The sequence below is a fragment of the Sphingomonas sp. GW821-FHT04B01 genome, from assembly GCF_059420425.1.
Window position 1 is genome coordinate 330995 of record NZ_JBWKTR010000004.1, and the last position, 56256, is coordinate 387250.

Genomic DNA, 56256 nt, shown 5'->3' on the forward strand with positions numbered 1-56256 from the left:
GCGCCGACGTGCGGGCCGCCGATGCCCTCGCCGGCCTTGCCGCGGAAGAACCAGGGGTTGGCGTCGCTCCAGCAGGCTGCCTGGGTGCGCTGCCACAGCGGGTCGGCGGCGTCGACACAGCCGAGATAGGCGAGGCCGGAGAGGCTGGGGACGTTGGCGTCGTCCATGAAGACGGCGTTGCCGTAGCCGTCGACCTCATAGGCCCAAACTTCACTATCGTCACGCAGACGCATCGTGCCGTGCGCCTTGAGCGCCGCCGCGACCTCGGCCGCCAAAGCCATGGCGGATTGCACTAAGTCATTGTCATTGCATGCTTCTTTGGCGACGGTGGCGAGTTCGCGCAGCGCCGTCACGGCGAACAGGTTGCTGGGGATGAGGAAGGGGTAGAGGCAGGCGTCGTCGGAGGGGCGGAAGCCCGAATGGATCAGGCCGACCGGACGCGTCGGGTTGCCGTGGCCCCAGAGCAACGTCTCGGTCGGCTGCGGCGCGGAGCGGCGGAAGCTGTAGGGGCCGGGGCCGTCCTTGCGCTGCTGTTCGCGGAAGGTGCGGATGCTGGCGCGGGCCGCCGCCGCCCAGGTCGCGTCGAACGGCGCCGCGTCGCCAGTGGCGCGCCAATAGCCGTGCGCGAGGCGCATCGGGTAGCAGAGCGAGTCGATCTCCCATTTCCGCTCGGCGACGCCGGGCTTCATCTCGGTCTCGTCCTTCTGCGACCATTCGAGGTTCGATTTGGCGGTCGGGTCCTCCATGAAGGCATTGGCATAAGGATCGAGCAGGATGCAGCGCGATTGGCGCGCGATCAGGCCGCGGATCAGCCGGCGCAGTTCGGGCGCCTGTCTGGCGAGGTGGAGATAGGGTTTCACCTGCGCCGAGGAATCGCGCAGCCACAGGCAGGGTATGTCGCCGGTGATGACGAAGGCGTCGGGCGCCGCCGCGGTGCCGCCCATGCGGACGGTGGTGTCGAGCGTGTTCGGATAGCAATTGCCGAACATCCAGCGCAGCTTGGCGTCACCGATCTGCGCCGAGACGCGGGCAAGCTCGCGCTCGACCGCCGGGCTGGTGAAACGGCGGTCGGCCAGAGCGGGGCGCTTCGAGGGCAGCTGCGGCGCGGCGAAGGCGGGGGTGGCCAGCGTCGCCGCCGACGCGGCGGTCGCGGCGAGGAAGTGGCGGCGGTTGAGATTTCGCGACTCCTCAGCCAAGTCACCTCCGTCACCCCGGACTCGTTCCGGGGTCCACTCTGCGGCGGGGAGCGCGGCATGAGCTTCAGGCCCGACGCCTGCGGACGGGTGGACCCCGGAACAAGTCCGGGGTGACGGAGTGGGTGTGGAGAGGCGGCGCATCACTTGGGCAGCTCCGTGTCGGCACCGGTGACAGTGAAGGCGAACCACTGGCCGGCGCCGTCGCCCGGCTGGCCGCCGCCGACGTAGAGGCGGTAGGCGCCGGGGACGACGTGGCGGCGACCGTCGGGATCGACGATGCTCATCGCGCGCGGATCGAGCGTGAAGGCGACCTTGGCGCTCTTGCCGCGGGCGACGGTGATGCGCCGGAAACCGACGAGCTGGCGCTGGAGGACCGGCACGTTGCCGCCCGCCGCTTTGGCCGCCGGGGGGACGAGATAGGCCTGGACGACCTCCTCGCCGTCGCGTGCGCCGGTGTTGGTGACGCTCGCCTCGACGCGCAGGTCGCCGCCCGCCGCCACCGAGGCGGGGCCGCGCGGCGCGGCGTAGCGGAAGCTGGTGTAGCTCATGCCATGGCCGAAGCCCCACAGCGGCTTGCCGGTGAAATAGCGATAGGTGCGCTCCTTCATGCCGTAATCGGTGAAGGCGGGCAGATCGGTGGTCGCGTGGTAGAGCGTCACCGGCAGGCGACCGGCGGGATTGACCGTGCCGGACAGCACGTCGGCGAGCGCGGTGCCGCCTGCCTCGCCCGCATACCAATTGGCGAGGATCGCATCGGCGGCGGCGGGATCGACCGACACCGCGCTGCCGCTGGTCAGGACGAGGACAATCGGCTTGCCGGTCGCCTTGAGCGCGGCGAGCAAACGGAGCTGCGGCGCGGGCAGCGCGATGTCGGTGCGGTCGCCGCCGACGAAGCCGGGGACGGAGACGGACAGCGCCTCGCCCTCCAGATCGGGCGACAGGCCGGCGACGACGACGGCGACATCCGCCTGATTCGCCGCGGCGACCGCCTGCGCCAGCAACGGTTCGGCGGGGGGCAGCCACAGCAGGCGGAAGCTGTCGTCTTCCGACCGGTGATCGAGGAGGATGTCGATCGGCTGCGGCGTGCCGTCGCTGTCGATGACGAGGTCGACGCGGCCCTTGGGCAGGCCGCCGTCGTGGAGCGTCTTGCCGCCGAGCGTCAGCCTGGCGCGATCGTGAACCGTGCAATCCTTCCAGCATTGCGTCTGATCGAGGATCAGATGGTAGCGGCCGGGCGCGGGGGGAACGAACTCGCCCGTCCAGCGCGCGGTATAGCCGGTCGCGGGCAGGCCGGGCGCGGGCGGCGCACGATTGACGTCGAGGTCGATGCGGCGGTCCTGCCGGATGGTCGGCGCGCCGCTGCCGCCCGTATAGGTGGCGCGCAGGCCGGGCTTGCCGTCGGCGCGCAGGGCGGTTTCAGGGACGACGATCGCCGCGGTCTCGGCGAGCAGCGAGCCCTGCGCATAAGTGACGTTGGCGGCGCCGAAGCGGGTGCGCAGGCCGTCGAGCGGGGTGACCGGGGCGACCGCGGTGCCGTGGTAATTGCCCTGCAACACGCCGAGGTCGTCGGCATTGGCGCCGATCACCGCGATCTTCGCGCCGGCCTTGAGCGGCAGGCGGTCGGCGTTGTTCTGGAGCAGTACGATCGACTTGCGCGCGGCGTCGAGCGCGGCGGCGCGGTGCGCGGGGGTGGCGACCTCGCTGGCGGGGATCGTGCTGTACGGGCTGGTGCCGCCGAAGGCGATGCCGAGCGCGCGGCGGGCGCGCAGCGCGCGGGTCAGTGCGGTATCGACCTCCGCCTGGCTGACCAGCCCTGCGGCGAGCGCCTGCGGCAGCGCGCCATAGGCGCTGCCGCAATTGACGTCGGTGCCGCCGCGGATCGCCGCCGCCGCCGCGCCGGCGCTGTCCTTGCGGTAATGGTGATAGACGCTGATGTTGCCGACCGCGTCGCAGTCGGAGACGGTGAAGCCGGTGAAGCCCCAATCGTGGCGCAGCCGGTCGTTCATCAGCCACGAGGCGGCGCAGGCCGGCACGCCGTGGATGCTGTTGTAAGCGCACATCAGCGAGGTCGCCTTGCCCTCGATGATCGCGCGGCGGAAGGCGGGGAGATAGGTCGCCTCGAGATCCTGCGGGCTGGGATCGACGTCGAAGCTGTCGCGGCCGGCTTCGGGACCGCTGTGGACGGCGAAATGCTTGGGCGTGGCGACGACGCGGGGGTGGCTGGGGTCGGGACCCTGCAGGCCGTGGATGAAGGCGACGCCGAGCGAGCCGGTGAGATACGGGTCCTCGCCATAGGTCTCCTGCCCGCGGCCCCAGCGCGGATCGCGGAAGATGTTGATGTTGGGGGACCAGATCGTCAGCCCTTCGTAGATGCGGCGATCGGCGGCGACAGGTCTGGCATTGAACTTGGCGCGCGCCTCGGTGCTGACAATCGTGCCGACGCGGTTCATCACGTCGACGTCCCAGGTCGCGGCGAGGCCGATCGCCTGCGGGAAGACGGTGGCATAGCCGTCGCGGGCGAGGCCGTGCAGCCCTTCGCTCCACCAGTCGTAGGCGGGCAGACCGGCGGCGGGGTCGGCAGGTGCGGTGCTCTGGAGCTGCGCCGCCTTGCGCTCGGGGGACATGGTGGCGACCGTCGCGGCGATCGGGTCGGCGGCCTGCGCGAGCAGGAGGAGGGCGGGGATCATACGGACGCTCCTGGGGAGGGGTTTGCGCGCGAAGGCGCGGAGGACGCAGAGGGGTGGTGCGGCGTGATTGTGCGTGCGGTCGTGTCGCGGCGGGGGCTGGACATAGACAAGTCGCGGCCAGTGCTCCCGCGAAGGCGGGAGCCCAGGGTCCCGGACGCCATCAGACGTTGCTCTGCCTGGCTCTGGGTTCCCGCCTTCGCGGGAACACTTGAGGGGGGTCGCGCGAAGACGCGAAGACGCGAAGAGAAGAGTAGCGAGAAGGGGTTCGCGCGGAGGCGCGGAGGCGCGGAGGGGGTGGGCTTGGTGGTGCCCGGCCGCGATTCTATGCCGGGGGCGCTTGTTGCCGGGGGGATTTTGCGGGTGGCTGCGCCGCGGGGGCTTCGTACTGCTGCGCGCGCATCTCTTCGCGGCTTCGCGGTTTCGCGTGACCGCGATCCAACGGACGCGATGAGACGGGCGCGCGCCGCCATCAGCGGGCAAGCGTCCTGAGCGTCGGGGTCTGCTTGCCGGTGAGCGTCACCGTGACGCTTTCGCCGGGGAGCAGGTCGAAGCCGTTGTCGGACGCCTGTCCGGGCATGTCGCCCATGTCGATCATCACCGCGCGCGCGAGGTTGGTGGCGGTGATCGTCGCGGTGTCGCCCGAGCGGCGCAGCGTCAGGCCGGGGTCGGGATAGGCCATGTCCCTGGGCACGAGACGCTCGACGATGGTGCGGCTGACGGTGCGGCCGTCGACCAGCAGTTCGGCGACCGCGTAGCTCTGCGCCGGCGCGGCGGTGCCGAACAGATCGGCGTCGGGCAGCGTCGCGACCGTCGCCGCGGACAGCGGGGCGAGCGTCGCCGCCGCCTCGCGGGTCGAGAGCGTCGCGCCGGTCATGTCGCGGACGGTGAGCCGCCAGCGGGCCGGCAGCGGCGTGGTCGCGTCGGAGAGCAGCACGACGCGGGTCGCGCCATCCTTGTGCTCGGCGACGATCGCCTGCGGGGCGAAGAAGCGCTTCGCCTCATATTGCAGCAGCTTCCACTGGCCGAGATGGTCGATGCTCGCCCAGCTGACCGACGGCCAGACGTCGTTGAGCTGCCAGAACAGCGAGCCCATCGTCACCGGCCGGCAGGCGCGATGGTGGAGGGCGGCGAGGCTGATCGCCTGTGCCTGATCGACCTGCGTCAGATAGACGAAGTCGGCGAAGTCCTTCGCCGGGCGCAGCCGCTGGTCGAGATAGAGCTGGAGGCGTGCATTGCCTTCGCCGGACAGGAACTTCTGGTGCGCCTTCATCACTGCGCTGTCGGCGGCGAGCGGCCCCGGCCCGGCGAAGTCGCGGATCGTCGCCATCGTCGGCATCGACTGGAAGCCATATTCGGACATGAAGCGCGGGCAATGGTCGAGATATTGCTCGACCGGCTTGGAACCCGACCAGACGTCCCAGAAATGGCGGTCGCCGTTGGCGTCGGTGTCGTTGGGGCCTTCGTAATCGCTCGACGGCGAACCGGGCATATAGGGCGTGCCGGGGCTGTTGCGGGTCACCGCGTCGCGCAGCACGCGGTCGAACAGCACCGCCATGCCGGTGCCGATCCGCTCCTGCTCGTCGGGGCCGATCGCGGTCTTGAACGCCTTGCGGTCGCCCCAATTCTCCCAGCCGGACAGGACTTCGTTGTTGCCGGTCCAGATGACGATCGAGGGATGGTCGCCGAGGCGCGCGACCTGTTCGTCGGCCTCGATGCGGACGTTCTCGCGGAACGCCGCGTCGGGGGGCGTGACCGAGCCGCCGAACATGAAATCCTGCCAGATCATCAGGCCCATGCGGTCCGCCATCTCGTAGAAGGCGTCGTCGAGATAATAGCCGCCGCCCCAGATGCGGATCATGTTCATGTGTGCGTCGCGCGCGCCGGTGAGCAGCGACTGCATCTCGGCGCGATCGACGCGGGCGGGGAAGCTGTCGAACGGGATGAGGTTGGCGCCCTTGGCGAAGATCGACGTGCCGTTGACGATGAAGCCGAACGCGCCGTTGCGGCGGTCGAGCGCGACGGTGCGCAGGCCGATGCGGCGCTGGCTGCGATCGGATTCGACGCCGTCGACGACGAGGCTGGTGGCGACGGTGTAGAGCGGCTGCGCGCCATAGCCGACCGGCTGCCAGCGCTGCGGCGTGGCGACGGTGAGCGGGATGGCGACGGCGTTGCTGCCGGGCGCGACCGCGACCGGGCGGTCGATCGTCTGCGTGGTGCCGTCGGGGGCGGTGAGGAGGGTGCGCAGCGTCACGGTCCTGGCGCGGTCGGCGACGATCGTCGCGCGGGCGGTGAGCCGCGCCTCGGCGTCGTTGAGCGCGTCCTGCTCGACGCGCAGCGTGTCGAGCCGCGCCTCGTCCCATGCCTCGAGCCGGGCGGGGCGCCACAGGCCGATGGTGACGATGCGCGGACCCCAGTCCCAGCCATATTGGTATTTGGGCTTGCGGATATAGGGCGAGGTCTGGCGGTCGCCGGGATCGTCCTTGAACGCCGAGACATATTCGCCGGGCAGCGGGTGCTTTTCGGCGAGGACGAGCGGCGCGAGCTGCTTGATCGGCGAGGCGATGGTGACGAGGATCTCGTTGGCGCCGGCCTTGAGCAGCGGCTTGGCGTCGGCGCGCCAGCGGCGGTGGGCGTTGTCGGCGGAGAGCAGCACCGTTCCGTTGACGCGGACGGTAGCGAAGGTGTCGAGGCCGTCGAAGACGAGGTCGAGATGGTCGCGCGCCAGCATCGCCGGGGTGACCGTCAGGCGGGTGCGGAACTGCCAGTCGGACAGGCCGACCCATTGGATCGCCGCCTCGTTGGTGCCCTTGAACGGATCGGGGACGCGTTTCGCGGCGATCAGGTCCTGCTGGACGCTGCCGGGGACGCGGGCGGGCAGCCAGCGCGTCTCCTTGGGGTGCGCCTTGGCGGCGGCGGCGTCGGCGGGGTCGAGGCGGACCTGCCAGTCGCGATCCAGCGGCACCGCCTCGCGCGGCGCGGCATAAGCGGGGGTCAGCGCGAGCAGCGCCAGCGTGAGCAGGGCGGGGCGGAGGGGCTTCACGAATTGGGCTCCGTCAGTTGCACGCGCTCGACCGCATAGAGCGGGTCGGAGAGCGGCGAGGTGAATTGCAGGCAGAGGTCGGGGTCGCCGCTGCGCCGGGCGACGGGCGCGGTGACGCGGAAGCGGTTGGGCGCGGTCGCCGGGTCGGGCAGCGGGAAGGTCGCGACGACCGGCGGGCGCGGGCCGTCCTTGACCGGGCAGCCGGCGGTGACGACCAGCTCGCCATGCGGCGTGACGTTATAATGCGCGCGCAGCTGGGTGAAATCGTGCGCGAGGCCGAACGGGCGCGGCAGGCGGGCGATGTCGAGCGTGATGCCGCTCGCCACGTCGAGCGGCGCGGCGGGATAGACCGAGCAGGTGTCGAACAGGTCGATGTCATACGCCGGCGCGTCGGCGGTGGCGTCGGCGGTCAGCGGCACGCGCAGCGCGAGCGACCCGGTCGGGCAGGCGGTCAGGTCGCTGTTGCCGCGGGCGAGCAGCGCGGCGCGGCCGGTCGCGAAGGCGCGCGGGGTGGCGAGCGCGGTGCCGCTGGCATCAAAGGCGGCGGCGCGGATCGTCGCGCCGGGGGCCAGCGTCAGCGGCGCGGCATAGGCGCGCGACCGCGGCGTCGGGTCCTTGCCGTCGAGCGTATAGCGGATCGTGCCGAGCGGCGCCTGCGTCGCCAGCGCCACCGTCACCCGGCCGGCACGCAGCGCATCGCCGCGGCGGCCCTGGATCGTGTAACCGACCGCGAAGGCGCTGTCGGCGACCTCCAGCCCGGAACGGCGCCAGCGCGCGAGCTGCGGCTGGACGTGCGACACGAAGCCGGGGAAGTCGCGCGCGGCCTTGGCGGACCAGGTGATCTCGGCAAGCGCGGCGGCGCGCGGGAAGATCGCGTGCTGCACCTGCGACGCGGTGATGAGATATTCGCTGAACGCATTGCCCTGCGCGCCGAGGACATGGCCCGCCTTGTCGGGGGCGATGCCCGCCGGCATCGGATCGTAGCGATAGAGATCGGCGAGCGTCTGGACGGCGAGCCGGCCGGGCGGTTCGTCGTCGCCGCGGCTTTGCGAATTGTCGAGGTAGAGCGTCGGGCCGGGCGACAGCACGACGTCGTGGCCGCGCGACGCCGCCTCGACCGCGCCCTTGTCGCCGCGCCACGACATCACCGAGGCCGACGGCGGCAATTCGCCCTCGAGGATCTCGTCCCAGCCGATCAGGCGGCGGTCGTGCCTGGCGAGATAGGCGCCGAGCTGATCGATCAGCCAGCTCTGCATCTGCATCTCGGTCTTGAGGCCGAGCGACGCCATCTGCGCCTGCACCTGCGGCGATCGTTCCCATTGATCCTTGACCGCCTCGTCGCCGCCGAGGTGGATGTACGGGCCGGGGAAGACGGCGAGCAATTCGTCGAGGATGTCCTCGACGAAGCGCACCGTCTCGGGCCGCGGGTTGAGCAGATAGGGGTTCACGCCCCAATCGTGGCCGACCGCGGGACGATCGCCGAGCACGCCGTGTTCGGGATAGGCGGCGACCAGCGCCTGGGCGTGGCCGGGCAGGTCGATCTCGGGGACGATGACGATGCCGCGCTCGGCGGCGTAGGCGACGAGGCCGCGCAATTCGTCCTGCGTGTAGAAGCCGCCGACACGCGGGCCGGGCGCGCCGCCCGCCGACGGCGGGGTGCGCCATGCGCCGATTTCGGTGAGCCGGGGATAGCGCTTGACCTCGAACCGCCAGCCCTGGTCGTCGGTGAGGTGGAGATGGAGCGTGTTAAGCTTCACCGACGCCATCTGGTCGACGATGCCGCGGAGGAAGCCGATCGGCTGGAAGTGACGCGCGGGGTCGATCATCAGCCCGCGCCACGCGAAGCGCGGCGCGTCGGTGATGGCGAGCGCGGGCACCGCGACCGACCGGCCATAGGCGCGATCGGGGCTGAGCAATTGCGCCAGCGTCATCGCGCCGTGGACGAGGCCGCGGTCGCCGGACGCGGCGATGCGGATGCCGCGGGCGTCGACGTCGAGCCGATAGGCCTCGTCGCCCGCGATCGTCGCGTCGCGGACGAAGCGGATCGGTGCGTCGCCGGCGATCGGGGCGAGGGTGAGGCCGCGTTCGACGCGGACGTGCGCGGCAAGCAGCCGGGCGGCGGCCTCCGCCCCCGCGTCGCCGGCGGGGACGGCGAGCCGGGCGCCATCGGTGACGGTGAAGCTGCCGCTGCCACGGGTCACGGTCTGCGGCATCGGCACGAGCGGCAAGGGAGCGGGAGCAGGAGCGGTCCGGGCGGTCGCCGCGGCCGGCGACAGCAGCGCCAGAACGCCGCCGACGATGGTCGCGAAACCGACATGCTCCCTCATGACAACCCCTTGGTCCTGTTTTGGTATTTGATGGTATCTTGCAGGACCGATGCCGCGGCGTCCATGCCTGACGCGCAAAAAAAGACCCCGGCGATCGAAACGCGATGCCGGGGCCGAGGGCCGGAACACCCCCAGGGGAGGGGCGCTCTGCGGGGAAACGAGCCGGGGAGCCGGACCAGGTCCGGACCGGTGGTATCAGCCGAAGGTTACATTCTGAAGGACAGCGCCGCGGCGAAGGTGCGGCCGTTCTTGTAGAAAGCGGTCGGCCGGTCGGGCGTCGCGTTATACTGGCGATAGGTCTCGTCGAGCAGGTTCTGCGCGTTGACGCTCAGCACGATGCCCTTGGTGAGGTTGAGCGACGCCGAGGCGTCGAGCTGGCTGTACGGCGCGACCATCTCGCGCGAGCCGAGGCGGCCGATCGTGCGGAAATAGCTCGACCGGTAATTGTAGCTGACGCGCGCCTGGAACGGCCCCTTCTCGAAATAGGGGATCACGTTGACGGTGTGCTTCGACAGATAGGGCAGATTGAGCGTCGTGCCGGTGACGTCGGTGTTGGAGGTGGTGCTTTCCTGATAGGAATAGTTCGCCTGCAAGCCGAAGCCGCCCCATATCTCGCTTTGCGCGGAGACCAGCGCACCGTTGACCTTGGCCTTGCCGCCGTTGACCGGCTGATTGATGTTGTAGACCGCCGGCGCATTGGTCAGCGAGTTGAAGAAGGTCGCATTGTTGCGGATGTTGATGATGTAGTTGGCAATCTCGCGCCGGAACAATTCGACCGCGAGCAGCGTGCCGGCGCGCGGATAGAATTCCGCAGTCAGCTCGTAATTGGTCGATTCGTATGGCTTGAGGTTGGGATTGCCGCCGCCGCCGTCTTTCGTCACGTTGTTGAGCGTGAGCGACGCGGCGAGATCTTCGTAGCGGGGCCGCGAGATGACCTTGGCGACCGCACCGCGGACGAGCACCTTGGGGGTGATCGAATAGGCGATGTTGAGGCTCGGCAGAAACTTGAGGTAATCGGTCGCGGTGCGGGTCGGTACCGGCGGGCTATTGTCGCCGCCGCTGATCGAGGTGGCGAAATTGGAGACGTCGCGCGTGTAGACGAGCCTGCCGCCGATGTTGCCGCGCACCCCGCCCTGATCGAAATTGGCCTGCGCATAGGACGCGATCACGGTTTCCTCGACCTTGGTCGAGGCGGCGACCTTGGTCACCAGCGGCGTGTTGATCGCGTTGGCGAGGATGTCGATCACCGACTGCTGCGGCAGGTTGAGATATTGGGTGGCGTTGCCGAGGCCGCCGCTGCCGTCGAATGCGCCATCGGGGGTGGCGAGCGCGGTCACGCCGAGCTGCGGTACGGTCAGCGACTGGGTGAGATAGGTGTTGATGCCGCGCGCGTTGATCCGGTTGACGTGATCGGTGACGCGGCTGCCGAGCAGGATCTCGGTGAACGGCCCGAAGCCGATCGGGATAGTGGCGTCATAGCCGCCGAAGATGTCGCGGTCGGTGGTGACGCTGTAATCCTGGCCGCCGATCTGTGCCGCGGTCAGCGCCGTGCCGTTTATGATGACCGGCCGCCCCTCGATCGTCGCCGGATTGTTGTTCGGGTTGGTGAAGTAATTGGCCGGGTTGGTGGGATCGCCGACGTAATTCACCGTCGCGCTGTCGCTGGTGAAGGCATAGCTGTAGGGCAGCCTGGTCTGCACGTTGAACAGATATTCGGGATTGCGGCCGCCCTTGGCCTTCGACCAGCCGCCCGCGAAGCTCACCTTGGCGCCGCCGTCGCCTTCCCAGTCGGCGAACAGGTTAAGATTGTCGGTCTTCAGGCTGGTGCGGCGGACGAGCGTGTCGAGCTGCGACGCCTGTTGCCTGGCGGCGCCGAAGCTCGCGGCGGTGACGACGCCGTTGCTGATCGTCGCCGACTGCAGCACGTCGCCGGTCCAGGCGCCGGGGATCGTGTACATCGACTGGCTGTAATTGTTGTAATTGCCGTCGATATGGATGCCGTTGAGCGTGAAGGTCAGCTCGCTGGTCGGGCGGAACTGCATCGTGCCCGACACGCTCTTGCGCTGCCGCTGCTGCTGGAAATAGGCGTAGTTGATGCCGAAGGGCGAGGCCGCCTTGTAGAGATCGGCGATGGTGCCGCCGTTGATCGTCGCGCCGGGGCTCTTGAGGCTGAGCGTGCCGTCGCTGGCGCGGTTGACGAACGGGCTGTTGTAGGTGCCGTCGGCGTTGGGCGCCGTATTGTCATAGCCAAAGAATTCGACGCCGGCGCGGGTCAGGTTCTGCTTGTCGTAGGTGGCGGCGACGAGGACGCCGAAGGTCTCGTCGGCGTTGCGCCAGCTGTACAGGCCCGAGGCGCGGACGTTGCCCTTGTCCGACCGGTCGTTGTACGAATAACCGCCCGAGGCGAAGATCGAATTAGCGGGCAGGTCGAGCGGACGGCGGGTGCGGACGATGACGGTGCCGCCGAGGCTGCCTTCCTCGATACGCGGTTCGGGCGACTTGTAGACTTCCAGCCGGTCGACGAGTTCGGGCGCGAGCAGCGAATAGTTGAAGGTGCGGCTGGACGGATCGTTGTCGTTGCCGCCCCAGTCCGCCGAGGCGAGCGCATGGCCGTCGAGCAGCATGCGGTTGAGCGCGGGATCGGTGCCGAGGATCGCGACCTTCTCGCCCTCGCCGAAGCGGCGGTCAATGCTGACGCCGGGGATGTGCGACAGCGATTCGGCGACGTTGCGGTCGGGGAATTTGCCGACGTCTTCCGAGGTGATGACGTCGACGACGGCATTGGCGTTGCGCTTGACGTTGATCGCCTCGCGCAGGCTGCCGCGATAGCCGGTGACGACGATCTCGTCGCCGCTCTGTCCGCCGTCGGCGGCGGCGGGTTGCGCCTGCTCGCTGCTGCCCGGCGGGGTCGTGGTCGGCGTGGTCTGCGCCTGCGCCGCCGCAGCGGAGAGGGTGAGCGCGGTGGTCGCCAGAATCGCGTGGCGGAGGTGCATAAGGTTCAGTCCCCTTCGCGGAACACGCCCGGCCGCGTGCCCCCCTATCCCAAGCTGCCGCAGATGCCGGCGACAGGCGTGGCGAGCGTGCCATTTCGGCATCGTGTCTCGCGTCGTGCGTGGTAAGGTATAACCAATGTAAACCAATCTATGCAGTAGATTATGTCAAATTTGTTTCCAGAACGCGCCGAACCGTGCGCGATGGGGCCGGAGTGGCCCTGGGTGAGCGGTTCCGAAGTGACAAGATCGAGCGTCAGATCAATGGTTTGCGAGACGTGGTCGTGGGCGGGCGAGCGGGACTGGCGGGTCGGTGCGGAGGCGGCTCGACACTCGGTTCGTCGCAGCTTCGGTGGCGATCACGGGTTGCGTGTAGCGTCAAAACGCGTTTTGCACCGGCACTCGATAGGTCCCGTGCAGTGTCGGAGGAATGAATATGGTGCCGTCTGACAGTCCCGCCTCCCGTCCGCGAATCGCTTTGGAAATATGTGTGGAATCGGCGGAGGGCGCGGCGGCGGCGATCGCCGGCGGGTGTGACCGGATCGAATTGTGCGCGGCGCTGGCGCTCGGCGGGTTGACGCCGTCGGCGGGGCTGGTCGCGGCGGTGCTCGACGTGGCGCGGCCGGCGGGCGTGCCGGTGCGGGCGATGGTCCGCCCGCGGCCCGGCGGCTTCGACTATGACGCGGCCGATCTGGCGCTGGCAGGGCGCGAGGCGGCGGCGCTGCTCGCGGCGGGGGTGCAGGGGCTGGTGTTCGGCGCGACGCGCGACGGGCGGCTCGACCGGCAGGCGCTGGCGGCGTGGCGCGCGGCGCTGCCGGCGGGGCCGGCGGGACTGACGCTGCATCGCGCGATCGACGTGGTCGACGATCCCGTCGCGGCGGTGGAGGAGGCGGTGGCGCTTGGCTTCGATCATGTCCTGACCTCCGGCGGGGCGGCGTCGGCGCCGGCGGGGGCGGCGACGATCGCGCGGATGGTGTCGCGGGCCGGTGGCCGGCTGGTGGTGATGGCGGGGGCGGGGGTCGCGCCCGGCAACGTCGCCGGCCTGATCGCGGCGACCGGAGTAGCGGCGGTGCACGGCTCGGCGAGCGCGCCGGCAGCGGTGGAGGATGCGCGGCTCGACTTCGGCCCGCTGCCGCGGGTGACGAGCCGTCGGCTGGTCGCAGAGCTGCGCCAGGTGATTGACGACAAGTCCAATCTAAGACAATTGTAGGGCAAGGCGCCACTGGCGCCGCTCTGCGAGCCGTGGCACCCGTTGACGCCACAAGCAGCAGGACAGGGAGTGAGGGATGAGTTTCGTGAGCCGGGTGGGGCGGTTTCGTGCCGACAATCCCTCACCGCTCTATCTGCAGCTGCAACAGCTCATCCGCGACGCGATCGGCGGCGAGGTGATCGTGCGCGGCGACGCCATTCCCGCCGAGCGCGATCTTGCGGTGGAATATGGGGTGTCGCGGATCACCGTGCGCAAGGCGATCGAGGGGCTGGTCGAGGAAGGGCTGCTCACCCGCCGGCGCGGCGCGGGCACCTTCGTCGCGGGGCGCGTCGAGAAGAATTTCAGCAAATTGTCGTCGTTCACCGAGGACATGATCGCGCGCGGGCTGGTGCCGAGCAGCAGCTGGGTGTCGCGCAGCGTCGGCACGGTCAGCCCCGAGGAATCGATGGCGCTGGCGCTGTCGCCGAGCGCGCCGGTCTATCGCTTCCAGCGGCTGCGCTTCGCCGACGAGGTGCCGATGGCGCTGGAGGTCTCCACGATCGCCGGCTTCTGCCTGCCGTCGCTCGATGCGGTCGACGCCTCGCTCTATGCGGCGCTGACCGATGCGGGGCATCGGCCGGTGCGCGCGCTGCAACGGCTGCGTGCGGTACCGTTCGGCACCGATCATGCGCGGATGCTCGGCGTCGACCCGGGTTCGCCCGGGCTGCTGATCGAGCGGCGCGGTTTCCTGCGCGACGGCCGTGCCGTCGAATTCACCCGATCCTATTACCGCGGCGACAGCTACGATTTCGTGGCCGAGCTCGCCGATAGCTGACACACGCCCGGGGGCCCTGATCCAAGTGACGACCGATACGATGACGGGCACGCTGATGCGCGCCGAGACGCTGGAGGCGGGAGCGACCGTCGCACGGCTGGTGGCGCGCAATGCCGAGGCGCTGCGCGCGCTCGGCGAGCGGCTGCGCGCGACGCCGCCCGACGTGGTGGTGACCTGCGCGCGGGGATCGTCGGACCATGCGGCGATGTACGGCAAATATCTGATCGAGACGCTGATCGGCGTGCCGGTCGCCTCGGCGGCGCCGTCGGTGGTGTCGCTGTTCGACGCGCCGGTGACGACGCGGCGGGCGCTGTGCATCGCGATCTCGCAATCGGGCCGCAGCCCCGATTTGCTCGCGACGGTGGAGGCGCACGCCAAGGCCGGCGCCGAGGTGGTCGCGCTGGTCAACGACGAGGCGTCGCCGCTCGCCGAGATGGCGGATACGCTGCTCGCGCTGAGCGCCGGGCCGGAGCGGTCGGTGGCGGCAACCAAGTCGTGCATCGCGGCGATGGCGGGGCTGGCGGCGCTGGTTGCGGCCTGGTCCGGCGACGACGCGCTCACCGCGGCGGTGGCGGCGCTGCCCGAGCAGCTCGACCGTGCCGTGGCGCTCGACTGGAGCGCGGGCGTCGAGCCGCTCGCCGAGGCGAAGCAGATGTTCGTGATCGGCCGCGGCTATGGCTTCGGCGTCGCGCAGGAATGCGCGCTGAAGCTCAAGGAAACGTGCCAGGTGCAGGCCGAGCCGTTCAGCGCGGCGGAAGTGCGCCACGGCCCGATGGCGATCGTCGGCGAGGGCTTCCCGGTGCTGGCGCTGGCGACCTCCGACGCGGCGGGCGACGACGTGATGGCGGTGGCGGAGACGTTCGCCGGACGCGGCGCGACGGTGCTGTCCGCGCATGCCGGCGACGCGCGCGCCAAATTGCCGGCGCTCGACGCGCATCCGGCGGTGCAGCCGATCCTGATGCTGGCGAGCTTCTACGGCCTCGCCGAGGCGCTGTCGCGACGGCGCGGGCTCGATCCCGACACGCCGCCGCATCTCGCCAAGGTGACGCGCACGTTATGAGCGAGGCCTATCGGTTCACCAACGGTCACGTCGTCGTGGCCGATGCGGTGTGGCGCGGCGCGGAGATCGTCGTCTCGGACGAGCGGATCGCCGCGATCCGGCCGCTCGACGGCGAGGCTGGCGACGCGGTCGACCTCGACGGCGGCTGGCTGATGCCCGGCTTCATCGACACGCAGGTCAATGGCGGCGGCGGCGTGCTGTTCAACGACGAGACGAACGTTGCAGGTGTCCGCGCGATCGCCGAGGCGCATGCGCGCTACGGCACCACCGCGCTGCTGCCGACGCTGATCAGCGACACGCCCGACCGGATCGCGCTGGCGCTGGATGCGGTGGACGAGGCGATCGCGGCGGGCGTGCCGAGCGTGGTTGGCGTGCATATCGAGGGGCCGTGGCTCAACGTCGCGCGCAAGGGCATCCACGATCCCACCCGGTTCCGCCTGCTCGACGCCGGGATGATCGCGCTGCTCACCCGGCCGCGCCGCGGCAAGGTGATGGTGACGCTGGCGCCCGAGCTGGCGCATATCGACGACATCGCCGCGCTGACCGCGGCGGGGGTGCTGGTCAGCGCCGGCCATACCGAGGTCGGCTATGACGGCGCGCTGGCGGCGTTCGACGCGGGACTGAGCGGCATCACCCATCTGTTCAACGCGATGCCGGCGATGGTGCAGCGGACCCCCGGTCTGGTCGGCGCCGCGCTCGACGATCCACGGCCGTGGTGCGGGCTGATCGTCGACGGCGTGCATGTCGCCCCGGCGGTGCTGCGCATCGCGCTGCGCGCGCGCGGTATCGAGCGGATGATGCTGGTCACCGACGCGATGTCGTCGGTCGGCGCCGAGCAGAAGGACTTCGTGTTGCAGGGCCGGCAGATCCGCGTGCGCGACGGCATCTGCTCCTATGAGGACGGCACGCTCGCGGGGTCGGACCTCGACATGGCGGCGGCGGTGGCCAATGCGATGGGCATGCTCGGGCTTGCGCCGGCGGTGGCGGCGCGGCTCGCGGCGGGCAATCCGGCGGCGTTCCTGGGGCTGGCGGCGGAGCGGGGCACGCTCGCCACGGGCCTGCGCGCCGACTGGGTGCAACTGACCGCGGCGATGGCCCCGGTCGCGACGACTATCGGAGGACGACGGGCATGACGATCGACCGGCGGCAGCTTCTCGGGTCCGCCGGTGCCGGTCTGACGCTGTCCCTGCCGGGAGCCGCGCTGGCGGCGCCGGGCAGCCGTTACGGCGCGTTGCCGATGCCCGTACCGGTCGACGGCCTGTTGCCGCCGCTGCCGGTCGGCGACCCCTCCCGGATCGGCTTCGACCAGGGCTGGCTGTTCCACGAGGGCGACATCGCCGTGCCACCGGCGGCGACGCACAACGAGACCTATCTGCGCGCCAAGGCGGGCAACGCCACCGGCGCGGCGGCGATGGACTATGACGACAGCGAATGGCCGGTGGTGACGCTGCCGCACGATTGGGCGTCGTTCCAGCCGTTCGTCGAGACCGCCAACGTCGCGCAGGGCTATCGCCCGCGCGGCATCGGCTGGTACCGGCGCAGCTTCCGGCTCGATCCCGCCAGCCGCGGCCGCTATCTCGAACTGCAGTTCGACGGCATCGCGACCAATGCGACGATCTGGGTCAATGGCAGCGTCGTCGCGCACAATTGGTCGGGCTATAACAGCGTCTATATCGACATCACCCCGTTCGCGCGGTTCGGCGACGAGACCAACGTCGTCGCGATCCGCGTCGATGCCGAGGCGATGGAGGGCTGGTGGTACGAAGGCGCCGGCCTGTACCGCCACGCCTGGCTGGCGACGCGCGCGCCGGTGTCGATCGTCACCGACGGGGTGCATTGCGACCCGCGGCGGGGCGCGGATGGCGCTTGGACGGTGCCGGTCGCGGTGACGATACGCTCGACCGAGGCGGCACCGGTGACGGTGCGGGCGGTCGCCAGCCTGATCGATCCCGACGGCCGTACCATCGCGACGCTCCCCCTGCCGCCGGTGACGGTCGCGCCGCTGGACGAGGCAGTGACGCAGGCGGTGGTGCCGGTCGCTGCGCCGCGCCTCTGGTCGGTCGAGACGCCGACGCTCTATACCGTCGCGGTGACGCTGGAGCGCGACGGCGCCGCGGTCGACCGGCGGCGCGTGCCGATCGGCTTCCGCACGATCCGCTTCGATGCCGACAAGGGGCTGTTCGTCAACGACGCGCCCGTCAAGCTGAAGGGCGTGTGCATCCACCACGACCATGCCGGCGTCGGCGTGGCGCTGCCCGACGGGCTGCTCGCGTGGCGGCTGGAACGGCTGAAGGAGCTCGGCTGCAACGCGATCCGCTGTTCGCACAATGCACCGCCGGTCGCCTTCCTCGACCTGTGCGACCGGATGGGCTTCCTCGTCATGGACGAGAACCGCAACTTCAATCCCTCGCCCGATTATATGGCGCAGCTCGAATGGCTGGTGCGGCGCGACCGCAACCACCCGAGCGTCATCCTGTGGTCGGTGTTCAACGAGGAGCCGATGCAGGGCACCGCGGCCGGTGTGCAGATGGTGCGGCGGATGGCGGCGGCGGTGAAGCGGCTCGACGACAGCCGGCCGGTGACCGCGGCGATGAACGGGTCGTTCTTCAATCCGGAGAACGTCTCGACCGTCGTCGACGTCGTCGGCTTCAATTATTATCCGGGCGATTACGACCGGTTCCACGCGCTCAACCCGACCAAGCCGATGACCAGCTCGGAGGATACCAGCGCGTTCGAGACGCGCGGCGCCTATGAGACGATCCCGGAGAAGCACATCCGCTCGTCGATGGACGACGATGCCGCCGGCTGGGGCGAGACGCACCGCAAGGGCTGGGCGGAGATCGCCAAGCGACCGTTCGTCGCGGGCGGCTTCGTGTGGACCGGCTTCGACTATCACGGCGAGCCGACGCCGCACGTCTGGCCGACGATCGCGAGCTTCTTCGGCATCCTCGACCTCTGCGGGTTCCGCAAGACGGCGTATGACATTCATCGCGCCGGCTGGATCGACGACACGCCCGTCGTCGGCCTCGCGCCACACTGGACGTGGCCGGGCCGCGAGGGGCAGCCGGTGCCGGTGCTCGTCCTGTCCAATGCCGAGCGGGTCGTGCTCAAACTCAACGGCCGCGTCGTCGGCGAGGCGGCGGTCGACCGGCTGATGGGCAATGCCTTCACCGTCCCCTATGCGCCGGGCACGCTGGAGGTGATCGCGCTGTCGGGCGGACGCGAGGTGGCGCGCGCCGGTCACGAGACCGCGGGCGCGCCGGTCGCGCTGCGGCTGACGCCGGCGCGGCGCGCGATGGCGGGCGACGGCGAGGACGTGCAGCCGGTGACGATCGATGCGATCGACGCGCGCGGCCGCCACGTGCCGACCGCCAATCTGCCGACGCGGTTCACCGTTGCGGGAGCGACGGTCATCGGCGTCGGCAACGGCGATCCCAACAGCCACGAATCCGAAAAGGGCGATAGTCCGACCAGCGGCGCGCGGTCGCTGTTCAACGGGCTGGCGCAGGTGCTGGTGCAGGCGGATGCCGCGGCACGCGGGACGATCGTGCTGCGCGCGACCGCGCCAGGGCTGAAGCCGGCGCGCCTGACGATCGACCGCGTCGCGGTACCGGCGCGGGCACAGGTGCCGCGGGTGGCGGCGGTGCGCGCGATCGCCGACTGGCGACGCTCGCCGCTACTCGCCGCACGGCCCGATCCGGGGCTGGCGCCGGCGAGCGACGACAACAACAGCTGGGCATTCGTGCGCGGCGGCACCCCGACGCCGGCCGAGCCGCAGGGTGGCTGGCAGGTCTATCGCGCGCGCGTCACGCCGGTGCGCGCGGTGGCGGCGCGGGGCGGGCGGATCGCCTTCGCCGGCGTCACCGGGCGCGCGGAGCTGTGGGTCGACGGCCGCCGGCTCGCCGCCAAGACCGACGCCGCGGTCGCACCGATCGAGGCGATGCTGCCGCCGGGCAGCGGCGCGCGCGCCGTGGTGCTGATCGTCCAGCCGGAGGCGGGCAGGCCGTCGGGCCTCGTCGGCGGAGTGACCATCCGCGCCGAATGACGCGCGAGGTCCTACGCAAAGGTATTCAATAGGTATTGTCAGCAGGTTAGCGTGCGATACACTGCGCGGGAGACCGGCCAGAGGTGAATGACGAATGACGGATGTGCAGTTGGTGGCGCCGCTCGCGGGATGGGTCCTGCCGCTGACTGCCGTTCCCGATCCGGTCTTCGCCGAGGGGATGATGGGACCGGGTCTGGCGATCGATCCGACCGGCGATACGCTGCACGCGCCGTGCGACGCGCAGGTGCTCACCGTCCATGCTGCCGGCCATGCGGTGACGCTGGATGTCGGCGGCGGCGTGTCGCTGCTGATCCATATCGGCATCGATACGGTGAAGCTGGGCGGGCAGGGGTTCACGCCGCTGGTCGCGGCGGGCGACCGGGTGCGCGCGGGCGATCCGCTGATCCGCTTCGATCTCGACGCGGTGGTGCAGGGCGCTGCGGCGGCGGTGACGCCGGTGATCCTCGTCGAGGGCGAGGGGTCCGTCGAGACGATCGCCGCGGAAGGGCTGGTCGCGGTCGGCGCGCCGCTGGCGCGGATCGTCGTGGGCGCGCCGGTGGCGGCGGATGCCGGCGCGGTCGCTGGCGAGACGCTGCGGCGCGACGCGGTGGTGCTGCTGCCGCACGGACTGCACGCGCGGCCGGCGGCGCGGATCGTCGCGGCGGTGCGCGACAGCGGCGCCGAGGTGACGCTGACCAGCAACGGCGAGACCGCCTCGGCGAGCAGCCCGATCGGGCTGTTGTCGCTGGGGCTGGCGCAGGGGCGCCACGTGACGATCGCGGCGCGCGGCGCGCAGGCGGCGGCGGCGATCGATGCGGTGGTCGCCTTGCTCACCGCCGAGGTCGATGCCGCGCCGGCGCCTGCGCCCGCACCGCGGCCGCCGGTCGCGCGGGACGTCGAGGCGGGCGCGCTGTCCGGCGTGCCGGCGGCGCCGGGGCTGGCGATCGGACCGGCCTTCTGGCTGCGGCTCGAGATGCCCGAACTGCCGACGATGGGCGAGGGCGTCGCGGTCGAGCAGGCGCGGCTGGCGGACGGTATCGCCGCGGTGGCGGCGACGCTCGATGCGGCGGCGGGCGGGCCGGGGCAGATGGGTGGCGTGCTCGCCGCGCATCGCGCGATCCTCGACGATCCCGATCTGCGCGATCGCGCCGAGGCGGGGATCGCCAACGGCATGGCGGCGGCGGCGGCGATGATGACCGCGGCCGAAGGGCAGGGCGCGCAGCTCCGCGCAACCGGCAACGCGCGCATCGCCGAGCGCGCCGACGACATCCGCGACGTCGCGCTGCGCGTCGTCCATGCGATCCTCGGCACCAGCGCGGCGGCGCTGACCGTGCCGGCGGGCGCGATCGTCTTCGCCGACGATCTGTTGCCGTCGCAATTGTCCGCCCTGACCGCGGCCAAGGTCGCCGGTTTCGCCGTGGTCGGCGGCGGCCCGACCTCGCACGTCGCGATGCTCGCGGCGGGGATGGGCGTGCCGATGGTCGTGGCGCTCGGCGAGCCGGTGCGGGTCGTCACCGACGGAATGCAGGTCATTCTCGACGCCGATGCCGGCGCGGTGATCGTCGATCCACATCCCGACCGTAAGGCGCTGGCGCGCGCGGCGATCGCGCTGCGTGCGGAGGCCGAGGCGGCGGCGCTGGCGGCGGGCGACCGGCCGGCGGCGACCGCCGACGGGCAGGCGATCCACGTCTATGCCAATCTCGGCTCGGTCGCCGATGCCGAGGCGGCGGCGGCGGCGGGCGCGGAAGGCTGCGGCCTGCTGCGCACCGAAATCCTGTTCCTCGACCGGTCGGTCGCGCCCGACGTCGCCGAACAGGCGGCGGATTATCGCGGCGTCGTCGCCGCGCTGCCCGGCCGGCCGGTGGTGATCCGGCTGCTCGACGTCGGCGGCGACAAGCCCGCGCCCTATCTGGCGATCCCGCCCGAAGAGAATCCGGCACTCGGGCTGCGCGGCATCCGCGTCTCGCTGGCGCGGCCCGAGGTGCTCGATACGCAGTTGCGCGCGATCCTCGCGGTGCCCGAGGTCGAGCGCTGCCGCATCATGGTGCCGATGGTCGCCAGCATCGACGAGCTGATCGCGGTGCGCGAGGCGCTCGACCGGCTGCGTGCCGAACTGGGCGTCGGCCCGGTGCAGCTCGGCGCGATGGTCGAGACGCCCGCGGCGGCGGCGACCGCCGACCTGATCGCGGCGCATGCCGATTTCCTGTCGATCGGCAGCAACGACCTCACCCAATATGTGCTGGCGATGGATCGCGGCAATCCCGCGGTCGCCGCCGGCATCGACGGGCTGCATCCGGCGGTGCTGCGGCTGATCCGCATGACCTGCGAGGGCGCGGCGACGCGCGGCGTGCCGGTCAGCGTCTGCGGCGGGCTCGCCGCCGATCCGCTCGCCGCGCCGATCCTGGTCGGGCTCGGCGTGCGCACGCTGTCGGTGCCGCCGGCGCGCGTGCCCGCCACCAAGGCGCTCGTCGCCCGCCTGACGATGGCGGCGGTGCGCGACCATGCCGCTGCCGCGCTCGCCGCGGCCAATGCCGCCGGGGTGCGCGCGCTCGCCCGCCGCTTCGCCGAGGAGATCAGCCGATGACCCGTCCCGCCTCCCGTTTCTCGGTGATGAGCTTCCTCCAGCCGCTCGGCCGCGCGCTGATGCTGCCGATCGCGGTGATGCCGATCGCCGGGCTGATGCTGCGCCTCGGCCAGCCCGACCTCCTCGATATCGCCTTCCTCAGCGCGGCGGGCGACGCGATGTTCTCCAACCTCGGCCTGCTGTTCGCGGTCGGCGTCGCCACCGGCTTCGCGCGCGACGGCAACGGTGCGGCGGCGATGGCGGGGGTCGTCTGCTATCTCGTCTCGGTCAACGCCGCGCAGACCTTCCTGACCGTTCCCGCCGCGACGCTCGCCAACGTGCCGGCGGCGCTGGCGGCGGGCGTGTCCGCGGCATGGAAGACGGCGGCGATCGACCGGCTGGAGGTGCCGATCGGCATCGTCTCCGGCCTCGTCGGCGGCGGCTTCTACAATCGCTTCGCGACCTTCAAGCTGCCCGATTATCTCGCCTTCTTCGGCGGGCGGCGGTTCGTGCCGATCATCGCCGGCATCGCCGGGCTGGTCATCGCGCTGGCGGTGGGGCTGAGCTATGGCACGATCAACGCCGGGATGGACGCGCTGAGCAACGGCGTCGTCGCCGCAGGCGGGTTCGGCCTGTTCGCCTTCGGCCTGCTCAACCGGCTGCTGCTCGTCACCGGGCTGCACCATATCCTCAACAACGTCGCCTATTTCGTCGTCGGCGATTATCAGGGCAAGACCGGCGACCTGACCCGCTTCTTCGCCGGCGATCCGACCGCGGGCGGCTTCATGAGCGGCTTCTTCCCGGTGATGATGTTCGGCCTGCCCGCCGCCTGTCTCGCCATGTACCACGCCACCGCGCCCGATCGGCGCAAGGAAGTCGGCGGCATGCTGTTCAGCCTCGCGCTGACCTCGTTCCTCACCGGCGTCACCGAGCCGATCGAATTCAGCTTCATGTTCCTCGCACCGGTGCTCTACGCGATCCACGCGCTGCTCAGCGGCCTCGCCGAGGCGATCATGAACGCGCTCGGCGTCAAGCTCGGTTATGGCTTCTCCGCCGGCCTGTTCGATTACGTGCTCAATTACGGCAAGGCGACGCGGCCGCTGATGCTGCTGCCGGTCGGCGCCGCTTATGCGGTGATCTATTATACGTTGTTCCGCTGGGCGATCGTGCGCTTCAACCTGCCGACGCCGGGTCGCGAGGCGCCCGAGGCGACGCCCGCCGGTCCGGCGGTGGTGGCGGATGCCAAGGCGGCGGCGTTCGTCGCGGCACTGGGCGGCGCGGCCAATCTGCGCGGCATCGATGCCTGCGCCACCCGGCTGCGGCTGGCGGTGGCGGACGCGCAGGCGATCGACGAGCCGCGGCTGCGCCAGCTCGGCGCGCGCGGCGTGCTGCGCCCGTCGCCGACCGCGGTGCAGGTGATCGTCGGCGGCATCGCCGACGGGCTCGCGATGGAGATGCGCGCGGCGCTCGACGCCGCGCCGTCCGCGGCGGCGGCGGTGGTCGCGCCGCCGCCCGTCGCGGCTGCGCCGGTCGCATTGTCCGATGCGCTGCTTGCCGCGCTCGGCGGCCGGGGCAACGTCGGTGCGGTGAGCCGCCACGGCAGCCGGCTGCGCGTCGTCGTCGGCGACCGCGCGCAGGTGGACGAGGCGGCGCTCGGCGGCGACGTGCGCGCCATCGTCTGGGCCAGGCCCGACGTCGTGCATCTGCTGATGCCGGCCTGAACCGGGCGCGGCTCAGCCGATGATGCGATGCTGCCCCGGCGGCAGGTCGGCGAGCGTCCAGTCGCCGATCCGCCAGCGCACCAGCCGCAGCGTCGGATGCCCGACCGCCGCGGTCATCCGCCGCACCTGCCGGTTGCGGCCTTCGCGGATGGTCAGTGACAGCCAGCAATCGGGGATGTGCGCGCGGACGCGGATCGGCGGATCGCGCGGCCACAGCGCCGGATCGGCGATCCGCTCGACCTCGGCCGGGCGGGTCGGTCCGTCGTTGAGCGTGACGCCTGCGCGCAGCCGCGCCAGCGCGGCATCGTCGGGGACGCCCTCGACCTGGACCAGATAGGTTTTGGCGAGCTTGAACCGCGGATCCGCGATCCGCGCCTGCAGCCGGCCGTCGTCGGTGAGCAGCAGCAGCCCCTCGCTGTCGCGATCGAGACGCCCGGCGGGATAGACGCCGGGCAGATCGATATGATCGGAGAGCGTCGCCCGCGTGGTCGGCGACCCGCGATCGGTGAACTGGCTGAGCACGCCGAACGGCTTGTTGAACAGCACGAGGGTCATGGCCGCGCGGTATCGCCTGGACGCGCGCGTGTCGATGATCGCCGTTGCATTGCTCCGGCCGGCGGATTACAGCCTGCGCTCAGCCAAGCCGCGCATCGCCGCGGCCTGTGCGGGTGTAGCTCAATGGTAGAGCAGAAGCTTCCCAAGCTTACGACGAGGGTTCGATTCCCTTCACCCGCTCCACCGCAGAAATCAGCCATTTTTGCCCCCATTCTTTAGATTGTTCGATTCGCCGTTTGCGGTGTCGGTGCGGTGAAACGCTCCGGGGACCCGCGCGCAGATCTCGTCGATGATCGATTCCGTGGCTGCCAGCGCGAGGCCGAGATTGGCCGGATCGCGTAGCGCGTAGATGTCGCTGGTCGAGGCGCGGACGTGGCCGAGCATCATCTCGCCCTGACGCCAGTTGGCCTCGCCGATCCGACGACGCGCGAGCGTCGCCATGGATCGGCGGATCAGTTTCCAGCCCGCTTCACCGCGGTCCTCGGGCAAGCCGATCTCGGCACGCATGGTGTCCCATGCTCCCCAAATATTGGCGATCGGCATGTAGTTGCCGGAGGTCGCGTCGAGGAACGGCGCGAACTGGCGGGCGACTGGAATGACGCCGCGATACTTGCGCGTCTGGCGCCGGCCGCGAGGGTTGAGGTCGAGTGCGCCGGCGGACGGGATCCACTGATCGCTGCGCAGATCGGTGATCTCTTCCGGGCGGGCCCAGGTGGCCACCGCCGCGCGGAGGTAGCGCAACAGGTTGGCGCGGTAGCCGATATAAACCTCGCGTTCCTTGTCGCTGCGTACCTTCGGCCCGGTCGGATTGAGGCAATAATCGAACATCGCAGCGAGCATCGGCACGTCGGCGCGGTAGCGCGGCGACGCCGACACGTTCTTGGTCTGCTCCGCCTTGAACTTCGCCTTCTGGCCGGGCGTCGGACTGATGGCTGCGGCGAGCTGGCGGACGCAGCCTTCGATGTGACCGATAGTTCGTTCGCGGGTCGCGCCGCTCTTGGGCGCGACGATCGGGCGCGCGGCGAGCCATTTCCGGAAGCCGTCGACCCATCGCTCGTCGATCGCAGCGACCGTTACGGTGAGATCAGTCGCTGCAATATATTCGACGACGAGCGACAAGCGGCCACGGGTCGCCTTGAACCCCTTCTTCTCCTCGCCGAGCAGGAGGTAATCGGCAATCGCGCGGGTAAGCAGCGGTGCCGTGTTGCCGTCGAACGGCCGGCCGCAGCCCGAGCAGATCGGCGCGCCGTTGGCCGCCAGATACCGGCGGTCGACCTCTAGCCGTGCCTGCCCGTCATCGCTTGTGCCTGCCGAAGCGCTTCGTTCGCGTCGAACTGCGGGATCGTACCAGACGATCTCGAGATTGGCGCGATCGGGCCGGCGGTAGAGACGGAATTCGCCGCGTTGATAGATTGCCTTCGGGCGCTGCGTTCTGCGCATAGTCTTCTCTGCTGGTCGGCCACGAAGGCGCGGAAGGTGTCGATTGCGCCCGAGGCGACGAACCATTCGAGGTCGGTCGGGCTGATCTGGATCGTCTTCTCGGTTTCGATCTTGCGGGTGAGGCGGCGATCGAGGTCGAAAAGCGTGCCGGCGGTCGGGCTGGTCATGGGACGGCTCCCGCGGTTTTGGTTTCAACTGCGATCTGGCGGTCATCGACGACGTCTCGTCGGCCATGGGGGACTGAAAGCAGCACGACGGACCAGTTCGGATGACCCGTGGGATCGTGGTGGCGCGCGGCGGTGCCGCAGGTCTGTCCACCAAACCAACGGCTTTCGAGACCATGGAAGGTGAGGCAGGTCTTGATCATGCGAACGCTCCGATGATCATGGCGATCACGGTCCAGGCACTGGCGGCCATCACGGCGCGGATGAACGTCTGCGTGCGAGGTGACCATTGGGCGACGATGCGTTCGGCCGGCTCCATCATTGCACCTGTGCGGCGAGAGTGTGCAGCAGGCACACGGGCGCGACGCCGGCGTCGGCCGGGTTCGTGCTTTCGAGTAACAAGGGAGCGGCAGGGAGGCGGGCTGCTGACGCGGGCTTGTGAGGCGAGGTGGCCATGGTGGCGGCCAGCGTTTCCGGCACGGCCCCGCGAAGCTTGCAAGCATGCTTCAACAGTCGATCGGCCTGCTGTTCGAGCAGGCATGCCGTGTCGAGCACCTCGTCGTCGGAGATCCCGCGCTGTGCGTTCAGCTTGTAATTCAGCGCGCGGACGCTGACACCGAGCTCGTCCGCCAAGGCGCTCTTGCCGAGCAGCTTCGCGGCGACATCCAGCCCCATCATCCGGCGCATGTCGATCGGAAGACCGCGATGCTGTTCCCGAATTCGGGAACAGTCCGCCTTCGATGCCACTGCCCCCGTCGTCTCGATCGTGGGCGCACTGCTTGTCCGGGTGTCGAGCATCATGAAGATCCTGTTGGTGCTGCCGGCCAACGATGCGCGGCAAGCGGCTGGGGATGTAGAAAGGGTTTCGCCACGACTGGCGGGGCGGTCAGAACATCGGGGGCGGCCGGCGCGGCACCGGGTGGAGCTCGGCGAGCAGGACAAGGCAGGCTGTGCCGTCGTCGAAGCGGATCGAGGCGAAGGTGCGTCGCGCGGTAAGCACGTCGGCCTGTTTGCCGCGCCGCTGGCCGATGCCGAGGTAGAGCACGCGGTCACCGCGGCCGACGCCGACGGCGGCCACGTCACAGGCCGAACAACGCGAAAGCGCCGGGGCCGCCGATTGCGCGATCGATGACGATCACCAGCATCTGCCCGACGGCCACGCCAGCCACCGCGCGGCGGGCGATCTGGTCGGCGGTGAGACGCAGGGGCATCAGCGGTGCTCCGCCTTGGCGATCGCAAGCAACGCGACGACGGTGAAGGGCAGGGCGAGGATGCCGGCGACGATAACCAGCGCGATCTTGGCCCGACTGGCCCAGTGCGTCCGGCGTGGACCGGCCATCACTGGTGCACCTCGATCGCGCCGTCGTGCGGCAGGCAGCGGGTGCAGAAGCTCGCGGTCGACCATGCGCATGCGCCCTGGCGATCGTCGCAACAGGGATCCCAACGGCTGCAGCCGCAACCGCGACACACCTGCGGGTGACGATCCGCCGGCTCGCTGGCAAGCTGGCGGTAGACGTCCGGATCGAAAGGGAAGACGGCGCTCAGGCGCGCGAGCGTCTCTGGGCGCCGTGCGACACTGCCGGGCGTCTCGAGAGCGTGGATCAGGTCCAGTGCCGGTGCGACGTCGTCGGCCGTCCGCGCGAGCATGCTGGCAACCTGCCTGACCGACATACCGGCCGTCTCACGACGCAGTCGAAGATAGGCAGCCGGGGTGATCGGCGCGATCGGGGCGGCTGTGGCGCCCCCGGCATGGTGTCGGCGGTCCTGCGGCAGGGTGAAGGTGCGGGGAAATGCATGCATCATCAGACGATTCCTTCGGGCAAGCGGGTGGCGTCTCCGGAAGCGGGTGCGTCCGGCCTGTTCGGTCATTCGGGGTTGGCGCGGCCGGGGCCGCGGCGTCAGGTGGTCAAGGCGCTGGTGACGGTCTCGGCGAGCAAGGCAGCTTTCTCGCTTTGACCGTCGTCATTGGCGGGATCGCGATGGTTCTCGTTCGCCGGCTTCGGCATCGACCAGGACCCGAAAGGGAGGCGGACCTCCGGGTTGGGCGTGGTGCTCGCGCGAATCTCGCGCACGAACGAAAGCTGCGCGACGGCGCTGAACCCGCAATCGTCGTCGGTGCAGACAATGCGCAGCTCGCGTACCGCAGGCGTGATCTCCTGACTGTCGCGGACGACCGTCTTGTTCCTGCAGTGCGGGCATTTGATGCCGGGAAGGCGGGTGCGATCGATACGCTTAGTCATTGTGAACCCCTGTTTCCCCTACGAGCGACCCCGTGCCGGTCGGGAGGAAGGGCACCAGTCGCCGCGCCAGCCTGTTGCAGGCGGCGAGCAGCTGGCCGACCTCGGCGGACGCGCGGAGCGTCGACAGCGGCGAGGCATTGGTGTGGGTGATTTCGAGTGTCGCCGCGATGGCCTCGCCGCTTTCGCGGGCGACATCGGCGATGGCGTCGGCAAGCTGGCGGCGGCAAGCGCCTTGTCGGGTGGTGACCTCCTCGAACTGGAAGAGATAGGCGTCGCGAAACGGCGCACCGTCGCCGCCCGCTGCCTGATTAGGCGGCGTCATAGGCGAGCGCGAGGCTGATCGACGGCGTGGTCGTGCAGGTGGTTTCCGACCAGTAGCGGACGGCGCGTTCCTTGCGCTTCGCCATGGTGGCGCACGTCGACCAGCCGATCACGCCCGCGACGCGGTCATCGCGTCGCAGAAGGTGTTCGGAGCGCGGAGGGCGGTCATGCTGCCGCACCCTCCTGCATATTGGTGCCCCGATCGCATGGGGCGATCGGAGCACCCGCCTCTACAGCCGCACCATCGGTAGGGAGAGGACCCGAAGTGACGACAGGAGGATAGATGTCCGGGCGAAGCACATGACGCGAAATCCCGTAAGCCTGCTCAGCGGGAAGCACGGCTTCGGGTGGCAGCAGATCGCCCCGACGGAGAAGATTGGAGACGGTCTGTTGGAGCAGGCCAACCGTGCGGCCGAACGCCGTCTGCGATCGTGCCATCGCCACGGCCTCTCGGAACGCTGCTACGGCGGCAATGTGCATGTTGTCATTCATACAACACGTGTACTACATATGACTACGTGCTACAACACCTTTGTAGCGGTATCCGCTACAAAGGTGTTGTAGCGCTTGCACGGTGGACGAAATTCAGACCAGAGCTGATTGGCTTAAGACTGCCCGGCGAAATCGGGGATGGTCCGCCGCGGCCATGGCAGCCAAGATAGAGGAGGCTGCTCGGTTATCTGGCAACGCTCTCACGCTCACGCAGCAAGCCGTGTCACACTTTGAAACGGGCAGGACCAAGTCCGTCCCGCACTGGATACGTTACGCTGAGGCGGCACTGGCTGGTGAATCTGCGCAGTCGTCTTCACTTGAGAAGCGCTTTGCAGAAGACCTGATCCGACGCGCGAATCCTGACCAACTTCTTCTGATCCGCGACCTTCTAGATGGTACGGCAACATCCAATGAGTTGGCTGCCGAAAGTTTGGATTTAGTCGGAGTTGCCTCGGTCGACATGGCTTATGGCATGGGGCTAACGTATGCTGGTGATCACATTGACGTCGAGGTGATGCACTTTCCCCGGCGCTGGCTTGAGTCACTGACCAGCACCGCACCTCAGCAATTGGCCTGGGCGAGAGGACGCGGCAATGCGATGTCGCCGACGATTGAGGATAACGACTTGGTCCTTATCGACCGATCCGACCGGACCGTTCGCGATCAGGATGCTATATGGGCGTTCACGATCGGCGACGTGGCGATGATGAAGCGACTGCGCATCCGCGGCGAGCAGGTCACCATCCTCTCGGACAACGACCGCGTCCCGGCCGATCAGGCGCATCCGGACGAAATCAACATCGTTGGTCGCGTCTCGCACATCGTGCGAAGGCTTTAACGATTTGTGAGTGTAGCCCATTCAAAACGACACCGGCGTTAATACGCATGTGCTTTAGATTTGTTCTGCTAGATTCGGCAATCTAATTTGCCCTTTTAATTAAGCAATGGGGTGTCTTGATAGAGGAGGCGTATTGAAAGTGAGTGAGGAAAGCAAAGGGACCGATCAGGCGAGCGGAAAAGAGCCAGAAGAGGCTAGGTGGGCGTTTCGTGAACTGGTCAACCAGGCCGTCACAGAGGCGACCTATGTTAATAGGAGCGCTGTTGTGGGTGGGGTAGGCGACCTATTTACGTTAGTATTTGGGTTCAGTGCTGGTTTTCCGGATCACGATGGCAACATGCAGCCAAAAGTCTCTGTGCAGCCAGCGGTGATTGGTTCACGCAAGCTTCTTCAAGGGCTTGTTAATGGCATTGCTGCAGCCACCGGCATTGTAGCAGTGCCGAAGTCACAAGGTGAGCAGGATGGCTGAGCCTGCCTATGATGACGGCAATAATGTTGTTCACATAAGCAGTTGGAATCCAGGGATCCCAATGAGAATAACCATGCATGAAAATGAGGAAGGAGACGAGCCCCCCTTGAAGGATGGTGATGGTGGGGGCACGTTTGGAGGTATGGACGACGCTTGGAAAAAATCAGTCGACGATCAGCTCAAACGGGGAGCTGATAATTTTCGTGCGGCCCTTGCGGGGGGGCTTGGTGCCGTTCTTACCATTTGTGGCCTAGTAGTCGGTTTGTATGTTTATACCGGCAATAAAAGCGATGGGCTTTCCGGGCAGTTGAACAATACGCAAGTAAATGTAGCGCAGCTACGTGGCGAGCAAAGAACCGGAAATGCGGAGATAAATGGTCGATTAAATCAAATAATGGATAGACTTCCGAAGTAAAATTTAGCAGTCAAGCAGGATTGCGGGCATAATAGGTTTGGCGCCTGCTTGGCTTAGGTTATTTTTGTCCTAGCGACTGTGTGCCCTATGGTTTTGCTAGGTTAAGGCGATGCCGACCCCCACGTCGGCAGTGCTGGCAGTGATGTTACCACTTGAAATATTAACTGACAAATATAGCGCCAATGAACGTAAGATCGAACCTTTTGAGATTGGCCGGCTGATTAATTAAGGTGTCTCGTTTCGTATCGGCTCATGTTGATGCGCCGGTACAAACCACGTGATATACCGGCGCACACGCAAGCCTAGTTGAGTGCAACCTGCCCGCTTTTTACTACTCCATTCACGTTGACCGTGAAGCGCAACGTCGAAGACGTGGCATCTGCGTAGAAGGCCACATCACCAGCATTGAGGTTCGTCGCTGGCTGGATGATGTCACCGTTGGTGGCAAAGACCGGCGTACCGATCCGCCTGAAGGCTGCGACGCGGCTGCCCGCGTCATCCTGGATGACCAAACCAGAATAGCCATCGACGTTACCGATCGACGACCGCATGCGCTCGGCTGAGTTGATTGCATTCCACCGGTAGACGAACTGCTGCGCGCGCTTCTCACCGTTGGTGTTGCCGCCCTGAACCGTGAAATAGATGGCGGAGGCCGGATCGTAGGTGACGATCGAGTTGTCGAGCAGGATGGAGCCTGTGCCGCTGGTGTGGTTGATGACGACGAGGCTCTTCTTGCCCGGCAGCGGCGTAGCGACGGCCGAGAAGTCGCGGATCGAGCCTTGGGCATCATCGAGGACGATATAGTCGACCGTCGGAACGCCGATGATCCGCGGGTTGAGCAGCGTGAGGTCGCGGACCTTCTTCATGTAGAAGGGGGTGCCAGATCCTTCAGAGGCGCAGGTGAGGAAGATCAACGAGTACACAGCGGGCACGCCGCCGGCATTGCCGTCGATGAACCAGTTATGTGTGCCACAATCCTGCGCAACGCAGCTGATGAAGCTCGAATAGGCCAGCTGCGTGATGCGAAAACCGTACTGTGAGCAGGTGTCCGCCCAGCAGTCGATGAAGGTGGCCGACGTGCCGATGTCGCCCTGCACGGCATGGTAGGTGAAGAACCCGACGACATTCTTTTCCGAGTGGATGTTCTCGAAGCGCGACCAGATCGGCAACCCGGTGGACAGGCCGATAGCGCCGTTGGTCAGGTGGAGATTGGCAGGGCGAACGCCGCCGCCATAAACCCGGTGGCAGGACCGACCAGTGCCGTTTGCATCGATCGTCATGCTCTCGCACCATGCGCGGCCGCGAGTGTTGGTGTTGACGCCATCCCGATCGAGCGTCGCATCCATGATGAAGTCCGCAGCGGTACCAGCAGTCAGGGCCTTTAGTACAGTCCCCTCACGGCTTTCGCCGATGAAGATGGTGTCGCGGATGCCGACGCGGTCGACGCGGTAGGTGCCGTTGGGTACAAATACCGAACCTTGCCGTCCTTCGCCGGAAACCTGCCCGAAGTTGGCAGCGACGGCGGCCTGCTGGAAATACTGGCTGACGTTCGTGGTAGATGTTCCCGCACGGATGTCCGCTTGTAGCGACGATGGGATAAAGTCCAAAACGGAGATATAGTTCATTGCTTCGTTCCTTCCCCGGTGATTCGGGAGAACGTATGGGGAACATCCAAAATCCAACATTGCAAGGGACTTAGTCGCACAAATCGCAGAGCGTGGTCGTTCGGATGCCTGGGCGCATTTGGCTTGGGGGAGCGATGAAATCTGCGCGTTGCGTCCTGTCAGGAGTAAGTCTGGCTTTCCAAGGACAGATTTGTTGTGAATCCACGGTCAGCGGAAAGCTCATGGCTTACTTCCGCTACAAGCCATTTGGTCGCGTCGATCTCTTCCTTAAAACCCAGAACCGTCACCGATCGGTCAGGATAGATCTCCAGCCGGCCGAGCGCGAGTCGCAAGCCCAGCTTGCGCGGGGCGCGCTTGGCGCGGCTGTTCTCCGCCTCGGCGGCCTTCTTCGCCGCCGCCTCGCTCGGGTACGTCCGTGCGAGCCGGCGCGTCGGACCGCTGCCGGCCCCGGCCTTCACCGACTGCCGCTTCGCGCCCTTGCGATCGTGCCATTGCGCCTCGACCTCACCGACCTCCTCGCGCTTCTCGATCCGGAACGAATGGCCATCGCCGTCGCGGCGGGTGATCGTCAGGCCGGGCAGTGTTTCACCGCTGGCGGTGGTCGCGGCGCCGATTGGCGCGAAGATCAGCGTTTTGGCTTTGATGGTCGCGGTAGCGTCGTGCGCTTTCCCGAGCCGCCGAAGCAGCGCCATATCGCTCTCGCGGCCCTGCGTCAGTGCGTCTACCGGCTGCGAGGCGAGGGCTGGGGCGCAGCGGGCGGTCAGCCGATTGCGGGCGGCGATGTCCTTCACGATCGCGCCTAGCGTCGTCTTGTGCCAGCTCTGCTCGCGTTGGGTGCGAATCGCGCTGGTCAGGTCGGCCGACCGCGCGCGAATGATGATCGCATCGGGCGGGCCGCTGTGTTCGACCTCGTCGATGATGAACTTGCCCTTGTCGACCAGCCCCACCGTCACGTCGCTGCCGCTGATCCAGCCGAGTTCCACCGCCAGCGTCCCGCCTGCCTTGGGTAGCGGCGTTCGGCCGTCATGGTCGGTGATCACGATCTCGAGCTGGTCGGCGTCGCCGCCCCGCTTTTCCGACAGGCGCAGCGACATCAGGAGGGGGCGGAGCCGGTCGGTCAGATCCTTGCCGTCGAGGGTGATCCGATAGCCGGCGACGTTGGTGGCGGTCACGCCTTGGCATCCCTGTCGCTGTCCACCCCCAGCAGGTCGATGCCGAACTGGATCAGCCGCGGCGTGCCGTCCGGGAACAGGTGGCGCTGGCCCTCGCGAATGCGAGTGATGACGAAAGAGCCGTAGACGCGGCCGGTGCCGTCGATCAGCGACCACGCCTCGCCATCCTTGGCCATGTCGCGGAGCTGATCGAGCGAGGCCGCGCCGGCCATCAGCTCCGCCGGCGCGTCGCCGTTGAGCGAGATCAGGTCGTTATCGCGGCCGGTGAACTGGACGGCGTCGATCGCGCCCACCCGGCCGCTGCGCGCGTGGCGCCAGGCGCTATCGCGCTGCAGCTCCTGATAGGCGAGGGTGGGCAGCGAAAAGGCGAACATGCCCAGCGACATCATCTCGCTCACAGGTCGGCTCCATCGGGATCGTCACGGAAGCTGGCGCGGCGCCGCGCGCCGGCATCGCGCTCGCGGCGGTCGAGTTCGGCGACGACTGCCCGCGCCAGCGCCTGTTCGTCCATGCCCGGCCCGGCGTGAATCTCGATATGGTAGGTGGGCGCTGCCTGCGGCACGCTCGATCCGGCTGCCGCTCCGCCGGCCGCGGCGCCTGCGCCGGCTCGGGCGGTTGGCGGCGCTGCCCGCGCGGTGACGATCTTCACGTCGCGCGCCTTGGCAGATACGGTTTCCGCCGCTGCGAAGCTCGGCGCCGCCAGCAGCCCGGTCGCCGCGGCCGGGAACGCTGCGGCTGCCGCCATGTTGCGGGTCAGCCGGGCAATGCGCCCCACCGCGCCGGCGTGGCCGCGATCGAGGCCGACGTTGAGCCCGCCGATGATGTGTCCGCCCAGCTCGGCAAAGACGCGGCTGGGCGAATGGATATCGGCGCCCTTGCGGAAGCCGCCTGCCAGCGAGTGCGCGAGCGTCTTGCCGGCGTTCCACAGGCGGGCGGGCGCGCTCTTGATGCCGTTCCACAGCCCCTGAATGATCATGCTGCCGAAGTCGAAGAACATCGCCGGCAAGGTGACGAACGCCGCGCGCATCGCCCCCTTGAACGCGGCCCATGCCACGCTCCAGCCGTTCGCCAGCATCGCCGGGAAGCGCGTCGTCAGCCACGATACTGAGGCGACGATCGCCGTCGTGAACGTCGTCCATGCTCCGCTGAATCCGGATGCCAAGAGCCCCGGCAGGGTGCCGCTCAGCCATGCGAAGGCGGCGGAGCCGAAGCGGAACAGCGCGCCGAGCGCATAGCCGGTGAAATAGGCAAGCGACTGATAGATATCGAGCAGGCTGAGCGAGAAGATCGCCTTGATCCCGCTCCACATGCCCCGGAACAGGCCGGTGATCGCCCCGGTCGCGGCGGTGAAGCGCGTCTCGATCCCTGCCCACAGGTTGGAGAAGAAGCCCGAAATCTCACCCCAATTCCGGTAGATCAGCGTCGCTCCCGCGGCGAGCAGCGCGACCGCGGCGACGACGGCGAGCACGACGCCGATGATCGGCAGCAGCCCGATCTCTGCGATGCCGCCAGCGACCCCCATGGCGATCAGTCCGGCGTTGACGACCGCGATCGGCCCCATGAACGCGGCCAGCACGATCGTGCCAGCACCAAGAACGATGAACAGCGCGGTGAGCGCGGCAGCGCCGAGCACGACGATCTTGGTCAGCAGCGGGTGGCGTTGCGACAGGTTGGCCAAGCCTTGCGCAAAGGCGCTGGCGCGTGAGACGATCGCGTTTACGGCGGGCAACAGCACGGTGCCGAGGCTGATCCCAAGCGCGGTCGCCTGGATCTTCAGCTGTTTGCTTCGTTCGGCCGAATCCTTCAGTCGCTCGGCGAAGTCGCGGTCAGTGGTGCCGCTCGCACCCGCCGCGGCAGCGCGGATGCGGCGGTATTCCTCCATGTTCTGGATCAGCGGGCGCAGGCCCTGCTGCACCTGCGCATCCTCGAACAGGAAGCCGATCTTGCCGAGATCCCCGCCGGTCGCCTTGCGGGTCAGCTCGGCAATCGCTTCGAGCGGCGTCTTGCCCTCCGCATACGCCTTTTTCAGCGCATTCGGCAGGTTGATGCCCATCTTGTCGAACGCCTTGATCGTGGCGGGTGAGCTGATCTTCTGTATGATGTTGGCGACGTTATTGGCCGCTGTCGCGCTGTCGCCGGCTCCCTTGCGCGCAATCTGCAACGCGGCCGCGAGATCCGCGACGGCGCCGACGCCGGTTTGCCCCAAGGCCTGATAGCCGGCGGTGAGCGCCGGGAACGCGCCGGCCATGTCCTTGATCTCGAATGCGCCCTGCTTGCCCGCCTCGGCCATGACGTCGATGACGCGGCCGGTCTGCTGGATCGGCACCTTCAGGTTATCGTTCGCGGCGAAGGCCGCGGCCGACAAATCGGCGATCTCCGCCTTGTAGGCGGTGGCCGCGCGACCGATTGGCTTCATCATCGCCACTGCCTGCCGAGGATCGAGGCCAAAGCCCGACAAAGTGTCGACGCCCTCCTGCAGGGCGCCGGGGAGCTGGTTGGCGGCACGGGACGCTGCGAGCAACTCGCGCCCCATGCCCGCCGCCTGCGCACGCGACAGGTTCGCCTTCTGGGCGATATCGGTCATCACCGATTCGAACTTCTGTGCATCGCCGACGCTGCCGACGAACTGGCGCCCGAGCGTCATGCCGATGCCGAGGCTGGCGGCGCCGCCCGCGGCGAGGCCGGTGGCCATGCCCTGCACGCGGCCGAAGCCCTCCCGCGCCGCTGCGAAGCGCCGCGCACGCGCATCGGCGCGGGTCAGGCCCTCGGTCTGTTCGGTCAGCTCGCGGTTGGTGCGCTCGATCGCAGTGCGCAGGTCGCGTTCGTGCCGCGCCAGATCGGCGGTGCCCACGCCGGCCGCGCGGAGGCGGTCGCGGATCTGTTGCAAAGATTGGCTCTGCCGTTCGTGCTCGTCGCGAAGCGCTGCCGCTTCGCGCCTGGCCTTTTCAAACTCGCGGGCGAGCTGGCGGCTGGGATTGGCCGTCGCCTGCATCTGGCGGGCGAGGGCGGCGACGCGGGTTTGTGCCTGCTGCATTGCAGTCTCCGACCCGCGCATTTCCGTCTTGAGCTTGCGGAAGGCGTCGATGTCGCCGCTGGTACGCCTGAGCTGCTCCAGTCGCTGCCGGATCTGGCCGATAGCGGCGGTAGCGGCGCGGCTGCCGCCGGCGATGTCGCGCAGCGGGCGGGTTACGCGATCGGTCGCTTCGAGCAGCATGCGGATGCGTAGATCGCGATCCATGGGGTCATGACTCCGGGTTGTGTCGCTTGAGCGCCTTCTCGTGCCACCCCATGAGTTCCGGCAAACCCATGGCGGCCATGGCATCGGGGGGCCAGTGGAAGACGATGGCAAGATCCGCCATCGCCTCGTCTACGCTTGCGGGAATTCCTCCCCCTTCGCGGCTTTCGGCAGCAAAAAATCAGTGATCTCCATACCGAACTGCGTGAAGTCGGCGGGGTCGAGATCGGCGACCTCCTGCGGGGTGAGCGGCGGCATGGTGATGCGCGGCAGCAGCGTCGTGGTCGCGGCGACGTTCATCTGCACGAGATCGGTAATGTTGAGGCCGCGCAGCTCGCCCGACCGGGGGCGGCGCACCTGCACCTTGTCGATGGTCTGGTCGCCTCGCCGGAACGGAAAGTCGAGCGTGATTGTGGCGATCGAGGGGGCGGTCGCGGCCGAGGCGGCGGCGAGGGCGGTGATGGAAGTGTCGGTCATGTGAATTTACTCGCGTTGAGGCTGGGGTGATCGTGCAGTTGGCGTTGCCGGCGCGGGCGACGTGGCACCCCCATGGCGGGGGTGCCGGTCAAAGGATGGCGGCGCGCTGCTCCGCGAGGATGTCGACGCCGTCGACGATGTGGATCATGTTGAGGACGTCGATCTCGACCTCGACGCGGCCGTTCCACTCCTCGCGGTAGTAGACGCACTGCGTCTTGACCTTGCAATCACCGGCATCGCCCATCTTGGCGTCGCCGCGGTCGATCTCCTCGTGCCGGCCGCGGACGGTGATCTCGATCGTGTCGTACACACCGGTCTGATCGTTCTGATAGGCACCGACGAAGCGCAGGAATGTGCCGGCAAGACCGGGCCGCCCAAACTGGCGGATGACGGTGCGGTCGGGACCGCCGAGCGTCCATTCCATCTCCATCGCTCGGCACCCATGTCGTACTTGACGGTGCCGTCCATGCCGCCGCCCCGATAGTCCTCCATCTTGCGGGCGAGCTTCGGCATCTTCACCGATTGCACCTCGGCGAGATAGCTCTGGCCCTCGTTGAACAGGTTCATGGTCTTGAGTTTGCGGGGAAGGGCCATCGGTCAGCTCCAGAAAACGGGAAGGGGGCGGGTGCGGGCGATCACCCGACGGTGAAGTCGGCCAGATACGTGTCGGTGATCTTCTGGGTCAGCGAGAGCTGCTCCAGCGGCGGCACGGGGGTGAAGTCGTAGTCGATCGCCAGTTTGCCCGCGGCGAGCGTGGCCTGCGGGTTCTTCTCGGCGTCGAACCACGCCTTGCCGCCGATGAGCCGGCCGGCGCTGACCAGCCCGCGCAGGCTGCCGTTGATCGTTTCGACGATGTCCTTGGCGAGGCTGGGGCGCAGCGGCTTGTCGATCGCCCACATCATGCCGCCGGCAATGGTATCGAGCAGCACCTGCGCCGTACGGGTGGCGCTCTCGAACGAGAACGGCGACGTCACGTCATCGCAGGTGCGGTTGCCCCAGAAGCGGAAGCCGCCGCCCGCGCGGATCAGGGCGGTCACCTGCTTGTCGTTGAGCAGCATGGCTTCGCAGCCGGGATCCTGCACGTCGAACTGGATGTCCTTGGTCAGGCCGACCACGCCCTCGACAGGCACATTCGACAGCGTCTTGTGGAACCCCTGCTCCTGATCGATGCGCGCGCGCAGTCCGAGCGCGCGGGCGACGGCGAAGCTGGTCGCGTTCGCCGCGGCACTGGTGTCGAAATAGAGGAAGTCGGGATAGACGAGCATCAGCTCGCGCGCCGAGAAATTGGCGCGATAGGCGGTGGCGGCGGTGACGTCGGCGCCGATCGCGCTGGCATAAGCGAAGCCACGCAGCTTCCGGGCAACGACGGCGAGCGCCGCGGTCACCGCCTGGGTGTCGAGGCCGGGGACGCCGAGGATGCGGGGCCTGACGCCGAGCTGCGCCTCCGCGGCGAGCAGCGCTTGCAGGCCGGTCTTGAGGCCGTTCACCGTGGCGTCGATGACGTTGGCGCTGGTGGCGGCGGCATCCGCCCCGGCGGCGACTCGCACGACGATGACGGGCGTCTTGGCCTGATCGGCGATCGCGCGCAGTGCCGGCGCGAGGGTGCCGCCCGTGCCGGCGACGCCGATCGCTGCGGGGAGGTCGGTCACCAGCGCGGGGCGATTGAGCGGGAAGGCCGCGTCGAGCGCGGCGGTGGCGGCGCCGGCCGGCGCCGTCGCGGTGGCGACGAGGCCGATGACCGCGGTGGCGACCGTGACCAGCGAGCGGGCGCCGTTGGTCGCTTCGGTGATGGTGATGCCGTGCATGGACGTTCCTTCAGGCGTTGGCGGTGAGGCTGCCGGAGCGCGGCAGGGGGATGGAGAGGCGGGCGCGGGCGTTCGGACCGGACACGTCGGTGCGCTGGCCTTCGAGCACCGCGGCGAAGGCGGCGGGGCCGGTTTGATGGATGACTACGGCGGACAGCTTGAGGCGCGGTTCCCAGCGCATGATCGCCAGCGCGGTCGCCGCCATCAGCCGCATGCGGCCGAGCGCGTTCATTGGCTGGTCGACCAGCTCGGGGAGCAGCGAGCCGTAATCGCGCCGGCCGATACGGCTGCCGATCGGAGTCGACAGGATGTCGCCCACCGACTGTTCGAGATGCTCGATGCCGGCGAGCGGCTTGCCGGTGGCGGCGTTCATGCCGATCATTGCGGCGCACCCGACACGCCCCCGCCGGCGGTCACGCCGGAGTGCTTGTGGCTCTTGAGGCTTTTGCCCCCGCCGATGACGTCATCGCTGGCCTCGGCCTTGCCGGTGATGCCGACATCGCCGGTGACCTTTACCGGGCCGACGATCTCGACGGGGCCGGTGATCTTCACCCCACCCGGCGCATCGATCTGCACCCTGCCGCCGGCGGGAAGCTGCGCGACGAGCAAATGCGTAGCTGTATCGTAGGAGACGAGCGCGCCGTCGTCGAAGCGGATCAGGTCGATCGCCTTATCCGAAGGCGCGGGGTTGGCGTCGGAGAAAAGCCCGAGCAGCGCGAGGGCGCCGTCGGTGTCGCCCTCGGGGCAGATCAGGAGGCATTGCTCGCCGACGCTGGGCGGCGACCACGTCCGCGTCTTGCCGGCGCGCTGGACGATTCAGCAGACGTCGCCGGTGACGGTTTCGCCGACGCGGACGCGGCAGGTCGCCTCGGCCAAATCGACGGCTTCGATTGTGCCAAGCTGGATGATGTTGCCGATCACGCGGCGAGGATCGGAAAGGTCGCTCATGACGGGCGACATTGACGCGGGGTGGCGGGTTCGGCGCGGTCCGGACCCTGTAGAGAGGGTTTCTACAAGGGGCGAGGCACTTGGGCAGTAAGCGTGTGCGTGAAGTGCCTGTGGCTAGGCCGAACCAAGATCGTCTCAAAACAAACCAGTTGCGGCCATCCAGAGACTGCCTGCCCGTTGATAATTTCTGGAAGCCACTGATGTTGATAGTAGATTGCGGCGCGCGCTTCCGCTGCTGACGTGTTGGTCTCGCGCATGAAGCAGAGGATTGGTTAGTGGAAACAGTCGCGGAAATTTGGGCGGGTGACCTCTTTGGCCGGCAGGAGGAATCCGCGCAGCTGATCGGTTATCTCGAGACGGTCGCGATGCGCCCCTCCCTGAGGGAGGATGGCCATGCCTACGTCCTAGCTGTCGATGCGCCGTATGGTGAGGGTAAGAGCTATTTCCTGCGACGCTTCGCCCGCCATATGGCACATTCCCATCCGGTCGCGTTCGTGGATGCTTGGACTGATGACTTGGAGGACGAGCCTCTTGTGGCGCTAGCCGCCACGCTCGATGCCGCGCTCAGCCCATATGCTGACAAGTCTGAGGAACTCCGGCGAAGGATCGACAACTTCAAGGCTAAGGCTGGAGCAGTCACGCGCCTCGTTGCGACCGGGCTTCTCAAGCGGGCCGCATCGCTGCTCATCATGGAGAGCGGAGCTGAGGCGGTCAGCGAGGTTGTTGGTAAGCCAACCGAGCTCACTAAAGACTTGGGCAAGGACGTGTTGAAAGACTCGGCGAACAACCTTGTTAATGATGTGTCTAATGGCATGGCTACCATCGTCAGCGGTAGCATGGAGCAACGAATTGCGCGTTTTCAAGAAGGAAAGGCTGCCGTAAACGGTATGAAGGCGGCGCTTAGGGCCATTGTAGAGCACTTGGGTAAAGATAATATTTATCCAGCCCCTATTGTTATAGTAATTGATGAGTTGGATCGCTGCCGTCCCACCTAGGCAATCAAACTGTTGGAGGAGGTCAAACACCTCTTCGACGTGGAAGGCGTCGCATTTGTTCTCGGTATGCATGGTGAAGCGCTCGCTCACTCCGTCTCGGCTGCATACGGCAGCCAATTTGACGGCGCCGCATACCTGCTGCGCTTTATCACCCGCCGCTACACGCTGCGCTCCGTTGAGGTGGAACCGCTCCTCGCAGCACTCATCTCCGCGCGCGGTCTTGATACCCGGCGGCTCGTCGCGCCAAGTGTACAAATTCGAGAAGGCGAGCGAGCATCACGTGTGCAGCTTCATACGCTTTTATCGATGTATTTCACTGCATTTGACATGAACGCGCGCAGCGCGTTTGCTGTTGTCGATGTGCTGGAGACTTGCTTGGCTATAACGGGTGATATTCAGCTTCATATCCCCTATCTAATGCCATTAGTCTGTAATTTCGTTCGGGGACGTAAATATTTGGCGAGGTCCGTTAATTTTCCGTCTTGGAATTTTGCTTTCTACAACTCTGAAATAAGGCAATACTATTATAAAAATCTCAATGAAGTCGCCGATGATTATGATGAAGCACTTAAACTATCAATAGTTAAACTTAGAGAGGCGTACGACGTTAGCCATCAAGGCAGCGTAATCATGACCGTGGCCGAATACGAACTTGATGGATTGGCCGATGGTTCCGTAGGCCATCCTCGGAGTTACGAGAAGTTACTTCGATTGGTAGCGCATTTCAAGTAAACGATACTGTCTGAAGCCTAGGGTTTGCAGAGTGCCCTTTCAAAACAAACGCTACAGGGGGCTCCATCATATCTTGATTGGATATGAAAGAGATGTCGTCACAGCTTGACGGGATGGCGAGCTGCAGATCGCCGTTGCCGTCAATACCTGCAATGAAGCGGGCAGGGATGCTGAACTTGCCAGCCTTGATCGTCCCGTCGGACTCGCTGGGTCGAAGTTCGTTATGGCGCCCGCATAGCAGTCTCCCATGGTAGCATCGCTAGGTGGAGCGCGTCGCAATCGCGCCGGCTGATGCGGGTGCCAGCTCGGCGCGATTGTCCCGACCGATCAGGAGGTGGGCAGGGTGATGGCGGGGTCGGTGGCCGGTTCGTCGGCCTCGGGCAGGTTGACGATGACGCCGAGGCCGATCTTGACCGCGACGCCGCGCGCGACGTCGGCGACCCGGTCGCGGGTTGCCGATGGATCGTAGGTGCCGCTGTCGTCGTGACAGGCGTTAACGCTGCGCTGATGAACCGTCTCGCCTTCGGTAAAAGTGACGGGGACCGTGCGGGTCGCGGGGTCGTATTTGCCGATCTTGGTCTTCATGGTCGTGTTCTCCTCGTGGACGGATCAGACGCCGCGGCTGTGCCAGCGGAAGGTGAGGGCCTCGCCGGAGCTGTTGCGGACGGTGAAGCTGGTGGGCGGCGCGCCGTTGACGCTGCGGACGCCGATCGGGCCGGCGCCGGAGCCGATCGGTACGCACCATGCGGTATGCGCGACGGGCAGCTGCACATCGACTGCAGCGCCCGAAGCGACATCGACGACGCCCCAGCATTCCTTGGTGCCGTCGGCGAGGACGCGATAGCCGTTCGTGGCGGAGCTGTACGCGACCACCCGGTCGTATTCGCTGCCCTCGTGGCCATCGAGCAGATCGGCGTCGAAGCCCGATCCGGCGCCGTCGTTGCCGACGTCCATGACCTTGTTGCCGCCGCGGGTGAGCGCTCCCCCGACGTTCATCGCCCCGCCGACGCCGACCGCCCCGCCGACGGGATTGATGCTGATGTTGACGCCGTAGAGGACGAGATCCTTGAACGCGCCGTTGGTCCGGTCATACGGCTGGAGGATGCCATTGCCGCCGCTGTAAAGCAGTTCGAGGCCGACCCCCGAGCCGAACGCTGCCGCGCCCTGGACGCGGGCACCGGCGTGGCCGGTCGCGCCGGTGAAGGTGCCGCCGGCGAGCAGCGCGAAGTCCGTCGACTCACGGCCGTCGAGCAGATCGGCGTCGAAGCCCGATCCCGCACCATCGTTGCCGACGTCCATCACCTTGTTGCCGGCGCGGCTCAGGGCGCCATTCACGTTCATGGGGCTGGAAACGCCGACCGTGCCGCCCTGCGGCTCCAGCTTGATGTTCGACCCGTACAGGACGAGGTCGCGAAACACGTTGGCCGCGCGATCGTAGACCTGCAAATAGCCGGTGGTGTTACCGTACAGCAGCTCGGTTCCGGCGCCACCCTGCGGGATGCCGGTGCCCTCCGCGCGGATATAGTTGGCGCTTTCGAGGATCGGGGCGCGGACCTTGCCGGTATAGGTGGCGCCCGCCAGCAGCGCGAACTCCGCCGCCTCGCGCCCGTCGAGCAGGTCGGCGTCGAGGCCGGAGCCGGCGCCGTCGTTGCCCTGATCCCAGACTCGGTTACCGCCGCGCAGGATCGTACCGGCCACGCTGAGCGTGCCGTTGATTGCCACCGGCGCCGTCATGGCGATGGCGCTGCCGTAGAACAGCAGGTCACCGAGCGTGTCGGTGCCGCGGTTGTACGCCTGAATGATGCCGGTGGTGTTGGTGTAGAGCAGCTCGAGGCCGCGACCGCCCGCCGGCGGGGTCGACCCCATGGCGCGGAGATAGGTCCCGCTCTCCAGCGAGGAGGCGGCGAGCGCGCCGGTGAAGGTCGCGCCAGTGAGAAGCGCGAACTCCCGCGCGTCGCGCCCGTCGAGCAGATCCGCGTCGAGGCCCGACCCGGCACCATCGTTCGCCTGATCCCAGACCTTGTTGCCGGCGCGCGTGATCGCGCCCGAGACGTTGAGCGTGCCGTTGATCGCGACCGGGGCGGTGAGCGCGATGGCGCTGCCGTAGAATAGGTCGCCGAGCGTGTTGGTGCCGCGATTGTACGCCTGCACGATGCCGGTGGTGTTGGTGTAGAGCAGCTCCAGCCCGCGCCCCGTCGCCGGCGGGGTCGATCCCAGCGCGCGCAGATACGCGCCGCTTTCCAGCGTTGCCGCGGCGAGTGCGCCGGTGAAGGTCGCGCCGGTCAGCAGGGCGAACTCGGCACCGTGCCGGCCGTCGAGCAGATCCGCGTCGAGGCCCGAACCGGCGCCGTCCACGGTCAGCAGGCGGGCGAGGATGTTCGCCGCGGTGAAGATCGTCGCCATCGCCTTCGGCGTCAGCGCGCGCATCGCGTCGGCGAGGGCCGCAGCCTCGGCATCGGTGGCCAGCTCGACGACGCCGGCGCGATCGACGGTCGCCGGCGGGTTGAGGAAGTTCGTCGAGCCGAAGGTGATGTTCGCGGCCGGCACGTTGACCAGCGTCAGATCCACCGCGAGCAGGAAGACCGCGCCTGCCGACTTCTCGACGATGACCCCGGCCTGACCGTAGATGCCGAACAGCGTGCCATCGGCGAGATAGAGCGCGAACGAGCGCACCGAATAGGTCTGATCGCTCTCGTCGCGCACGATGAGGTGGAGGATGTCCGCGGCGACGGCATCGCCGGCGATCGTCGTGATCCGCTTGACCTCGCCGGGCAGCGCGACCGCGGCGGCATCCGGGGCGACGGCGGTGGGGCTGACGCCGACCGAGACGATCTGCACTGCCTTGGTGCCGCCGGCGGGGTTGACCATGGCGGCGCGGCCGGCGTTGGTGATGACGAATTGCAGCGCCATGGAAACTCCTGATCAGGCGGCGAGCGCGAGGCGGGCGAACACTGCCGGACGGCCTGCGGCGATGACGCCGAGATCCCCGCGCGCGGTGAGCGCCTGGCTGAAGGTGAAGACCGACCGCACCGGCTTGGCGCGGTGGACTTCGGCAATGACGGCGTCGGCGAAGGCGGCAGTCTGCTCGGACCCGACCAGTCCATCCAGTGAGACTACGAGCTCGAAGGTGTGGGGCGCTCCGCGCGGCGTGGTCTGCCACCATTCGCGCAACGCGACGGCACCGCCGAAGCTCTCGACGACGGTCCGGACCGCCTCGGCGGTGCCCTTGCTGCGCTGGATCTGGAGCGCCGCGGCGACGCGCTTGCGCTTGACCATCTCGGGCCAATCGCTCGACCAGCTGTCGATCGACAGCGCCCATGCGAGATAGGGCAGCAGCGGCAGCGGGCAGGTGGCCGGGTTCCACAGGTCGCGCAGCGGCACCGGCACGTCGCCGACGCGGGCGGTGGCCGCCTCAATGGCGCGCTCGAACGCCGTCGCATTGGGCGGCAGCAGCGTCATTCGCCGATGCCCGCATGGGTCACGTCGATCGCGGTGCACCACGGCGCCTGCGTCCGGCTGATGACGATGTCGGTGGCAGGCTGGGTGAGGCTGACGTTCTGGACGCCCTCGACATGCAGCGCGGCGAAGATCCCCGAGCGGGTGATGTCACGGCCGAGGCGATGACTGCCGGCCACATAGGCGGCGAGCCGGGTGCGGGCCTCCTTGATTACGATCGAGCCATCCGGGCCGGCGAAGGTGCGGACGGTGGCCGCGACCCGATAGTTGACGATGCTGGCCGACTGGACGCTGACGTGATCGGTCAGTGGCCGGCGCTTCTCCGCCGACACATAGGCGAGCACGGCGGCGAGCAAATCCGCGCTGGCGGTGCCGGGCGCGGTGCGCGACAGCACGGTGACCAGGACCTCGCCCGCAGCCGGGCTGGTGGCGCTGGCGTCGAGCACGTCGGAGGCGGCGGACAGCGCGTGGAAGATGTAGGCGCCCTCCGGCCCGGCGACCGAATAGCCCTCCGGCGCGAGCACGAGGCGGCGCCGGAAGTCGTCGTCGCTTTCGTAGACCGCTGCTGCACCGGTCCGGGGGTTGGCGGGGGTGATGAGCAGGCGGGCAACCCCCATCCGCGCGGCGAGCTGGTCGAGATCCGCGCCGACGGCATAGGCGGGCATGACGGCGCGGGCAGCGTCGTTGACGCGGGCGCGCAGCAGCAGCTCGCGATAGGCGGCGGCCTGAAGGATTTTGACCGCGGGATCGCTCTCGATCGTCGCGTCGAAGGTCGGCACCATCGCGCGCAGGCTGGCGAGCATCTCGCCGTAGATCGTCTCGAACGACAGCGCCTCGATCACCGACGGCGCGGGCAGACGTGAGAGATCCACGGCGGTGAAGGTCGCATATTCGGCCATGGGACCGTGTGATGCTAATTATCCAGCCGAAACTAGCGGTGCTTCTTGTACAGTGGGTCTCTACATGGCTTACGTATCTAAGTCGTTTCGCCAAATTTCTATATAAATTCTTCTTTCATAGAATTATTCAATATTTTTTCGATATTGACAAGCAAGGGCTCAAAGTGCGCAAAAGCTAACGACTCAAAATTTGCAGAGGCCTGAGCAAAGGCGACTTTTTTGCTTTTATCAACAACTGGTCGAGTCTGACCTTTAATCAGCGGAATGTGGCTTACCATGTTAGGCAGGTGAAATTTATCTTCAAACATCATTTCTATCGATAGAGCAGAGTTTCCAGCAATTTGCAGGCTAGCGAGATCAGAGCGGAATGCTGGAACCGGTAAAATTCCTGCGTATGCAAGCTTGGTCGGGTGGCGCCTAACCATTCCTTCTTGTAAACTTCTCAGTATAGGTTCGCGAGGCCACAAACCGTTCCATTGGTTGTAGGCGTCGTCAAAGTCGAATATCGCATATACCGGTTGGTCTATTATTTTGTTTAGGAAAGACCCTTCTCTGAGAAGCTGATTGATGTTTTTTGATCCAAGCAGGTCCCTAGCTTCAAAGGGTCTGGCCTTATTTGGTCGCAGCTTCCGCCATGCATTGGTTATGATTTCTACGTCTGTTCGACCTTCTACGAGTATAAGCATAGGCTTTTTCTGATCGGAAAGAAATGTATCTATATTAAATGCCTGCACAGCCTCTTGTGCTTTGAACATGGGATATTTTGGTTCCGGCATTTGTGAAATAATACCAGTATTGTTGTCCTTTTCTAATATCACCGTTTTTGCGCCAATCGATCCATGAACGATAAATGGCGAATGTGTTGCTATAAATATTTGTGGTGACGCGTCCTGAGAGCGCAGAATTGTTTCATAAAAACCGACAATTCGACTTTGCCACTCAGGATGCAGGCTAAGTTCTGGCTCGTCTATAAGAATTACGCTATGCTGAGCGGTAGACAAGTTGGCAAGAAGAAAGCCAGCTCTAAACACGATCTGCTTTTCGCCCGTGCTCAACTGGGATAGGCTGCTTTCACGTCCGTTTTCCTCGAACTTGATAATTAAACCATTATGTTGTTGGATGTGCTTGAAACGTTTCGACGGAAACATAAAATCGAAAGCGTTTTCGAAGCGTTTAAACCGTATGTCCTTTACGGAAGCTGGCGGTACCTCATCCGGGTTTAAGCGGACCCAATTAGCTAGATCCTCGTTGTCGGCGGAGCGAATATCTACAATTAGCTGGGCTATCGAGGCCGCTAGGTCATCGCCGCTTCGCGCCGATCTGATTGTGGGATTATCAATGCTGCGACTAGTCACCGATTGAGGAATGGGTGCATTAAAACTTACGCTGGCTTCAGAATAGAACGCTCCCCCGAGCGTCTTCCAGTCATCTGATCCGATATTAGCTTGAATTGACGTTCGGACGCCGTCAGAGGCGAGATAACTAAGGTGAACTGCTTCCCATATTGAAACGTCTTTTGACCAAGACAATTCGAATTCGCTGCAATTGGGTACAGCATCACCTGAGGATCCAGCGTTTTCGAATATTCTCCTTAAGGTAGGTTCATCGCGAGGAGAAAAGCTGATTCCTGCGGTTATAGGTCCGATGTTTGCGCCGGGCTGAAGGCTCATTGTGTCATATAGAGTCTCCAGAATCGAACTTTTGCCTGTACCATTCCCGCCCGCAATAACGACTGTATTAAAGGCGTGCCCGCTTTCGTCCATAAAATTTAGATCTACGTCTCCAATGCCCGGATGGCCGGTGATCTTTATCCACTTAACAATCATTTGTGTTTCTCTGTTCGGTTTTGAAAAGGTGGGGTCGCTGATCGATCGTGCCACGATGACGTAAAGCGGCATGAACGATCAAGAGTCGCCGTGCAGTTAAACATCCAGCCTAATTCAGAATATTGCGTTTTGTCAGTGACTTGATGGCGCAATCGTGTCTAGCAACAAATCAAGGGCATGACGGCGCTCGGTTATGCTTAGACCTACGAGCTGTCGTCGCGCATATCGGACAGGTTTGGCCCTAAGGGTCGGCCGATCCATCCCGCCTTCCTGATTTACAATAGCAATCGCCGCCGCGCGGCCGGCAAAGCCGATCCACGCCTCGTGATCGGTGGCATCTGCGCGCAGGAACCGCCCGTTGCGTAGCTTGCGGAACATGGCATGCTGCCGGATCTTGCCCTTGCGGCGGAACTTGCCGGCGCTGGCGTTCTGTTCGCCTGCCTCGATCGGCAGCCAGCGATCGACCTTGTCCCAGAAGAAGCTGCGGATGCCGCCGGCCTCGATGTCGAAGCCGGTCATCAACTTGCCCTGTCGGACCCAGCTCTTCATGAACACGACGCGGGGATTGGCGTCGCCCTTGGGGTAGAGGAAGCAGACCGCATAGGCGCCGGGCTTTGGCTCCTTCTTTTTCCGCCGCGGCGCATAGGGCTGCCCATCGGGCGCCTGCTGCCGGCCGATGCGCGCCGATTGCGTGACGCGGATCTCGCGCGCCATCCGGCGCAACAGCGAGCGGCGCGCGGCCGGCGCAAGCTGGCGCAGCAGTGCGCCGGCAACCCGCTCGATCTCGGAGAAATCCTCGCTCATTTGCCGGCGGTGAAGCGCGGGTCGCTGGTCCGGGCGGCGAGGTCGCCGTTGAGGAAGATCTGCCAGAGCGGGACGCAGCCGATCCCGAAGCTGTCGGCGTCGGCGGGCGCATCGTCGCGTAACGCGGTGAAGCCGCCGCCATCCTTGGCAGTCACCCGCACCGCTTCGTCCAGCTCGATGTAGATCGAGACGTCCGACGTGTCGGCGTCGAGGAGTTCGGACTCGAAACGGAACGGCTCGGCATCGGCGCGTTGTAGTAGGTCGGGCTGGTGCTGCGCGATCCACGCGAGCACCGGCACCATGATCATGTCGGGATCGCCAGCGAAATCCTGCACGACGACGTTGAGCGTGTAGCGATATTCGAGATTGAGCGAACCGGCGCGCGCCGAGATCCGGCCTTTGTCGACGAACAGCGACAGCTTGGCAGGATCTGCGGCGAGCGCCGGCACGAAGGCCTCCAGCACCTTGCGCAACGATTCCGGCTTTTTCACTGGGCCCCGCCCTTCGGACAGGCGCCGGGGCTGTTCCAGTTGACCAACCGGTCGAGCTGGTCGGCGTTGGCGCCGAGCGCGCGCGCCATGCGGATGATGCCGGCGCGCGCCCTGGTCGGGATCTGTGCGATCAGCGTTTTGTCCTCCGGCACGCCCTCGGGGCGCTCGGCGCAGCGGAGCAGCTCGGCGGGCGGGGTGTCGGTGACAGGCACGGCTACGGGGACCGGCTTTTCGACCTCGACGTGTCTAACGGGCGGCAGCGCGCACGCCGGCAAGGCGGTTGAGAGAAGCAAACCAGTCAGCATCGACGAGGTTCGTGCGTTCGGCTTTGGCATCGGCTGCCTCCATGGCGTGGGCGGCGTCGCGGGCTGCATCGGCAGCGGCGCGGGCGGCGTTGGTGTCGGCGGATTGGCGGGCATCGTGCTCGGCAAGCGCGGTGGCGAGCAGCTGCGCGGTCTGCTGGTCAGCGTTCGCCTTGAAGCTGGCGAGGCCGGCGACGCGCAGGGCGCACAGCTGACCAGGCTTCGCCGATCGGTCGCCGGCGAACGTCGCGCCGCTGGCCGCGCAGATGACTTCCGCCCAATGCTGCAGTCGGTCGCGCTCGGCGCGGACCTGCTGGAACTGGACGTAGAGCCACGCGCCGACGCCGGCGACGACCGCGAGCACGATGAAGGATGCCTCGCCGCGCAGGCGCGACCAGAGGGCGGACAACAGGAGTTTCATGCCGGTTCCTTTCCGGTGGCCATCATGGCTTCCAGACGCACCGCGCGATTGCCGACCTGCCGATGCCACAGCGATGCCTTCATGCCCGCGACCGCATCGGCGTAGCGGCCCTCGCGCATCGCGCGCAGGGTGCCGTTCTCGAACTGCAACAGGCCCTTTGCCGGCAGCTTGCCCGCCGCGCGCCGGCCGATCCCCATGTTGAAGCACATGTTAAGGATCACGCGCTGGCGGACGCCATCGACCTTGCGCCACCACGGCAGTTGCGCGTCGAGATCGCGCTCGACGCCGGCGATGTCGTTGGCCAGCAGCGCGCGGCTCTGGGCGCGGTCGATGCCGCGGGCGAGGCAGTCGGCGCGGGTGATGCCAAGCGCCCTGCTTTCGGCCGCGGAGATGCCGAGGCAGCCGTCGCCGCGCGGTGCGTCGAGGTTGCGGCCGACGCCGATCGTCTGCTTGCCGGCGGTGCAGCGATAGACCTTCAGGCATTCGGCTTCGTCGCGAATGAGCTCGGCTTCGAGCTTGGCGCGATCGTAGGTCATGCGGCGTCCTTCTTTTTGCGGAGGAAGGGGATCAGCTCGCGAGCCGACGCCGGCAGATCGGCGATCGCCTCGACGCAACTGGCCATGAACCGGGGCGTCGCCTTGAAAGCGATCATGCCGACGACGAAGCCGATCGCCTGCCGCACGAACGGGTCGAGCGGCCCCCACGGCGAAAGCGCGGCGATGGCGTTGGTGGCGAAATAGCTGACGACGATTCCGACCCAGAGCTGGGTGACGCGGCGTCCCCAGGTCAGACCGGTTTCGTAGGCGAGGCTGACGCTGGCGCCGAGCGCGGCCGGGCATAGCGAGATCAGGAAGGCGAGGAGCGCGTTGCCGACCTCATGCAGGAGCTTGTCCATGGTCAGTCCCAAAGCTGGATGAGGGGGAGCACGGTCGCGGCCGGCTTGGCGCTGGCGGGTACGGTGACTCGCGTTCCGATCGGCAGCACCGGGCCGAGATCGGCGATGCCGGGATTGGATGAGAGGACGCGCGCGATGTCGGCCGCGCCGAGTGAGCGCTCGCGCCAAATCAGTTCGTCGAGCGTGTCGCCCTGTCGGGAAACGAGGATGTCGTCGGCCATCAGATCAGCTCGATCGTGCTGCGGTCGACGCTGAGAATGTCGCGGATGGCGTGGACCGCGTCGCGACGCAGCTCGCCGATCGACGGCTCGGCATCCTCGACCTTGCGCTGGCCGGCGCCGGTCAGGTCGACGTCGCGATACGCCTCGACCAGCTCGGCCTTGGCATAGGCGCCCACCGCGCGCTCGTAGAGCAGCACCAGACGGCTGCGGCCGTCGAGCATCGGCGATGGCACCTTGCCGAGGCTGGCATGGCCCGCGGCGCGCTGAGCCCGCTGCCAATCGCCCAGCTGATTGCCGACGGTGACGATCGCGCCGATCAGCGCGCGGCGCAGACGTTCGGGCGTGACGCCATCCTTCACGCGCAGCGCGGCGCGAGCCGCGGCCGGATCGACGTCGGGATACCAGCCATCGTTGGTTATCACCGCCTCGGCGGGCGCGGCGGGCGCCGGCGCCAGCAGGGGAGGGCAGCTGAAGCCGCTCACAACGCCTCCGTCAGGTGGCAGAGATAATCGGCCGCGACGATGAAGAGCAGGACTCCGCATAGCGCGGTGACGATCGCGGTGGGGCGGGCGGGGAGCGCGATCGGGGTGCTATCCGGGCCGGCGAGCGCCGCACAGACGGCACCGCCCAGCGCGGCCACGATGCCGACACCAAGCGCGGCGAGGGCGAGGGCGCCGATCGCAAGATAGAGAAGGGTGGCGAGCATCGGCATGTCCTGTTCGTCGCCCGCCCGGTTTACGGAGGTGGAGATCGGGTCGATCGACGGCCCGCAGCCCGAAGGCCCTCCCGTCTCGCGCGATCTGCCCCCGAGCGCCGGGGGGCGAGTTATGCGGCCAGCGGGGTGCCGGCCTGTTCCTGTGCCGCGGCCAGCGCGGCCTGTTTGTCGGCCGCGGCGCCCGCGGCGCGATCCTTGGCGGCGCTGGCGAGCGCGCGCTGCAGCCGCTTGATCCGATCCTTGGCGCCGACGCGCACGTGCAGGTCCTGCGCGCGCTGCAACGGCTGGAGCGCCTTGCCGATCGCGGCGAGATGCTCGGGGGAGCCGGACTCCTGTTCGTCGGCGACGCGGGCGAGTTCGAAGCCGATCGCCTTCATGAGCTTGGCGCGGATCTCGTCGTGCATGTCGGCGTGCGCGGTCAGCGCATCGACCTGTTCGAGCACGTCGAGCGGGAAGCTTTCGCCGCGGCCCTGCATCTTGAGCACCGCGGTGGCGAACTCCTCGGCAATCAGCGGCGCCGCGGCGCGCTGGTAGCGGGCAGGGAGCGGGACGTCGAAACGGAGGACGTGCCCGGCGAGTTCGAGCGCGCGGGGCCAGTCGCCGGTGTCGATCGCCCAGATCATGATCGTCGGCAGCACGTCGTCGGCGCCGGAGGCGGGTAGATCGTTCCCCTCGATCGCGGCGCCTGCGGCAAGGCGCAGGTCGCACCATTCGCGATATTCGGGCAGCATCGTGCGCTTGGCAGCAACCTTCAGCTCGATCGACTGGATTTCCTTCAGCCGGCGCAGGTCGTGGGTGAGGCGCAGCATGATCTGTGCAACCGCAGGATCGACGCCGGTCGCGAGCTGGACATCGGCATCGCTTTGCCCGGCGGTGGCGGTGGCGGCGATGGCGGTGGAGAGGCGATGCTCCAGCGCCGGGGTCATCGCAGGGATGGCGGGTCGCCCGCCCCCGTCGCCGGTGACGATCGTGGACGGGTCAGGCCTGACTGCCGTGGCAGCGAGGCGTTCCCGATGAAGGCGAGCAGGGCTCATGATCGTGTCCGAAGGCGAGAGGGCGGGCAGCTGGTGGGGCGGAGGGTCGGTTAGACCTTCGGCCCGAGCTGGATGTTCTCGATCAGGCAGGCCTTGCCGTAATCCTCGACCATGAAAGCGTCGTTGATGCTCTCGTAGTTGGCGACCCGGTCGAACTGCGGCTCGTCGGTCACCGCGCGGCGGGCCGAACCGATCTGCCAATAGTAGGACAGGTTCTTCAGGCTGGTGATGAGGATCGCATTGGCCGGGAAGAACGGCACCTGCATCGTCGGCTTGCCGCCCAGCTGGCGGCTCGACAGGATGACGTCGCGCGCCACCTGCTCGGTCGCCTTGTTGCCGGCTGCGCTGACGATCTTGAAATACTTCTCCTGGACGAGGTCCGAGCCGACGATCACGACGAGGTCGGTCGCGGTGCGGTAGCGTTCGTGGATCAGGTTGCCGATCGCATCGAACACCAGCGCGTCGAGGTTGACGTAATCGGCGGTGCCGGTGTCGGAAACGTAGACCTTGTTGGCGTCCTTGGTGCCGCGGCTCATGACGCGCGCCGGCGCATAGGTGCGCATCTTGTAGAGCCAGCCCCAATTGACGTCCTGCAGCAGCGCGAACTTGGTACGGTCGGTTTCGGCGGCCGCATCCACGCCGTTGAAGCCGATGGTGATGACGTCCTCGGCCTTCTGGACGAGCACCGCGTCGCGGACGAGCTGCTGGAACTCGGGCCGGTGCGCCCATGCGTCGAGCAGCGTGTAGCCCCACGCATAATCGTAATCGGTCTTCTTGCAGAAATACTGGTCGATCTTGTCGCTGGCGGTCGGATCGGTCGGGTTGCGGCGGTGGCCTGCGGCGGTGTCGGTGCGGCTGGCGAGCGAACGGCCGACGCCGACGCCGACGCGGTCGCCCTGCTGGGCGGCGACGGGGATGACGTTGATGCGGCTCATGAAGTCGCTCGTCAGCTGGAGCTTGGCCTGCAACCGCTGCTCGATCACCGGGGCGACGGCGAACTGCTTCAGCTCGCCGGGGATGACGGTCAGCGAGGAATGGAGGCCGTTGAGCTGGGCGAGCGTGCCGACGTAATTGTTGAACAGGAGGCGGGTGGCGGTCTGCATGCGAAATTCCCGGTGATGATAGGCGAGGGACTGCGGGTGTCGGGGCTGCGGATCAGCAGTCGGTGGCGAACTTCGCATCGACCGATCCGCCCGCATGGGGCGCGCGCGAGAAGCCGTTCGGCGCCTCGGTCGTTTCGAGTCTGGTCTTGAGCGTGGCGAACTCGGTCTGCATGGCGCTTTGCGCCTGCGTCACCGGCAAGAGTGCCGCGGCGATCGAGCCGCTGACCGCGGCTTGCAGTTCGCTGGTGAACGCCGCGACATCGAAATTGTCGTTTGCGGCCTTGGGCTTCGGCTCATCCTTCGGCTTTTCGGCCTCCGGTGCCTTGAACTTGGCGGTGAGCGCGGAGAAGAATCCCGCGATGGCGCTTTCGACCTTGGCGGGATCGGCAGGCGCCGCCTCGAACTCGAGTCCGACCGGCGTATCGCCATGGGCGAGGACGGTGCCGGGGCCGCTGCGCGAGAATTTGAGCGCCTGCGTCGCGATGCTGGCGGGATTGTCGGTGAAGGCAAGGGCGAGCATGCCGACCTTGCCGGTGCCGGCATAGCTGTCGGTCAGCTCGACCGACGGGAACGGCTTCTGGTCCTTGGCGGCGAGCGCGACGAGCTGGTCGTTGCCGTCGACCTGACAGTAGAGCGCCTCGCGCTTCTCGGTCTTGCCGGCGATCGTGATGTCGTCGGTCTGCTGCTTGACGGCGATCACGCTGCCATAGCCGTTGAACGGCGGCTCGGGGCTGTAGCCCGAGATGTGCTCGATGTTGATCCGCGGCGTGTAGCTGTCGGTGTTGAAGGTCGCGACGATGTCGCTGATCATCTCGGGCGTGATCACGCGGCCGTCGCTGATCGTCTGACCTGCGAAGAAAGCGCGGAAGAACTTGCTCTTGGTGCCCATGGCGCTGCGGTCCTCGGTTCGAAATCTGGCTGGCGGCGCGGCGCCGCATCGAAGGCCAGAACAGGGACCGAAGCGGGGTCGCATCTCAAGCGCGCCGCCTTGTAGAAACCCTCTCTACAAGGCCGGAGGCTCCGGCCCGGACGCACGGCGTGGCTAGGCTTCGCCGCGATGAGCAAGCTCCCGCCCGACATCGGCATGCCCCTGCCGCACGCGACGTTCCCGATCCCGGTGACCGCGCAGCGCATGGCGCGCAGCCTGTACTGGCGCGGCTGGGGGATCACCCAGATCACCGACGAGCTGGGCCAGCTCGGTTATGCCAACGACGAGAGCGGCAAGGCCTATGCGCGTGCCACGGTCGAGAGCTGGAAGCAGCGCGGCCGGTGGGATGACGCCTCCTGCCTCGACAAGATCGAGGACTCGCTGGAAGGCCGGATCAACACCCTGATCCGGAAGGACAGGAAGGGCGGCGCCGAGTTCAAGGAACTGGACGCGCTGCTGCGCGGCGTCGTCGCGACGGCGAAGATCCGCCGCTACGAGGCGCCGGGCGGGCACGAGGGCGACCTCAACGAGCGCGTCGCCAACCGCAATGCCGGTCCCAAGAAGGACAAGGCGCCGCAGAACCATTTCACCGCCGAGCAGATCGATCAGCTCAAGGACGTCTTCCACCGGGAGAATTTCGAATACAACGAGCTGTGGTACGAAAACCGGCACCAGCGCACGCGCATGTTGCTCAAGTCGCGCCAGATCGGGGCGACCTTCTACTTTGCGCGCGAGGCGTTGCTCGACGCGCTTGAGGGCGGCGGCAACCAGATCTTCCTGTCGGCGTCGAAAAATCAGGCGCACGTCTTCAAGAAATATATCGTCGCGTTCGCGGCGCGGGTCGGGGTGAAGCTGAAAGGCGACCCGATCATCGTGTCTTCGGAGCTGCTGCCCGACGACAAGCCCACCGCCGAGCTGATTTTCCTCGGCACCAACGCGCGCACCGCGCAGGGCTATACCGGCAACTTCTATTTCGACGAGTTCTTCTGGACGTTCGGCTTCGACGAGCTGAACAAGGTCGCGAAAGCGATGGCCAGCCACAAGCACTGGCGCAAGACGTACCTGTCGACGCCGTCGACCGTCGCGCATCAGGCCTATGGGCTGTGGACCGGGGCCTCCTACAATCGCCGGCGCAAGAAGGCCGATCAGGTCACGATCGACGTCGGGTACGATGCGTTGAAGGGCGGGGCGCTCGGCGCAGACCGGATCTGGCGCCACATGCTGACGCTGGAGGATGCGGCGCAGCAGGGCTGCGACCTCTTCGACCTCGCCGAGGTCCGCGACGAGAATGCCCCCGACGAATATGCCAACCTCTATGGCTGCCAGTTCGTTGACGACAGCCTGTCGGCGTTCAGGTTCAACGACATCCTCGCCTGCACCGTCGACACCCAGATCGAATGGAAGTGGTTCAACGTCCTCGCCGCGCGGCCGGTCGGCGACCAGCCCGTCTGGGCGGGCTATGATCCGCAGGGCAGCGTCGATGGCGACAACGCCGCGCTGGTGATCGCACTGCCGCCCAGCGGGCCGGGCGGCAAGTTCCGGCTGCTCGAACGCCACCAGCTCCGCGGCGACTATCAGGAGCAGG

Annotated in this window: 54 protein-coding genes, 1 tRNA gene and 1 pseudogene (2 of these 56 only partly in view); 14 read left to right on the forward strand and 42 right to left on the reverse strand. The window is 67.2% G+C overall.

Annotation, left to right across the window (positions count from 1 at the left end; all coding sequences use genetic code 11):
• From AC07UH_RS12685 to AC07UH_RS12705, 5 genes are all read right to left on the reverse strand, one after another.
• A protein-coding gene (locus AC07UH_RS12685) for a glycoside hydrolase family 125 protein (protein ID WP_495180707.1) crosses the window boundary here: on the reverse strand, positions 1–1196 show its 5' portion. 247 nt of this gene lie to the left of the window's left edge; only the first 1196 of its 1443 coding nucleotides appear in the window; the start codon lies at positions 1194–1196; its stop codon lies beyond the left edge, outside the window.
• 140 nt (positions 1197–1336) lie between these two features.
• Entirely contained in the window at positions 1337–3883 is a 2547-nt protein-coding gene (locus tag AC07UH_RS12690; RefSeq protein WP_495180708.1) for a glycoside hydrolase family 3 C-terminal domain-containing protein, read from the reverse strand.
• 469 nt (positions 3884–4352) lie between these two features.
• Positions 4353–6923 (reverse strand): beta-mannosidase, encoded by a 2571-nt coding sequence (locus tag AC07UH_RS12695; protein WP_495180709.1) that lies wholly within the window; start codon positions 6921–6923, stop codon positions 4353–4355.
• Positions 6920–9250: a beta-N-acetylhexosaminidase gene (locus tag AC07UH_RS12700; RefSeq protein WP_495180710.1), complete on the reverse strand. Its 2331-nt coding sequence runs from the start codon at positions 9248–9250 to the stop codon at positions 6920–6922. Before AC07UH_RS12700 ends, AC07UH_RS12695 begins: the two co-directional genes overlap by 4 nt.
• 206 nt (positions 9251–9456) lie before the next feature.
• The gene (locus tag AC07UH_RS12705) at positions 9457–12243 is read right to left on the reverse strand and encodes a TonB-dependent receptor (protein WP_495180711.1); all 2787 of its coding nucleotides are present in this window, start codon (positions 12241–12243) and stop codon (positions 9457–9459) included.
• Positions 12244–12676: 433 nt separating this feature from the next.
• Between AC07UH_RS12705 and AC07UH_RS12710 the strand changes: the two genes are divergently transcribed.
• From AC07UH_RS12710 to nagE, 7 genes are all read left to right on the forward strand, one after another.
• Positions 12677–13450, forward strand: a complete 774-nt coding sequence (locus tag AC07UH_RS12710; protein WP_495180712.1) for a copper homeostasis protein CutC — start codon at positions 12677–12679, stop codon at positions 13448–13450.
• Positions 13451–13526: 76 nt separating this feature from the next.
• Positions 13527–14264: a GntR family transcriptional regulator gene (locus tag AC07UH_RS12715; RefSeq protein WP_038660807.1), complete on the forward strand. Its 738-nt coding sequence runs from the start codon at positions 13527–13529 to the stop codon at positions 14262–14264.
• Between the two features lie 40 nt (positions 14265–14304).
• On the forward strand, positions 14305–15324 hold the full coding sequence (locus AC07UH_RS12720) for an SIS domain-containing protein (protein ID WP_495180713.1): 1020 nt from the start codon (positions 14305–14307) through the stop codon (positions 15322–15324).
• Positions 15321–16457 carry an N-acetylglucosamine-6-phosphate deacetylase gene (gene nagA, locus AC07UH_RS12725; protein ID WP_495180714.1) on the forward strand — a complete coding sequence of 379 codons (1137 nt, stop codon included), beginning with the start codon at positions 15321–15323 and terminating at the stop codon, positions 16455–16457. Before AC07UH_RS12720 ends, nagA begins: the two co-directional genes overlap by 4 nt.
• Positions 16454–19369, forward strand: a complete 2916-nt coding sequence (gene galA, locus AC07UH_RS12730; protein ID WP_495180715.1) for a beta-galactosidase GalA — start codon at positions 16454–16456, stop codon at positions 19367–19369. The genes nagA and galA overlap by 4 nt, the downstream gene beginning before the upstream one ends.
• 94 nt (positions 19370–19463) lie before the next feature.
• Complete coding sequence (gene ptsP / locus AC07UH_RS12735) at positions 19464–21953, forward strand: phosphoenolpyruvate--protein phosphotransferase (RefSeq protein ID WP_495180716.1); 2490 nt, start codon at positions 19464–19466, stop codon at positions 21951–21953.
• Positions 21950–23653 (forward strand): N-acetylglucosamine-specific PTS transporter subunit IIBC, encoded by a 1704-nt coding sequence (gene nagE, locus AC07UH_RS12740; RefSeq protein WP_495180717.1) that lies wholly within the window; start codon positions 21950–21952, stop codon positions 23651–23653. Before ptsP ends, nagE begins: the two co-directional genes overlap by 4 nt.
• A 12-nt stretch (positions 23654–23665) precedes the next feature.
• On the opposite strand, the gene AC07UH_RS12745 is transcribed toward nagE, so the two are convergent.
• A complete protein-coding gene (locus AC07UH_RS12745) occupies positions 23666–24208 on the reverse strand; it encodes a pseudouridine synthase (RefSeq protein WP_495180718.1) in 543 nt (180 codons plus the stop codon).
• 109 nt (positions 24209–24317) lie between these two features.
• On the opposite strand from AC07UH_RS12745, the gene AC07UH_RS12750 reads away from it, so the two are divergent.
• Positions 24318–24391: transfer RNA gene (locus AC07UH_RS12750), tRNA-Gly, on the forward strand.
• Positions 24392–24400: 9 nt separating this feature from the next.
• On the opposite strand, the gene AC07UH_RS12755 is transcribed toward AC07UH_RS12750, so the two are convergent.
• The 9 genes from AC07UH_RS12755 to AC07UH_RS12795 all read right to left on the reverse strand — a co-directional run bounded on the left by AC07UH_RS12755 (position 24401) and on the right by AC07UH_RS12795 (position 28865).
• The gene (locus AC07UH_RS12755; protein ID WP_495180719.1) at positions 24401–25882 is read right to left on the reverse strand and encodes a site-specific integrase; all 1482 of its coding nucleotides are present in this window, start codon (positions 25880–25882) and stop codon (positions 24401–24403) included.
• A gap of 248 nt (positions 25883–26130) precedes the next feature.
• Positions 26131–26613 (reverse strand): hypothetical protein, encoded by a 483-nt coding sequence (locus AC07UH_RS12760; protein ID WP_495180720.1) that lies wholly within the window; start codon positions 26611–26613, stop codon positions 26131–26133.
• Positions 26614–26698: 85 nt separating this feature from the next.
• Positions 26699–26890 (reverse strand): hypothetical protein, encoded by a 192-nt coding sequence (locus AC07UH_RS12765; protein WP_495180721.1) that lies wholly within the window; start codon positions 26888–26890, stop codon positions 26699–26701.
• Between the two features lies 1 nt (position 26891).
• Positions 26892–27023 (reverse strand): hypothetical protein, encoded by a 132-nt coding sequence (locus AC07UH_RS12770; protein ID WP_495180722.1) that lies wholly within the window; start codon positions 27021–27023, stop codon positions 26892–26894.
• Positions 27023–27151, reverse strand: coding sequence for a hypothetical protein (locus AC07UH_RS12775; protein ID WP_495180723.1), 129 nt, complete (start codon positions 27149–27151; stop codon positions 27023–27025). The genes AC07UH_RS12770 and AC07UH_RS12775 overlap by 1 nt, the downstream gene beginning before the upstream one ends.
• On the reverse strand, positions 27151–27615 hold the full coding sequence (locus tag AC07UH_RS12780; RefSeq protein ID WP_495180724.1) for a helix-turn-helix domain-containing protein: 465 nt from the start codon (positions 27613–27615) through the stop codon (positions 27151–27153). The genes AC07UH_RS12775 and AC07UH_RS12780 overlap by 1 nt, the downstream gene beginning before the upstream one ends.
• Before the next feature lie 95 nt (positions 27616–27710).
• Positions 27711–28052, reverse strand: a complete 342-nt coding sequence (locus AC07UH_RS12785; RefSeq protein WP_495180725.1) for an Ogr/Delta-like zinc finger protein — start codon at positions 28050–28052, stop codon at positions 27711–27713.
• Complete coding sequence (locus tag AC07UH_RS12790) at positions 28045–28374, reverse strand: hypothetical protein (protein ID WP_495180726.1); 330 nt, start codon at positions 28372–28374, stop codon at positions 28045–28047. Before AC07UH_RS12790 ends, AC07UH_RS12785 begins: the two co-directional genes overlap by 8 nt.
• Positions 28375–28538: 164 nt before the next feature.
• On the reverse strand, positions 28539–28865 hold the full coding sequence (locus AC07UH_RS12795) for a YdaS family helix-turn-helix protein (protein WP_495180727.1): 327 nt from the start codon (positions 28863–28865) through the stop codon (positions 28539–28541).
• 154 nt (positions 28866–29019) lie between these two features.
• Here AC07UH_RS12795 and AC07UH_RS12800 point away from each other — a divergent pair, with 154 nt between their 5' ends.
• From AC07UH_RS12800 to AC07UH_RS12810, 3 genes are all read left to right on the forward strand, one after another.
• Entirely contained in the window at positions 29020–29703 is a 684-nt protein-coding gene (locus AC07UH_RS12800; RefSeq protein WP_495180728.1) for a S24 family peptidase, read from the forward strand.
• Positions 29704–29836: 133 nt separating this feature from the next.
• Positions 29837–30172 (forward strand): hypothetical protein, encoded by a 336-nt coding sequence (locus AC07UH_RS12805; RefSeq protein WP_495180729.1) that lies wholly within the window; start codon positions 29837–29839, stop codon positions 30170–30172.
• Positions 30165–30587, forward strand: coding sequence for a hypothetical protein (locus tag AC07UH_RS12810; RefSeq protein WP_495180730.1), 423 nt, complete (start codon positions 30165–30167; stop codon positions 30585–30587). The genes AC07UH_RS12805 and AC07UH_RS12810 overlap by 8 nt, the downstream gene beginning before the upstream one ends.
• Before the next feature lie 302 nt (positions 30588–30889).
• On the opposite strand, the gene AC07UH_RS12815 is transcribed toward AC07UH_RS12810, so the two are convergent.
• The 10 genes and pseudogenes from AC07UH_RS12815 to AC07UH_RS12860 all read right to left on the reverse strand — a co-directional run bounded on the left by AC07UH_RS12815 (position 30890) and on the right by AC07UH_RS12860 (position 39717).
• Positions 30890–32212, reverse strand: coding sequence for a hypothetical protein (locus tag AC07UH_RS12815; protein WP_495180731.1), 1323 nt, complete (start codon positions 32210–32212; stop codon positions 30890–30892).
• Between the two features lie 158 nt (positions 32213–32370).
• A complete protein-coding gene (locus AC07UH_RS12820; RefSeq protein ID WP_495180732.1) occupies positions 32371–33384 on the reverse strand; it encodes a contractile injection system protein, VgrG/Pvc8 family in 1014 nt (337 codons plus the stop codon).
• Positions 33381–33773, reverse strand: a complete 393-nt coding sequence (locus AC07UH_RS12825) for a phage tail protein (RefSeq protein ID WP_495180779.1) — start codon at positions 33771–33773, stop codon at positions 33381–33383. Before AC07UH_RS12825 ends, AC07UH_RS12820 begins: the two co-directional genes overlap by 4 nt.
• Before the next feature lie 5 nt (positions 33774–33778).
• A complete protein-coding gene (locus AC07UH_RS12830; protein WP_495180733.1) occupies positions 33779–36622 on the reverse strand; it encodes a phage tail tape measure protein in 2844 nt (947 codons plus the stop codon).
• A 4-nt stretch (positions 36623–36626) separates the two neighbouring features.
• The gene (locus AC07UH_RS12835; protein ID WP_495180734.1) at positions 36627–36743 is read right to left on the reverse strand and encodes a GpE family phage tail protein; all 117 of its coding nucleotides are present in this window, start codon (positions 36741–36743) and stop codon (positions 36627–36629) included.
• Positions 36744–36751: 8 nt separating this feature from the next.
• Positions 36752–37096 (reverse strand): phage tail assembly protein, encoded by a 345-nt coding sequence (locus AC07UH_RS12840; protein WP_495180735.1) that lies wholly within the window; start codon positions 37094–37096, stop codon positions 36752–36754.
• An 88-nt stretch (positions 37097–37184) separates the two neighbouring features.
• A pseudogene (locus tag AC07UH_RS12845) lies at positions 37185–37690 on the reverse strand (phage major tail tube protein).
• Positions 37691–37731: 41 nt separating this feature from the next.
• Positions 37732–38901: a phage tail sheath subtilisin-like domain-containing protein gene (locus AC07UH_RS12850; RefSeq protein ID WP_495180736.1), complete on the reverse strand. Its 1170-nt coding sequence runs from the start codon at positions 38899–38901 to the stop codon at positions 37732–37734.
• A gap of 10 nt (positions 38902–38911) precedes the next feature.
• The gene (locus tag AC07UH_RS12855) at positions 38912–39283 is read right to left on the reverse strand and encodes a GPW/gp25 family protein (RefSeq protein ID WP_495180737.1); all 372 of its coding nucleotides are present in this window, start codon (positions 39281–39283) and stop codon (positions 38912–38914) included.
• A complete protein-coding gene (locus AC07UH_RS12860; protein ID WP_495180780.1) occupies positions 39280–39717 on the reverse strand; it encodes a phage baseplate assembly protein V in 438 nt (145 codons plus the stop codon). Before AC07UH_RS12860 ends, AC07UH_RS12855 begins: the two co-directional genes overlap by 4 nt.
• 407 nt (positions 39718–40124) lie before the next feature.
• Between AC07UH_RS12860 and AC07UH_RS12865 the strand changes: the two genes are divergently transcribed.
• Both AC07UH_RS12865 and AC07UH_RS12870 read left to right on the forward strand, forming a co-directional pair.
• Complete coding sequence (locus tag AC07UH_RS12865; protein WP_495180739.1) at positions 40125–40844, forward strand: P-loop NTPase fold protein; 720 nt, start codon at positions 40125–40127, stop codon at positions 40842–40844.
• A 12-nt stretch (positions 40845–40856) separates the two neighbouring features.
• On the forward strand, positions 40857–41576 hold the full coding sequence (locus AC07UH_RS12870) for a hypothetical protein (RefSeq protein WP_495180740.1): 720 nt from the start codon (positions 40857–40859) through the stop codon (positions 41574–41576).
• 327 nt (positions 41577–41903) lie between these two features.
• On the opposite strand, the gene AC07UH_RS12875 is transcribed toward AC07UH_RS12870, so the two are convergent.
• From AC07UH_RS12875 to AC07UH_RS12955, 17 genes are all read right to left on the reverse strand, one after another.
• The gene (locus tag AC07UH_RS12875; RefSeq protein WP_495180741.1) at positions 41904–42161 is read right to left on the reverse strand and encodes a hypothetical protein; all 258 of its coding nucleotides are present in this window, start codon (positions 42159–42161) and stop codon (positions 41904–41906) included.
• Between the two features lie 24 nt (positions 42162–42185).
• Positions 42186–44486 (reverse strand): hypothetical protein, encoded by a 2301-nt coding sequence (locus AC07UH_RS12880; protein ID WP_495180742.1) that lies wholly within the window; start codon positions 44484–44486, stop codon positions 42186–42188.
• Positions 44487–44498: 12 nt separating this feature from the next.
• The gene (locus AC07UH_RS12885) at positions 44499–45035 is read right to left on the reverse strand and encodes a phage tail protein I (RefSeq protein ID WP_495180743.1); all 537 of its coding nucleotides are present in this window, start codon (positions 45033–45035) and stop codon (positions 44499–44501) included.
• Positions 45032–45931, reverse strand: coding sequence for a baseplate assembly protein (locus tag AC07UH_RS12890; RefSeq protein WP_495180744.1), 900 nt, complete (start codon positions 45929–45931; stop codon positions 45032–45034). The genes AC07UH_RS12885 and AC07UH_RS12890 overlap by 4 nt, the downstream gene beginning before the upstream one ends.
• Positions 45932–46029: 98 nt before the next feature.
• Positions 46030–47829, reverse strand: coding sequence for an AAA family ATPase (locus AC07UH_RS12895; protein WP_495180745.1), 1800 nt, complete (start codon positions 47827–47829; stop codon positions 46030–46032).
• 60 nt (positions 47830–47889) lie between these two features.
• Entirely contained in the window at positions 47890–48561 is a 672-nt protein-coding gene (locus AC07UH_RS12900) for a phage virion morphogenesis protein (RefSeq protein WP_495180746.1), read from the reverse strand.
• A complete protein-coding gene (locus tag AC07UH_RS12905) occupies positions 48558–49052 on the reverse strand; it encodes a phage tail protein (RefSeq protein ID WP_495180747.1) in 495 nt (164 codons plus the stop codon). The genes AC07UH_RS12900 and AC07UH_RS12905 overlap by 4 nt, the downstream gene beginning before the upstream one ends.
• Positions 49049–49264, reverse strand: coding sequence for a hypothetical protein (locus AC07UH_RS12910; RefSeq protein ID WP_495180748.1), 216 nt, complete (start codon positions 49262–49264; stop codon positions 49049–49051). The genes AC07UH_RS12905 and AC07UH_RS12910 overlap by 4 nt, the downstream gene beginning before the upstream one ends.
• Positions 49265–49298: 34 nt before the next feature.
• The gene (locus AC07UH_RS12915; RefSeq protein WP_495180749.1) at positions 49299–49775 is read right to left on the reverse strand and encodes a hypothetical protein; all 477 of its coding nucleotides are present in this window, start codon (positions 49773–49775) and stop codon (positions 49299–49301) included.
• Positions 49772–50311, reverse strand: a complete 540-nt coding sequence (locus AC07UH_RS12920) for a glycoside hydrolase family protein (RefSeq protein WP_495180750.1) — start codon at positions 50309–50311, stop codon at positions 49772–49774. The genes AC07UH_RS12915 and AC07UH_RS12920 overlap by 4 nt, the downstream gene beginning before the upstream one ends.
• The gene (locus tag AC07UH_RS12925) at positions 50308–50670 is read right to left on the reverse strand and encodes a hypothetical protein (protein WP_495180751.1); all 363 of its coding nucleotides are present in this window, start codon (positions 50668–50670) and stop codon (positions 50308–50310) included. Before AC07UH_RS12925 ends, AC07UH_RS12920 begins: the two co-directional genes overlap by 4 nt.
• Positions 50671–50672: 2 nt before the next feature.
• On the reverse strand, positions 50673–50891 hold the full coding sequence (locus tag AC07UH_RS12930) for a tail protein X (protein WP_495180752.1): 219 nt from the start codon (positions 50889–50891) through the stop codon (positions 50673–50675).
• Entirely contained in the window at positions 50891–51373 is a 483-nt protein-coding gene (locus AC07UH_RS12935; protein ID WP_495180753.1) for a head completion/stabilization protein, read from the reverse strand. The genes AC07UH_RS12930 and AC07UH_RS12935 overlap by 1 nt, the downstream gene beginning before the upstream one ends.
• Complete coding sequence (locus AC07UH_RS12940) at positions 51370–51597, reverse strand: hypothetical protein (protein ID WP_495180754.1); 228 nt, start codon at positions 51595–51597, stop codon at positions 51370–51372. Before AC07UH_RS12940 ends, AC07UH_RS12935 begins: the two co-directional genes overlap by 4 nt.
• Before the next feature lie 119 nt (positions 51598–51716).
• Complete coding sequence (gene gpM, locus AC07UH_RS12945; protein WP_495180755.1) at positions 51717–52532, reverse strand: phage terminase small subunit; 816 nt, start codon at positions 52530–52532, stop codon at positions 51717–51719.
• A 158-nt stretch (positions 52533–52690) separates the two neighbouring features.
• Complete coding sequence (locus AC07UH_RS12950) at positions 52691–53743, reverse strand: phage major capsid protein, P2 family (RefSeq protein ID WP_495180756.1); 1053 nt, start codon at positions 53741–53743, stop codon at positions 52691–52693.
• Between the two features lie 52 nt (positions 53744–53795).
• Positions 53796–54632: a GPO family capsid scaffolding protein gene (locus AC07UH_RS12955; protein ID WP_495180757.1), complete on the reverse strand. Its 837-nt coding sequence runs from the start codon at positions 54630–54632 to the stop codon at positions 53796–53798.
• A 168-nt stretch (positions 54633–54800) separates the two neighbouring features.
• On the opposite strand from AC07UH_RS12955, the gene AC07UH_RS12960 reads away from it, so the two are divergent.
• A protein-coding gene (locus tag AC07UH_RS12960; RefSeq protein ID WP_495180758.1) for a terminase large subunit domain-containing protein crosses the window boundary here: on the forward strand, positions 54801–56256 show its 5' portion. 398 nt of this gene lie beyond the right edge of the window; only the first 1456 of its 1854 coding nucleotides appear in the window; the start codon lies at positions 54801–54803; its stop codon lies off the right edge, out of view.

Coding starts and splice junctions, on each gene's coding strand:
- AC07UH_RS12690 (WP_495180708.1), bottom strand. CDS start 3,883: ATGATCCCCGCCCTCCTCCTGCTCGCGCAGGCCGCCGACCCGATCGCC.
- AC07UH_RS12700 (WP_495180710.1), bottom strand. CDS start 9,250: ATGAGGGAGCATGTCGGTTTCGCGACCATCGTCGGCGGCGTTCTGGCG.
- AC07UH_RS12705 (WP_495180711.1), bottom strand. CDS start 12,243: ATGCACCTCCGCCACGCGATTCTGGCGACCACCGCGCTCACCCTCTCC.
- AC07UH_RS12710 (WP_495180712.1), top strand. CDS start 12,677: ATGGTGCCGTCTGACAGTCCCGCCTCCCGTCCGCGAATCGCTTTGGAA.
- AC07UH_RS12715 (WP_038660807.1), top strand. CDS start 13,527: ATGAGTTTCGTGAGCCGGGTGGGGCGGTTTCGTGCCGACAATCCCTCA.
- AC07UH_RS12720 (WP_495180713.1), top strand. CDS start 14,305: ATGACGGGCACGCTGATGCGCGCCGAGACGCTGGAGGCGGGAGCGACC.
- nagA (WP_495180714.1), top strand. CDS start 15,321: ATGAGCGAGGCCTATCGGTTCACCAACGGTCACGTCGTCGTGGCCGAT.
- galA (WP_495180715.1), top strand. CDS start 16,454: ATGACGATCGACCGGCGGCAGCTTCTCGGGTCCGCCGGTGCCGGTCTG.
- ptsP (WP_495180716.1), top strand. CDS start 19,464: ATGACGGATGTGCAGTTGGTGGCGCCGCTCGCGGGATGGGTCCTGCCG.
- nagE (WP_495180717.1), top strand. CDS start 21,950: ATGACCCGTCCCGCCTCCCGTTTCTCGGTGATGAGCTTCCTCCAGCCG.
- AC07UH_RS12745 (WP_495180718.1), bottom strand. CDS start 24,208: ATGACCCTCGTGCTGTTCAACAAGCCGTTCGGCGTGCTCAGCCAGTTC.
- AC07UH_RS12755 (WP_495180719.1), bottom strand. CDS start 25,882: ATGGCCGACGAGACGTCGTCGATGACCGCCAGATCGCAGTTGAAACCA.
- AC07UH_RS12760 (WP_495180720.1), bottom strand. CDS start 26,613: ATGATGCTCGACACCCGGACAAGCAGTGCGCCCACGATCGAGACGACG.
- AC07UH_RS12770 (WP_495180722.1), bottom strand. CDS start 27,023: ATGCCCCTGCGTCTCACCGCCGACCAGATCGCCCGCCGCGCGGTGGCT.
- AC07UH_RS12775 (WP_495180723.1), bottom strand. CDS start 27,151: ATGGCCGGTCCACGCCGGACGCACTGGGCCAGTCGGGCCAAGATCGCG.
- AC07UH_RS12780 (WP_495180724.1), bottom strand. CDS start 27,615: ATGATGCATGCATTTCCCCGCACCTTCACCCTGCCGCAGGACCGCCGA.
- AC07UH_RS12785 (WP_495180725.1), bottom strand. CDS start 28,052: ATGACTAAGCGTATCGATCGCACCCGCCTTCCCGGCATCAAATGCCCG.
- AC07UH_RS12790 (WP_495180726.1), bottom strand. CDS start 28,374: ATGACGCCGCCTAATCAGGCAGCGGGCGGCGACGGTGCGCCGTTTCGC.
- AC07UH_RS12795 (WP_495180727.1), bottom strand. CDS start 28,865: ATGAATGACAACATGCACATTGCCGCCGTAGCAGCGTTCCGAGAGGCC.
- AC07UH_RS12800 (WP_495180728.1), top strand. CDS start 29,020: ATGGCAGCCAAGATAGAGGAGGCTGCTCGGTTATCTGGCAACGCTCTC.
- AC07UH_RS12810 (WP_495180730.1), top strand. CDS start 30,165: ATGGCTGAGCCTGCCTATGATGACGGCAATAATGTTGTTCACATAAGC.
- AC07UH_RS12815 (WP_495180731.1), bottom strand. CDS start 32,212: ATGAACTATATCTCCGTTTTGGACTTTATCCCATCGTCGCTACAAGCG.
- AC07UH_RS12825 (WP_495180779.1), bottom strand. CDS start 33,773: ATGATGTCGCTGGGCATGTTCGCCTTTTCGCTGCCCACCCTCGCCTAT.
- AC07UH_RS12830 (WP_495180733.1), bottom strand. CDS start 36,622: ATGGATCGCGATCTACGCATCCGCATGCTGCTCGAAGCGACCGATCGC.
- AC07UH_RS12835 (WP_495180734.1), bottom strand. CDS start 36,743: ATGGCGGATCTTGCCATCGTCTTCCACTGGCCCCCCGATGCCATGGCC.
- AC07UH_RS12840 (WP_495180735.1), bottom strand. CDS start 37,096: ATGACCGACACTTCCATCACCGCCCTCGCCGCCGCCTCGGCCGCGACC.
- AC07UH_RS12850 (WP_495180736.1), bottom strand. CDS start 38,901: ATGCACGGCATCACCATCACCGAAGCGACCAACGGCGCCCGCTCGCTG.
- AC07UH_RS12855 (WP_495180737.1), bottom strand. CDS start 39,283: ATGATCGGCATGAACGCCGCCACCGGCAAGCCGCTCGCCGGCATCGAG.
- AC07UH_RS12875 (WP_495180741.1), bottom strand. CDS start 42,161: ATGAAGACCAAGATCGGCAAATACGACCCCGCGACCCGCACGGTCCCC.
- AC07UH_RS12880 (WP_495180742.1), bottom strand. CDS start 44,486: ATGGCGCTGCAATTCGTCATCACCAACGCCGGCCGCGCCGCCATGGTC.
- AC07UH_RS12885 (WP_495180743.1), bottom strand. CDS start 45,035: ATGACGCTGCTGCCGCCCAATGCGACGGCGTTCGAGCGCGCCATTGAG.
- AC07UH_RS12890 (WP_495180744.1), bottom strand. CDS start 45,931: ATGGCCGAATATGCGACCTTCACCGCCGTGGATCTCTCACGTCTGCCC.
- AC07UH_RS12895 (WP_495180745.1), bottom strand. CDS start 47,829: ATGCCGCTTTACGTCATCGTGGCACGATCGATCAGCGACCCCACCTTT.
- AC07UH_RS12900 (WP_495180746.1), bottom strand. CDS start 48,561: ATGAGCGAGGATTTCTCCGAGATCGAGCGGGTTGCCGGCGCACTGCTG.
- AC07UH_RS12915 (WP_495180749.1), bottom strand. CDS start 49,775: ATGAAACTCCTGTTGTCCGCCCTCTGGTCGCGCCTGCGCGGCGAGGCA.
- AC07UH_RS12920 (WP_495180750.1), bottom strand. CDS start 50,311: ATGACCTACGATCGCGCCAAGCTCGAAGCCGAGCTCATTCGCGACGAA.
- AC07UH_RS12925 (WP_495180751.1), bottom strand. CDS start 50,670: ATGGACAAGCTCCTGCATGAGGTCGGCAACGCGCTCCTCGCCTTCCTG.
- AC07UH_RS12930 (WP_495180752.1), bottom strand. CDS start 50,891: ATGGCCGACGACATCCTCGTTTCCCGACAGGGCGACACGCTCGACGAA.
- AC07UH_RS12940 (WP_495180754.1), bottom strand. CDS start 51,597: ATGCTCGCCACCCTTCTCTATCTTGCGATCGGCGCCCTCGCCCTCGCC.
- gpM (WP_495180755.1), bottom strand. CDS start 52,532: ATGACCCCGGCGCTGGAGCATCGCCTCTCCACCGCCATCGCCGCCACC.
- AC07UH_RS12950 (WP_495180756.1), bottom strand. CDS start 53,743: ATGCAGACCGCCACCCGCCTCCTGTTCAACAATTACGTCGGCACGCTC.
- AC07UH_RS12955 (WP_495180757.1), bottom strand. CDS start 54,632: ATGGGCACCAAGAGCAAGTTCTTCCGCGCTTTCTTCGCAGGTCAGACG.